The 56,979-nt window shown below is 71.3% G+C and carries 52 protein-coding genes (2 of these 52 only partly in view); 12 read left to right on the top strand and 40 right to left on the bottom strand.

Features of this window, described 5'->3' with window-relative positions; translation table 11 throughout:
• Nucleotides 1-862, top strand: partial view of a L,D-transpeptidase family protein gene (locus ACYVIH_RS06825; protein WP_460867472.1) — the 3' portion only. It extends 236 nt beyond the left edge of the window; 862 of the gene's 1,098 nt are visible here — the last part of the coding sequence; its start codon lies beyond the left edge, outside the window; the stop codon is at nucleotides 860-862.
• On the opposite strand, the gene ACYVIH_RS06820 is transcribed toward ACYVIH_RS06825, so the two are convergent.
• Nucleotides 850-1,551, bottom strand: a complete 702-nt coding sequence (locus tag ACYVIH_RS06820; protein ID WP_460867470.1) for a hypothetical protein — start codon at nucleotides 1,549-1,551, stop codon at nucleotides 850-852. The genes ACYVIH_RS06825 and ACYVIH_RS06820 overlap by 13 nt on opposite strands.
• A 160-nt stretch (nucleotides 1,552-1,711) precedes the next feature.
• Here ACYVIH_RS06820 and ACYVIH_RS06815 point away from each other — a divergent pair, with 160 nt between their 5' ends.
• Nucleotides 1,712-3,634 (top strand): 2-oxoacid:acceptor oxidoreductase subunit alpha, encoded by a 1,923-nt coding sequence (locus tag ACYVIH_RS06815; protein ID WP_460867468.1) that lies wholly within the window; start codon nucleotides 1,712-1,714, stop codon nucleotides 3,632-3,634.
• A complete protein-coding gene (locus tag ACYVIH_RS06810) occupies nucleotides 3,631-4,734 on the top strand; it encodes a 2-oxoacid:ferredoxin oxidoreductase subunit beta (protein WP_460867464.1) in 1,104 nt (367 codons plus the stop codon). The genes ACYVIH_RS06815 and ACYVIH_RS06810 overlap by 4 nt, the downstream gene beginning before the upstream one ends.
• Before the next feature lie 181 nt (nucleotides 4,735-4,915).
• On the opposite strand, the gene ACYVIH_RS06805 is transcribed toward ACYVIH_RS06810, so the two are convergent.
• Nucleotides 4,916-5,632 carry a hypothetical protein gene (locus tag ACYVIH_RS06805; RefSeq protein WP_460867461.1) on the bottom strand — a complete coding sequence of 239 codons (717 nt, stop codon included), beginning with the start codon at nucleotides 5,630-5,632 and terminating at the stop codon, nucleotides 4,916-4,918.
• Nucleotides 5,633-5,765: 133 nt separating this feature from the next.
• Between ACYVIH_RS06805 and rarD the strand changes: the two genes are divergently transcribed.
• Both rarD and ACYVIH_RS06795 read left to right on the top strand, forming a co-directional pair.
• Nucleotides 5,766-6,674 carry an EamA family transporter RarD gene (rarD, locus tag ACYVIH_RS06800; RefSeq protein WP_460867459.1) on the top strand — a complete coding sequence of 303 codons (909 nt, stop codon included), beginning with the start codon at nucleotides 5,766-5,768 and terminating at the stop codon, nucleotides 6,672-6,674.
• Nucleotides 6,675-6,782: 108 nt separating this feature from the next.
• Entirely contained in the window at nucleotides 6,783-8,837 is a 2,055-nt protein-coding gene (locus ACYVIH_RS06795) for a PhoX family protein (RefSeq protein ID WP_460867457.1), read from the top strand.
• Nucleotides 8,838-8,984: 147 nt separating this feature from the next.
• Here ACYVIH_RS06795 and ACYVIH_RS06790 read toward each other — a convergent pair whose 3' ends face one another.
• The 17 genes from ACYVIH_RS06790 to ACYVIH_RS06710 all read right to left on the bottom strand — a co-directional run bounded on the left by ACYVIH_RS06790 (nucleotide 8,985) and on the right by ACYVIH_RS06710 (nucleotide 28,156).
• Nucleotides 8,985-9,992, bottom strand: a complete 1,008-nt coding sequence (locus tag ACYVIH_RS06790) for a polyprenyl synthetase family protein (protein ID WP_460867455.1) — start codon at nucleotides 9,990-9,992, stop codon at nucleotides 8,985-8,987.
• Nucleotides 9,993-10,039: 47 nt separating this feature from the next.
• Nucleotides 10,040-11,641, bottom strand: coding sequence for an NADH-quinone oxidoreductase subunit NuoN (gene nuoN / locus ACYVIH_RS06785; protein WP_460867452.1), 1,602 nt, complete (start codon nucleotides 11,639-11,641; stop codon nucleotides 10,040-10,042).
• Nucleotides 11,638-13,188 carry an NADH-quinone oxidoreductase subunit M gene (locus ACYVIH_RS06780; protein WP_460867450.1) on the bottom strand — a complete coding sequence of 517 codons (1,551 nt, stop codon included), beginning with the start codon at nucleotides 13,186-13,188 and terminating at the stop codon, nucleotides 11,638-11,640. The genes nuoN and ACYVIH_RS06780 overlap by 4 nt, the downstream gene beginning before the upstream one ends.
• A 55-nt stretch (nucleotides 13,189-13,243) precedes the next feature.
• Nucleotides 13,244-15,169: an NADH-quinone oxidoreductase subunit L gene (nuoL, locus tag ACYVIH_RS06775; RefSeq protein WP_460867448.1), complete on the bottom strand. Its 1,926-nt coding sequence runs from the start codon at nucleotides 15,167-15,169 to the stop codon at nucleotides 13,244-13,246.
• Nucleotides 15,170-15,194: 25 nt separating this feature from the next.
• Nucleotides 15,195-15,494: an NADH-quinone oxidoreductase subunit NuoK gene (gene nuoK / locus ACYVIH_RS06770; RefSeq protein WP_460867445.1), complete on the bottom strand. Its 300-nt coding sequence runs from the start codon at nucleotides 15,492-15,494 to the stop codon at nucleotides 15,195-15,197.
• Nucleotides 15,494-16,375 carry an NADH-quinone oxidoreductase subunit J gene (locus tag ACYVIH_RS06765; RefSeq protein ID WP_460867443.1) on the bottom strand — a complete coding sequence of 294 codons (882 nt, stop codon included), beginning with the start codon at nucleotides 16,373-16,375 and terminating at the stop codon, nucleotides 15,494-15,496. The genes nuoK and ACYVIH_RS06765 overlap by 1 nt, the downstream gene beginning before the upstream one ends.
• Nucleotides 16,372-16,929, bottom strand: a complete 558-nt coding sequence (gene nuoI, locus ACYVIH_RS06760; protein WP_460867440.1) for an NADH-quinone oxidoreductase subunit NuoI — start codon at nucleotides 16,927-16,929, stop codon at nucleotides 16,372-16,374. Before nuoI ends, ACYVIH_RS06765 begins: the two co-directional genes overlap by 4 nt.
• Nucleotides 16,929-18,266, bottom strand: coding sequence for an NADH-quinone oxidoreductase subunit NuoH (nuoH, locus tag ACYVIH_RS06755; RefSeq protein ID WP_460867548.1), 1,338 nt, complete (start codon nucleotides 18,264-18,266; stop codon nucleotides 16,929-16,931). Before nuoH ends, nuoI begins: the two co-directional genes overlap by 1 nt.
• A gap of 11 nt (nucleotides 18,267-18,277) precedes the next feature.
• Nucleotides 18,278-20,734: an NADH-quinone oxidoreductase subunit G gene (locus ACYVIH_RS06750; protein WP_460867438.1), complete on the bottom strand. Its 2,457-nt coding sequence runs from the start codon at nucleotides 20,732-20,734 to the stop codon at nucleotides 18,278-18,280.
• On the bottom strand, nucleotides 20,731-22,038 hold the full coding sequence (nuoF, locus tag ACYVIH_RS06745; RefSeq protein ID WP_460867436.1) for an NADH-quinone oxidoreductase subunit NuoF: 1,308 nt from the start codon (nucleotides 22,036-22,038) through the stop codon (nucleotides 20,731-20,733). The genes ACYVIH_RS06750 and nuoF overlap by 4 nt, the downstream gene beginning before the upstream one ends.
• A complete protein-coding gene (gene nuoE / locus ACYVIH_RS06740; RefSeq protein ID WP_460867434.1) occupies nucleotides 22,035-22,868 on the bottom strand; it encodes an NADH-quinone oxidoreductase subunit NuoE in 834 nt (277 codons plus the stop codon). The genes nuoF and nuoE overlap by 4 nt, the downstream gene beginning before the upstream one ends.
• A gap of 29 nt (nucleotides 22,869-22,897) precedes the next feature.
• Nucleotides 22,898-24,235: an NADH-quinone oxidoreductase subunit D gene (locus tag ACYVIH_RS06735; protein WP_460867432.1), complete on the bottom strand. Its 1,338-nt coding sequence runs from the start codon at nucleotides 24,233-24,235 to the stop codon at nucleotides 22,898-22,900.
• Entirely contained in the window at nucleotides 24,235-24,930 is a 696-nt protein-coding gene (locus tag ACYVIH_RS06730) for an NADH-quinone oxidoreductase subunit C (RefSeq protein WP_460867546.1), read from the bottom strand. The genes ACYVIH_RS06735 and ACYVIH_RS06730 overlap by 1 nt, the downstream gene beginning before the upstream one ends.
• A 65-nt stretch (nucleotides 24,931-24,995) precedes the next feature.
• Nucleotides 24,996-25,550 (bottom strand): NuoB/complex I 20 kDa subunit family protein, encoded by a 555-nt coding sequence (locus ACYVIH_RS06725; protein WP_460867430.1) that lies wholly within the window; start codon nucleotides 25,548-25,550, stop codon nucleotides 24,996-24,998.
• A gap of 50 nt (nucleotides 25,551-25,600) precedes the next feature.
• On the bottom strand, nucleotides 25,601-25,960 hold the full coding sequence (locus ACYVIH_RS06720; RefSeq protein ID WP_460867428.1) for an NADH-quinone oxidoreductase subunit A: 360 nt from the start codon (nucleotides 25,958-25,960) through the stop codon (nucleotides 25,601-25,603).
• A 41-nt stretch (nucleotides 25,961-26,001) separates the two neighbouring features.
• Nucleotides 26,002-27,300, bottom strand: coding sequence for a geranylgeranyl reductase family protein (locus ACYVIH_RS06715; RefSeq protein WP_460867425.1), 1,299 nt, complete (start codon nucleotides 27,298-27,300; stop codon nucleotides 26,002-26,004).
• 163 nt (nucleotides 27,301-27,463) lie between these two features.
• Nucleotides 27,464-28,156 (bottom strand): demethylmenaquinone methyltransferase, encoded by a 693-nt coding sequence (locus ACYVIH_RS06710; RefSeq protein WP_460867423.1) that lies wholly within the window; start codon nucleotides 28,154-28,156, stop codon nucleotides 27,464-27,466.
• A 35-nt stretch (nucleotides 28,157-28,191) separates the two neighbouring features.
• Here ACYVIH_RS06710 and ACYVIH_RS06705 point away from each other — a divergent pair, with 35 nt between their 5' ends.
• Nucleotides 28,192-29,454: an isochorismate synthase gene (locus ACYVIH_RS06705; RefSeq protein WP_460867421.1), complete on the top strand. Its 1,263-nt coding sequence runs from the start codon at nucleotides 28,192-28,194 to the stop codon at nucleotides 29,452-29,454.
• Nucleotides 29,455-29,470: 16 nt separating this feature from the next.
• Here the strand turns inward: ACYVIH_RS06705 and ACYVIH_RS06700 are convergent, their stop codons facing one another.
• The 4 genes from ACYVIH_RS06700 to menE all read right to left on the bottom strand — a co-directional run bounded on the left by ACYVIH_RS06700 (nucleotide 29,471) and on the right by menE (nucleotide 33,976).
• Nucleotides 29,471-30,115, bottom strand: coding sequence for an MBL fold metallo-hydrolase (locus ACYVIH_RS06700; RefSeq protein WP_460867419.1), 645 nt, complete (start codon nucleotides 30,113-30,115; stop codon nucleotides 29,471-29,473).
• 81 nt (nucleotides 30,116-30,196) lie between these two features.
• Nucleotides 30,197-31,942, bottom strand: a complete 1,746-nt coding sequence (menD, locus tag ACYVIH_RS06695; protein ID WP_460867416.1) for a 2-succinyl-5-enolpyruvyl-6-hydroxy-3-cyclohexene-1-carboxylic-acid synthase — start codon at nucleotides 31,940-31,942, stop codon at nucleotides 30,197-30,199.
• Entirely contained in the window at nucleotides 31,939-32,913 is a 975-nt protein-coding gene (locus ACYVIH_RS06690; protein ID WP_460867414.1) for an o-succinylbenzoate synthase, read from the bottom strand. Before ACYVIH_RS06690 ends, menD begins: the two co-directional genes overlap by 4 nt.
• Entirely contained in the window at nucleotides 32,906-33,976 is a 1,071-nt protein-coding gene (menE, locus tag ACYVIH_RS06685; protein ID WP_460867412.1) for an o-succinylbenzoate--CoA ligase, read from the bottom strand. The genes ACYVIH_RS06690 and menE overlap by 8 nt, the downstream gene beginning before the upstream one ends.
• Nucleotides 33,977-34,011: 35 nt before the next feature.
• On the opposite strand from menE, the gene ACYVIH_RS06680 reads away from it, so the two are divergent.
• Nucleotides 34,012-34,887: a 1,4-dihydroxy-2-naphthoate polyprenyltransferase gene (locus ACYVIH_RS06680; protein ID WP_460867410.1), complete on the top strand. Its 876-nt coding sequence runs from the start codon at nucleotides 34,012-34,014 to the stop codon at nucleotides 34,885-34,887.
• Nucleotides 34,888-34,917: 30 nt separating this feature from the next.
• Here the strand turns inward: ACYVIH_RS06680 and ACYVIH_RS06675 are convergent, their stop codons facing one another.
• The 3 genes from ACYVIH_RS06675 to ACYVIH_RS06665 all read right to left on the bottom strand — a co-directional run bounded on the left by ACYVIH_RS06675 (nucleotide 34,918) and on the right by ACYVIH_RS06665 (nucleotide 36,656).
• Complete coding sequence (locus ACYVIH_RS06675) at nucleotides 34,918-35,169, bottom strand: CDGSH iron-sulfur domain-containing protein (RefSeq protein WP_460867407.1); 252 nt, start codon at nucleotides 35,167-35,169, stop codon at nucleotides 34,918-34,920.
• Nucleotides 35,166-36,251, bottom strand: coding sequence for an iron-containing redox enzyme family protein (locus tag ACYVIH_RS06670; protein WP_460867405.1), 1,086 nt, complete (start codon nucleotides 36,249-36,251; stop codon nucleotides 35,166-35,168). Before ACYVIH_RS06670 ends, ACYVIH_RS06675 begins: the two co-directional genes overlap by 4 nt.
• A 99-nt stretch (nucleotides 36,252-36,350) precedes the next feature.
• Entirely contained in the window at nucleotides 36,351-36,656 is a 306-nt protein-coding gene (locus ACYVIH_RS06665) for a DUF4229 domain-containing protein (RefSeq protein WP_460867404.1), read from the bottom strand.
• A 94-nt stretch (nucleotides 36,657-36,750) separates the two neighbouring features.
• Here ACYVIH_RS06665 and ACYVIH_RS06660 point away from each other — a divergent pair, with 94 nt between their 5' ends.
• Entirely contained in the window at nucleotides 36,751-37,014 is a 264-nt protein-coding gene (locus tag ACYVIH_RS06660; protein WP_460867401.1) for a hypothetical protein, read from the top strand.
• 26 nt (nucleotides 37,015-37,040) lie between these two features.
• Here ACYVIH_RS06660 and ccsB read toward each other — a convergent pair whose 3' ends face one another.
• The 6 genes from ccsB to hemL are packed head-to-tail and all read right to left on the bottom strand — an operon-like array spanning nucleotide 37,041 to nucleotide 43,117.
• Complete coding sequence (gene ccsB / locus ACYVIH_RS06655) at nucleotides 37,041-38,072, bottom strand: c-type cytochrome biogenesis protein CcsB (protein ID WP_460867399.1); 1,032 nt, start codon at nucleotides 38,070-38,072, stop codon at nucleotides 37,041-37,043.
• Nucleotides 38,069-39,712, bottom strand: coding sequence for a cytochrome c biogenesis protein ResB (gene resB / locus ACYVIH_RS06650; RefSeq protein ID WP_460867396.1), 1,644 nt, complete (start codon nucleotides 39,710-39,712; stop codon nucleotides 38,069-38,071). The genes ccsB and resB overlap by 4 nt, the downstream gene beginning before the upstream one ends.
• 13 nt (nucleotides 39,713-39,725) lie before the next feature.
• Complete coding sequence (locus tag ACYVIH_RS06645) at nucleotides 39,726-40,487, bottom strand: cytochrome c biogenesis CcdA family protein (RefSeq protein WP_460867394.1); 762 nt, start codon at nucleotides 40,485-40,487, stop codon at nucleotides 39,726-39,728.
• Complete coding sequence (locus ACYVIH_RS06640) at nucleotides 40,487-41,080, bottom strand: TlpA family protein disulfide reductase (RefSeq protein WP_460867392.1); 594 nt, start codon at nucleotides 41,078-41,080, stop codon at nucleotides 40,487-40,489. The genes ACYVIH_RS06645 and ACYVIH_RS06640 overlap by 1 nt, the downstream gene beginning before the upstream one ends.
• A 3-nt stretch (nucleotides 41,081-41,083) precedes the next feature.
• Nucleotides 41,084-41,767, bottom strand: coding sequence for a histidine phosphatase family protein (locus tag ACYVIH_RS06635; RefSeq protein WP_460867391.1), 684 nt, complete (start codon nucleotides 41,765-41,767; stop codon nucleotides 41,084-41,086).
• On the bottom strand, nucleotides 41,768-43,117 hold the full coding sequence (hemL, locus tag ACYVIH_RS06630) for a glutamate-1-semialdehyde 2,1-aminomutase (RefSeq protein ID WP_460867389.1): 1,350 nt from the start codon (nucleotides 43,115-43,117) through the stop codon (nucleotides 41,768-41,770).
• Between the two features lie 334 nt (nucleotides 43,118-43,451).
• Here hemL and ACYVIH_RS06625 point away from each other — a divergent pair, with 334 nt between their 5' ends.
• A complete protein-coding gene (locus ACYVIH_RS06625) occupies nucleotides 43,452-44,732 on the top strand; it encodes a lytic murein transglycosylase (protein WP_460867387.1) in 1,281 nt (426 codons plus the stop codon).
• A gap of 226 nt (nucleotides 44,733-44,958) precedes the next feature.
• Here ACYVIH_RS06625 and hemB read toward each other — a convergent pair whose 3' ends face one another.
• The 7 genes from hemB to ACYVIH_RS06590 all read right to left on the bottom strand — a co-directional run bounded on the left by hemB (nucleotide 44,959) and on the right by ACYVIH_RS06590 (nucleotide 52,785).
• Complete coding sequence (hemB, locus tag ACYVIH_RS06620; RefSeq protein WP_460867385.1) at nucleotides 44,959-45,936, bottom strand: porphobilinogen synthase; 978 nt, start codon at nucleotides 45,934-45,936, stop codon at nucleotides 44,959-44,961.
• Between the two features lies 1 nt (nucleotide 45,937).
• Nucleotides 45,938-47,728, bottom strand: a complete 1,791-nt coding sequence (locus tag ACYVIH_RS06615) for a bifunctional uroporphyrinogen-III C-methyltransferase/uroporphyrinogen-III synthase (RefSeq protein WP_460867383.1) — start codon at nucleotides 47,726-47,728, stop codon at nucleotides 45,938-45,940.
• Nucleotides 47,725-48,690: a hydroxymethylbilane synthase gene (hemC, locus tag ACYVIH_RS06610; protein WP_460867381.1), complete on the bottom strand. Its 966-nt coding sequence runs from the start codon at nucleotides 48,688-48,690 to the stop codon at nucleotides 47,725-47,727. The genes ACYVIH_RS06615 and hemC overlap by 4 nt, the downstream gene beginning before the upstream one ends.
• Nucleotides 48,687-49,982 carry a glutamyl-tRNA reductase gene (locus ACYVIH_RS06605; protein ID WP_460867379.1) on the bottom strand — a complete coding sequence of 432 codons (1,296 nt, stop codon included), beginning with the start codon at nucleotides 49,980-49,982 and terminating at the stop codon, nucleotides 48,687-48,689. The genes hemC and ACYVIH_RS06605 overlap by 4 nt, the downstream gene beginning before the upstream one ends.
• Nucleotides 49,979-50,737, bottom strand: a complete 759-nt coding sequence (locus ACYVIH_RS06600) for a redox-sensing transcriptional repressor Rex (protein WP_460867377.1) — start codon at nucleotides 50,735-50,737, stop codon at nucleotides 49,979-49,981. The genes ACYVIH_RS06605 and ACYVIH_RS06600 overlap by 4 nt, the downstream gene beginning before the upstream one ends.
• A gap of 171 nt (nucleotides 50,738-50,908) precedes the next feature.
• Nucleotides 50,909-51,187, bottom strand: coding sequence for a glutaredoxin family protein (locus ACYVIH_RS06595; RefSeq protein WP_460867375.1), 279 nt, complete (start codon nucleotides 51,185-51,187; stop codon nucleotides 50,909-50,911).
• Nucleotides 51,184-52,785: an AMP-binding protein gene (locus tag ACYVIH_RS06590; RefSeq protein WP_460867373.1), complete on the bottom strand. Its 1,602-nt coding sequence runs from the start codon at nucleotides 52,783-52,785 to the stop codon at nucleotides 51,184-51,186. The genes ACYVIH_RS06595 and ACYVIH_RS06590 overlap by 4 nt, the downstream gene beginning before the upstream one ends.
• 23 nt (nucleotides 52,786-52,808) lie before the next feature.
• On the opposite strand from ACYVIH_RS06590, the gene ACYVIH_RS06585 reads away from it, so the two are divergent.
• From ACYVIH_RS06585 to ACYVIH_RS06575, 3 genes are all read left to right on the top strand, one after another.
• Nucleotides 52,809-53,786: an HAD family hydrolase gene (locus ACYVIH_RS06585; protein ID WP_460867370.1), complete on the top strand. Its 978-nt coding sequence runs from the start codon at nucleotides 52,809-52,811 to the stop codon at nucleotides 53,784-53,786.
• Between the two features lie 310 nt (nucleotides 53,787-54,096).
• The gene (locus tag ACYVIH_RS06580) at nucleotides 54,097-54,735 is read left to right on the top strand and encodes a sigma-70 family RNA polymerase sigma factor (RefSeq protein ID WP_460867368.1); all 639 of its coding nucleotides are present in this window, start codon (nucleotides 54,097-54,099) and stop codon (nucleotides 54,733-54,735) included.
• Nucleotides 54,736-54,862: 127 nt separating this feature from the next.
• Complete coding sequence (locus tag ACYVIH_RS06575; protein WP_460867366.1) at nucleotides 54,863-56,035, top strand: DUF5667 domain-containing protein; 1,173 nt, start codon at nucleotides 54,863-54,865, stop codon at nucleotides 56,033-56,035.
• Between the two features lie 43 nt (nucleotides 56,036-56,078).
• Here ACYVIH_RS06575 and ACYVIH_RS06570 read toward each other — a convergent pair whose 3' ends face one another.
• Nucleotides 56,079-56,979, bottom strand: partial view of a lysophospholipid acyltransferase family protein gene (locus tag ACYVIH_RS06570; RefSeq protein ID WP_460867363.1) — the 3' portion only. 518 nt of this gene lie beyond the right edge of the window; the window shows 901 of its 1,419 coding nt (coding positions 519-1,419); its start codon lies off the right edge, out of view; it ends in the stop codon at nucleotides 56,079-56,081.

Raw genomic sequence — 56,979 nt, 5'->3', positions numbered from 1 at the left:
CGAGGGTCGCACCGTGCGCAACCTGCAGCACCGGCTCTCGCAGCTCGCGTGGTACTCCCCGCCGCTCAGCGGCACCTTCGACCGCCAGACCGTGAAGGGCGTGCGCGGCTTCCAGCGCAAGCGTGGCTTCGAGGTCACCGGCGAGGTCGACGAGCGCACCTGGCAACGGCTGCTCCGGATGACCCGCAAGCCGACCGCCGACGAGCTGTTCAACCGCTACGGCCCGGCCCTGTTCGAGGCCGGCGACTCCGGCCCGCAGGTGCGCGAGATCGAGGCCCGGCTGCGGCAGATCGCCTGGTTCTTCGGCGACGTCGACGACAGCTTCGACCAGCAGACCGTCGCCGCGGTGCGCGGGTTCCAGGGCAAGCGGATGATCCCGGTCACCGGTGAGGTCGACCGCCGTACCCTCGAGCTGCTGGAGGGCATGACCCGCGAGCCCAGCGCCGACGAGCTGGCCAACCGCGCGCCGGACCCGGCCGACGGTGCCCCCCTCGACCCGAGGTGTACGACGGGCAGGGCGCTGTGCATCGACAAGACCAGCCTCAGCCTGCGCTGGGTGGTCGACGGCAAGGTGCTGAACTCCGTCGACGTCCGCTTCGGGTCCGACGAGCTGCCGACCCGCGAGGGACAGTTCGCGGTGAGCTACAAGTCGCGCGAGCACGTGTCGTCGCTCTACAACACCTCGATGCCGTTCGCGATGTTCTTCAGCGGTGGGCAGGCGGTGCACTACTCCCCCGACTTCGCCGCCAACGGCTACAACGGCGCCTCGCACGGGTGCGTGAACGTGCGCGACTACAGCGTGATCGCCGCGCTCTTCGAGCAGGTCCAGGTCGGCGACAAGGTCATCGTCTACTGGTCCTGACCCGACGTGGTCCCGGAGGCCTCTGCGCTGCCGGGGCGGTCCGCCCGGCTCTCGAGGAAGTAGGCGCCGAGGCTGCCCGCCAGGGTGGCGAAGACGACGACGGAGAACCCGGCGAGCAGGACCTCGAGGACCCGGGTGAAGCCACCGGGCTGGCCGATCGGCTCACCGGTGACCGTCGCGAGCGCCGCGGCGTGCAGGGCGTCGCCGTACCGTTCGAAGCTGCCGAACTCGTACAGCAGCTGGCTGCTGCCGAGCACGGTGATCGCCGACACCGCCGCCAGCCAGCCGATCCGGCTACCGAGGATGCTGCGCGCCGAGCGCGAGGAGCGCACCGCGGAGGAGAGCACCCGCCCGGTGCGCAGCAGCCGGACCGCCCGGACCAGGCGGAGCACCCTGAGGAAGGGCAGGGCCAGGAAGCCCAGCTGCCACCAGTTATGGCGCCAGAACCGGCGTTTGTCGGGAGCCACCACGAGCCGCGCGCCGAACTCGACGACGAAGGCGGCCCACAGCGCCCACCCGAGCACGGTCAGCACGGCACTGAGGGTGCTGTTGTCGTGCGCGAGCTGCTCCCCGAGCACGACGAGGAGGAAGATGATGCCGAGCGCGCTCATGACCGGGGTGAGCCGGTCGAGCAGCTCCTCGGCCCACCTCTGGCGTTCGGCCTCGGCGCCCCTGGTCGAAACGGTCATGACCCGTTGTACCCATCGGGGTATAGCCCGATGCGACCGTGATCCGGACCTTGCCGGACGCCCGTTGTGGCCGGTCGTAGCATGGCCGGTGAGGGCACCCTGAGTAGCGGGTCCGGAGCGCCGGGAGAGCGTCCGGACCCCATGGAAAGAAGGCGACAGCGTGACCAAGCAGGTCAAGCAGCTCGACCGCGTGATCATCCGGTTCGCGGGTGACTCCGGCGACGGAATGCAGCTCACCGGTGACCGGTTCACCCAGGAGTCGGCAACGTTCGGCAACGACCTGTCGACGCTGCCCAACTTCCCTGCGGAGATCAGGGCCCCCCAGGGGACGCTGCCCGGAGTCTCGTCGTTCCAGGTGCACTTCGCCGACCACGACATCCTCACCCCGGGTGACTCCCCGGACGTGCTGGTGGCGATGAACCCCGCGGCGCTGAAGGCCAACCTGGGTGACCTGAAGAAGGGCGCGACGATCATCGTCGACAGCCACGACTTCACCTCGCGCAACCTGTCCAAGGCCGGCTACGCCGAGAACCCGCTCGAGACCGAGGAGCTCAGTGAGTTCGCGGTGCACGCCTTCGACCTGACCGACATGACCGTCGAGGCGGTCAAGGAGTTCGGCCTGACCCGCAAGGACGCCGGCCGCGCGAAGAACATGTTCGCCCTGGGCCTGCTGTCGTGGATGTACGGCCGGCCGACCGAGCCGACCGAGACGTTCCTGCAGCGCAGGTTCGCCAAGGCGCCCGACATCCGCGACGCGAACATCACCGCGTTCAAGGCCGGCTGGAACTTCGGTGAGACCACCGAGGCGTTCGTGGTTCAGTACGAGATCAAGCCGGCCCCGATGCAGCCGGGCATGTACCGCAACATCACCGGCAACCTCGCGCTCGCCTACGGCCTGATCGCCGGCGCCACCCAGTCCGGGCTGCCGCTGTTCCTCGGCTCCTACCCGATCACCCCGGCCTCCGACATCCTCCACGAGCTCAGCAAGCACAAGCGGTTCGGTGTCACCACCTTCCAGGCCGAGGACGAGATCGCCGGCATCGGCTCGGCGCTCGGCGCCTCGTTCGGAGGCGCGCTGGGCGTGACCACGACCAGCGGTCCGGGCATCGCGCTGAAGTCGGAGACGATCGGCCTGGCGGTGATGACCGAGCTGCCGCTGGTAGTCGTCGACGTGCAGCGCGGCGGGCCGTCGACCGGCCTGCCGACCAAGACCGAGCAGGCCGACCTGCTGCAGGCGATGTTCGGCCGCAACGGCGAGGCACCGGTGCCGATCGTGGCGGCCCAGTCGCCCGCGGACTGCTTCGACGCCGCACTGGAGGCCACGCGGATCGCGGTCACCTACCGCACGCCGGTGATGCTGCTGTCGGACGGCTACCTGGCCAACGGCTCCGAGCCGTGGCGGATCCCCGACGTCGAGGACCTGATCACGATCGACCCGAACTTCGCCACCGAGCCCAACCACGCGTCGAAGGCTGCGACCGACGGCGAGCCCGACGAGTTCTGGCCCTACCTGCGCGACGAGGACACCCTCGCCCGGCCGTGGGCGGTGCCCGGCACGGCCGGCCTCGAGCACCGGATCGGCGGCCTGGAGAAGGGCGAGGGCCACGGGAACATCTCCTACGACCCGGCCAACCACGACTACATGGTCCGGACCCGGCAGGCCAAGGTGGACCGGATCGCCGACTCGATCCCCGACCTCGTGCCCGACGACCCGTCGGGGCGGGCACGCGTGCTCGTGCTCGGCTGGGGCTCCACCTACGGCCCGATCGGGGCGGCGGTACGACGGGCGCGGCTGGCCGGCCACCAGGTCGCCCAGGTCCACCTGCGCCACCTCAACCCGTTCCCGAAGAACCTCGGCGAGATCCTGAAGTCCTACGACCGGGTCATGGTCCCCGAGATGAACCTCGGGCAGCTCAGCCTGCTGCTGCGTGCCAAGTTCCTGGTCGACGTGGTCGGCTACAACTACGTGCGCGGCCTGCCCCTCAAGGCGGCCGAGCTCGCCGACGCCATCAACGACCTGTGCGACTCGGTGTCCTCCGCCGACGCCGCGCCGGTCGAGACCCCGAAGGAGACCGTGCGATGAGCACCCAGTCCCTGCCCTTCCCGGGCCTGTCGGCGATCCCGACGACCGACGTACCTCAGACCAGCAAGGACTTCAGCAGCGACCAGGAGGTCCGCTGGTGCCCCGGCTGCGGTGACTACGCCGTGCTCAAGGCCGTGCAGGGCTTCCTGCCCGACCTCGGCCTGCGCCGGGAGAACATCGTGTTCGTCTCCGGCATCGGCTGCTCCTCGCGGTTCCCCTACTACCTCGACACCTACGGGATGCACTCCATCCACGGCCGGGCGCCCGCGATCGCCACCGGGCTCGCGACGTCGCGCGCGGACCTGTCGGTGTGGGTGGTCACCGGGGACGGCGACGCGCTGTCGATCGGCGGCAACCACCTGATCCACGCGCTGCGCCGCAACGTGAACATGACGATCCTGCTGTTCAACAACCGGATCTACGGACTGACCAAGGGGCAGTACTCCCCGACCAGCGAGCTGGGCAAGGTCACCAAGTCCACGCCGATGGGCTCGCTGGACAACCCGTTCAACCCGGTCTCGCTGGCGCTCGGCGCCGAGGGTACGTTCGTGGCCCGCACCATCGACTCCGACCGCAAGCACCTCACCTCGGTGCTGTCCGCGGCCGCCGCCCACCGGGGCACCGCGTTCGTCGAGATCTTCCAGAACTGCCCGATCTTCAACGACGGCGCGTTCGACGAGCTCAAGGGTCCCGACACCAAGCAGACCGCGATCATCCCGCTCGTGCACGGCGAGCCGATCCGCTTCGGCGCACCCGGCGAGGACGGCCTCGGCTCCAAGGGCGTCGTGCGTGACCCGGCGACCGGTGCGCTGCGGGTGGCCACGGTCCGCTCGGCGGAGAACCCCGACGGGGTCGACCCGGCCGAGGTGCTGGTCCACGACGCACACGCCGACGACCCGACGACCGCGTTCGCGCTGTCGCGGCTGACCGACCCGGGCTACCTGCACCAGGCCCCGATCGGGATCTTCCGGCAGGTCGACCACCCGACGTACGACGACCTCGCGCGCGGCCAGATCGCCACGGCCCGCGCCGGGCACGACGACACCGCCCACGAGCTCTCCAGCCTGCTGCACAGCGGCGACACCTGGACGGTGGTCTGACCCACCCCGGTGGTCGAGGAGGGAGCGAAGCGACCGTCTCGAAACCACCGGCCCGGGACACGTCTCGCCGGTGGTTGAGGAGGGAGCGAAGCGACCGTCTCGAAACCACCTCGCGAGACCGACAGAGGGCTGCTCCCCACGGGGGAGCAGCCCTCTGCGGTCACCTGGCCGGCTGAGCGGCTCAGTAGCGGTACACGTACAGGTACTGCCGGCTCGGCGAGGCGAGGAACGCCTTGTCAGCAGGCGTCTTGACCCGGTAGTCCCAGGTCGGGCCCACGCGCGGCGGCAGCGCGACCCGCACGCTGAACCGGCTGCGCTTGTTGGTGCGCACCTTGGTGAACGCCGTCCACCGGCAGCGCTCGCACTTGCGCTGCAGGACCTGCACCACCCGGTTCTTGTACGTCGGGACGACCCGGCCGAGCAGCACCATGCCGCCGTTCTTCCGGCGACTGTCGAGCTTGAAGTCGCGCAGCACGCGGATGCCCTTGGCGGCGCTGGTGGACGGGGTGAAGGTCAGCTGGGCGCCGTCGTAGTCGCGGGTCTCACCGGCGTACACCACCCGGTACGCGGCGTTCTGCTTGGCCGGCACGCCGTAGAAGGTGAACTTCCCGTCCCAGCCGTTCCCGGTCTGGTTGCCGACCGCGACCCAGCCGCGGCCCGGGAACTGACGCTGCAGGACGACCTCGGCGCTCTCCACGCCGAGCTGCTCGCCCTGGTAGGTCGTCTGCACCTGACCCTCGATGTCGAAGGTGTCGTTGTAGCGCAGCCGGTTCTTCTCCAGCTCGATGACGACCGTCGTGGACAGGGTCTCCGCCGCGGTCGCCGGCGCGACGACGGCAGCGCTCCCGGCCAGCAGCCCCACCGAAGCAAGTAAGGTCAGGAAACGATTGAAACGCATGATTTGCCCCCCATAGCGGCAATACGTGGGAGAATGTCCCGCTCACCCTAGAGCCTGCCCGATCGTATGAGACACCGGGTCTCGTCAGCCGGTCGCCGCGGCTCTCCCTCGGGCAGACAGTTAGGCTCCCGTCGTGGCAGAGACTCGACGCGGCTTCCTCCTCGGCGCCGCGGCCTACGCGATGTGGGGTCTCTTCCCCCTCTACTGGCCGCTGCTCCGCCCGGCCGGAGCGGTCGAGATCCTGGCTCACCGCGTCTTCTGGTCGTTGATCGTGATGCTGGTGCTCATCGCGGTCCTCGGCCGGACACAGCAGCTCCGCGCGGTGCTGCGCCACCGGCGGACGTTCGGGATCCTCGCGCTCGCGGCGGTGGTGATCGCGGTCAACTGGGGCACCTACATCTGGGGCGTCAACAACGAGCACGTCGTGGAGACCTCGCTCGGCTACTTCATCAACCCGCTGGTGACCGTGCTCATGGGCGTCGTGGTCCTCGGTGAACGCCTGCGCCGCCTGCAGTGGGTGGCGATGGGGCTCGCCACGGTCGCCGTCGTGGGGCTCACCGTGGAGTACGGCCGGCCCCCGTGGGTCGCGCTGGCGCTGGCGTTCTCGTTCGGCAGCTACGGCCTGGCCAAGAAGAAGGCCAACGTCGGCGCGGTGGAGAGCCTGACCGTCGAGACGCTGGTGTTGGCACCGGTCGCGGCGGGCTACATCCTGTGGCTGATGAGCCAGGGCAGCTCCACCTTCGGCGGGGAGGGCGCGGGTCACGTGAGCCTGATGGTCGCGACGGGCGTCGTGACCGCCGTACCCCTGATCTGCTTCGGCGCCGCCGCGACCCGGGTGTCGATGACGACCATCGGACTGCTGCAGTACCTCGCGCCCACGATCCAGTTCGCACTCGGGGTGCTGCTGTTCGGCGAGGACATGCCGCCGATGCGCTGGGTCGGCTTCGGCCTGGTCTGGGTGGCGCTGGTCCTGTTCACCTACGAGGCGATCACGCACCGCCGGCGTCAGCTGCGGCTGACCGCGCAGGCCAGCGCCATCTGAGCACGGCGCCGGTCGACCAGAGTTCACCGGACAGTCATCTGCGGCACGGCTCGGGGTACCTTCCCGTCCCTAGCCTCGGCCCTGAACTCACCGTCCCAGGAGCTGACCATGACCATCACCCCGCAGCGTCCGCTGCTCCCCCTGCTCACCACGGGTCCGCACGGCTCACGCAGCGCGATGACCTGCCACTACCGCTGCGCCAACGCCTGCGACCACCCCGAGCCGAACCCGACCGACAACGAGTCGATGCGCGACCTGGTCGAGTCCTCCATCGCCAGGCGGTCGCTGCTCAAGGGCGGTGCGGTCGCCGGCGGGGCCCTCGTGATCGGCGGCCTCACCGGCGGTCTGCCCGCCGCGGCGGCACCCGCGGACCCCCGGCCGGCCGCGCGGAGGAGCGTCGCCGGGCCGTTCAGCCCGGTCGCACCCAACGTCCGCGACGCGGTCACGGTCCCCCGCGGCTTCGACCACCGGGTGGTGATCGGCTGGGGGGATCCGGTGGTGCCGGAGGCGCCCGCGTTCGACGTGCGCAACCAGACGCCCGAGTCGGCTGCGACACAGTTCGGCTACAACTGCGACTACGTCGGCGTCGTGCCGATCGACCGCACCAATGCGCTGCTCGTGGTCAACCACGAGTACACCAACGAGGAGCTGATGTTCCCCACCGGCAGCTACGACGCCGCGACGATCAAGAGGATCGCGATGGCCTCACACGGCATGTCGGTGGTCCAGATCCGCCGCAAGAACGCCGAGTCCGGTGCCTGGCACCGCGTCCAGCCCTCGCGGGCGCAGTACAACCGCCGAATCACCGCGCACAGCCGGTTCCGCCTCGACGGCCCGGCGGCCGGCGACCCGCGCCTGCGCACGAGCGCCGACCCCACCGGCACCGTCGTCCGCGGCACCTTGAACAACTGCGCCGGCGGCATGACGCCGTGGGGCACCGTGCTCAGCGGCGAGGAGAACTTCAACGGGTACTTCGAGGCCTCCGGCGACCTCGACGCCCGCTACACCGAGTCCTACGCCCGCTACGGCATCTCCGCCGAAGGCGGTGGCCGCGACTGGAAGGCCGTGGACCGCCGGTTCGACCTCAGCAAGGAGCCGCACGAGCCGTTCCGGTTCGGCTGGGTGGTGGAGGTCGACCCGACGTCGCGCCGTTCCACGCCGCGCAAGCACACGATGCTGGGCCGGTTCAAGCACGAGGGAGCCAACGTGGCCGTCGACCGCACCGGACGGGTGGCGGTGTACATGGGCGACGACGAGCGCGGCGACTACATCTACAAGTTCATCTCCCGCGACAAGATGGACCGGGGCCGCTCCAAGCGCGCCCGCCGCCACAACCTGAACCTGCTCGAGCACGGGACCCTGTACGTCGCCAAGTTCACCGGTGACGGGCTCGGTGACGACGTGTACGACGGGACGGGCCGGTGGATCCCGCTGACCAGCGACGAGAAGTCGTTCGTCCCGGGCATGTCGGTGGCCGACGTACTCATCGACACCCGGCTGGCCGCCGACAAGGTGCACCCGACGAAGATGGACCGTCCGGAGGACATCGAGGCCAACCCGGTCAACGGCAAGGTGTACTGCGCGCTGACCAACAACTCCAAGCGCGGCGAGACCTTCCGCGCCGACGAGGCGAACCCGATCACCGAGAGCATGGTGCGCGAGCAGCTCGGCGCACCGCTGACCACGGCGAAGGGCAACCGCAACGGCTACGTCCTCGAGATCACCGAGGACGACGACCGCCCGGTCGCCCGCCGGTTCCGGTGGAGCCTGCTGCTGGTCTGCGGGGACCCCGAGGCGCCCGAGACCTACTTCGCCGGCTTCCCCAAGGACAAGGTCAGCCCGATCAGCTGCCCCGACAACGTCTCCTTCGACCCGGCCGGCAACCTGTGGATCTCCACCGACGGCAACTCGCTGGGCTCCAACGACGGGATCTTCCGGGTCCCGGTCGAGGGCCCTCGGCGTGGGCAGGTCAAGCAGTTCCTCACGGTGCCGCGTGGCGCCGAGGCCTGTGGCCCGCTGGTCGGCGAGGACGGCCGCTCGGTGTGGGTCGCGGTGCAGCACCCCGGCGAGATGGACGGCGCGACCTTCGAGCAGCCGGGCAGCACCTGGCCGCACACCCACGGCTTCCCCCGACCCTCCGTCGTGGTCGCCTACCCCGCCTGACCAGTCCCCCCTCGCGGGTCCTGAGGTTTACCAAGTTAACTAGGGAAACCGGTACTCAGCACGGCGTATTCGCCATGGTAGGTACCGGTTTCCCACGTTAACGTGGGAAACCTGGGACAGGAGGGGCGACCCCGGGAGCGGGAGGGGTCAGGAAGTGCGGGTAGCGATGAGGGCGGCGAACGCGTCGAGCGCCTCGCGGACCGGGCCCTCGGGGAGCACCTTCAGCAGCTCGCGCGCCTCGTCGGCGCGTTCGATGACGTAGCGCCGAGCCTCGTCCATCGCCGGGTGCCGCCGCAGCAGCTCGAGCGCCTCGGCATGCAGCGCGTCGTCGGTGAGATCGGCGTCGAGGAGCTCCAGGAGCCGGGCGTCGGCGGGGTCGGTGGACCGCTTCGCGATCAGCACCGGCAGCGTCGGCACGCCCTCGCGGAGATCGGTGCCCGGTGTCTTCCCGGACTCGTCGGACTCGCTGGCGATGTCGAGGATGTCGTCGGAGAGCTGGAAGGCGGTGCCGACCTTCTCGCCGTACTCCGTCAGCGCCTCCTCCACCTCGAGCGGGGCACCGGCGAACCGGGCGCCGTAGCGCGCGGAGGTGGCGATCAGCGAGCCGGTCTTGCCGGCCACGACCCGCAGGTAGTGCTCGAGCGGGTCCTCGTCCTCGCCGGGGCCCAGCGTCTCGAGGATCTGGCCCTCGACGAGCCGGCTGAAGGTCTCCGCCTGGATCCCGACCGCCTCGGCACCGAGCCGCGCGGTGAACACCGAGGACTTCGCGAAGAGGAAGTCGCCGGTGAGGATCGCGACCAGGTTGTCCCAGCGCGCGTTGGCCGACTCGGCGCCGCGGCGCAGGTCGGCCTCGTCCATGACGTCGTCGTGGTAGAGCGACGCGAGGTGGGTCAGCTCCACGACGCAGGCCGCGGTGACCACGTCGTCGCGCGACGGGTCCCCGGTCTCGGCGGCCAGCAGCACCAGCAGCGGCCGGAACCGCTTCCCGCCGGCCTGCATGAGGTGCCGTGCGGCGTCGGTGACGAACCGCGCCTCGCTCTGCACGGCCTCGTCGAGGAGCTGCTCGACCTCGAGCATCCGGGCGCGCAGCCGTGCCTCGAGCCCGGCATCGAGGATCGGGAACGCCAGCGACGGCGCGGCTGGTGTTGTCGACACCGCGTACGGCTCCTTCTCTGTGCGACCGCCCCCGAGGACGGTGCAGGTCAGCGGATGAACTCCCCGGCCGCGGCGGCCAGGTCGAGGACCGGACCGGGTACGACGCCCAGGACCAACGTGGCCGTGAAGCCCACAGCGATCACGATAGTCGTCAGGATGCTCGGCATCGTAACCGTGGGTCCCTCACCGACCGGCTCGGAGAAGTACATCAGCACGATCACGCGGATGTAGAAGAACGCCGCCACCGCGCTCATCAGGACCGCCACGACCACCAGCGGCCAGGCGCCGCCGGCCAGGGCCGAGGCGAAGACGGCCCACTTGCCGGTGAAGCCGCTGGTGAGCGGGATGCCGGCCATGCCGAGCAGCAGGAACGCGAACACACCGGCCACCAGCGGGGACTCCTTGCCGAGCCCCGCCCAGCGCGAGAGGCTGGTCGCCTCCCCGCTACCGTCGCGTACGACGGTCACCACGGCGAACGCCCCGACGGTCATGAAGCCGTAGGTGACGAGGTAGAACAGCACCGCCTGCACCGAGGTGATCCCCTCGGTGGCGCCGGAGCCCGCCTGCTGCGCACCGATCAGGCCGGTCAGGATGAAGCCGGAGTGCGCGATCGCGGAGTAGGCCAGCAGCCGCTTGACGTCGGTCTGGGACAGCGCGATCACCGACCCGACGACCATGGTCAGGATCGCGATCACGTACAGCATCGGGGTCCAGTCCCACCGGGCGCCGCCGAAGCCGACGTAGAACAGCCGCAGCAGGGCGCCGAACGCGGCGATCTTGGTGGCGGCGGCCATGAAGCCGGTCACCGCCGTGGGGGCGCCCTGGTAGACGTCGGGCGTCCAGGCGTGGAACGGCGCGGCGCCGACCTTGAACAGCAGGCCGACCGCCATCAGGCCGATGCCGCCGAGCAGCAACGCCTCGCCACCGGCGCGGCCGGATACGGCCTCGCTGATCGCGTCGAGCTCCATCGAGCCCGCGAAGCCGTAGGTGAGGGCGACACCGTAGATGAAGAAGCCCGAGCTGAACGCGCCGAGCATAAAGTACTTCAGCGCGGCCTCCTGGCTCAGCAGACGGCGGCGACGCGCGAGCCCGGAGAGCAGGTACAGCGGCAGCGAGAGCACCTCGAGCGCGACGAACATCGTCAGCAGGTCGTTCGACGCCGGCATCAGCATCATGCCGGTCAGCGCGAACATCATCAGCGGGAAGACCTCGGTGTGCTCGAGGCCGCGGGTCGAGGCCTCGCGCTCGTCCTCGGTGCCCGGCAGCGCCGCTGCCTGGCCGGCGAAGGAGAGCACGCCGCCCTCGAGCTGACGCTCGGCGAACAGCAGCACGCTGATCAGGGCGAGCACGAGCAGGGTGCCCCACAGGAACACCGTCGGGCCGTCGACCGCGACCGAGCCGGACGCGGCGATCTGACCCTTCGCGGCCCCGTCGGCGACGTCGTCGAGGGTGGTGCCGACGACGACGGTGACCGCGAGCCCCGCGATCACACCGCCGAGGGCCAGCAGCACCTGGATGAAGTACCGCGAGGTGCGCGGGGCGAACGCCTCGACCAGCACGCCGAGCACGGCGACGCCGGCGATGATCAGCAGCGGTGAGAGCAGGCTGTACTCGATGCTGGGAGCCTGGAACTCTGCAGCGAAGGTCACTGGTCGCTCTCCTCTTCCTCACCGGTGCCGGCGGTCGCCGGGACGTCCGGAGCAGGGTCTGACACGCCCACCTGCTGCAGGGTCTCCTGCACGGCGGGTTCGATGATCGCGGTCAACGGCTTGGGGTAGAAACCGAGCACGACGATGAGGACCAGCAGCGGTGCGAGGGCCGTGACCTCGCGCAGCCCGAGGTCCTTCATCGAGGCGACGGCCGGGACCGTGGGCCCGGTCATCGTGCGCTGGTACATCAACAGGATGTAGAGCGCGGCCAGCACGATCCCGAGCACGGCGAAGACGGCGTACCACCAGTTGTAGGCGAACGTGCCGACCAGCACCAGGAACTCGGAGACGAACGGCGACAGGCCCGGCAGCGACAGCGACGACAGGCCGGCGACCAGGAAGATGCCGGCCAGCACGGGCGCCACCTTCTCGACGCCGCCGAAGTCGCTGATCAGCGCCGAGCCACGGCGCCGGATCAGGAACCCGGTGACCAGGAACAGCGCCGCGGTCGACAGCCCGTGGTTGAACATGTAGAGCGTCGAGCCGACCTGGCCGTAGCTGTTGAGCACGAAGATGCCGAGCACGATGAACCCGAAGTGGGACACCGAGGTGTAGGCGATCAGGCGGGAGATGTTGTCCTGCCCGATCGCCAGGAGTGCGCCGTACAGCACCGAGACCACCGCGAGCACCAGCACTACCGGGGTGGCCCACTGCGAGGCCTCCGGGAACAGCCCGAGGCCGAAGCGGATCATGCCGAAGGTGCCGATCTTGTCGAGGATGCTCACCAGCAGCACCGAGGTGCCCGGCGTGGCGTTCGCGGTCGCGTCCGGCAGCCAGGTGTGCACCGGGAACATCGGCGCCTTGATCGCGAAGGCGATGAAGAAGCCGAGGAACAGCCAGCGGCCGACGTTCTGGTCGAACTCGATCTGGCTCAGCTCCGAGAGCAGGTACGTCGGACCGAACTCGCTGTCGCGGGACACGACGTACAGCCCGATCACCGAGGCCAGCATCAGCAGACCGCCGAGCAGGGAGTACAGCAGGAACTTCATCGCCGCGTAGGAGCGACGGACCCCGCCGAAGCCGCCGATCAGGAAGTAGATCGGGATCAGCGTGGCCTCGAACAGCACGTAGAACAAGAACACGTCGGTGGCCGCGAAGACACCGATCGCGAAGCCCTCGAGGGCCAGCATCCAGGCGAAGAAGGAGTTCACGCTCCAGCGGCCGCCGTCGCCGTCGTTCCACGAGGCGAGGATGACCACCGGCGAGAGGATCGCGGTCAGCAGGACCAGGGTCAGTCCGATGCCGTCGACGCCGAGCGCGTAGTGCGCGCCGAACGCCTCGATCCAAGTGACCTCCTCGGTGTACTGGAACCCGCCGCCGACGTCGTAGCCGAAGCCGATCACCGCGGCGATGGCGAGCGTGACCAGCGAGACGCCGAGGGCGACCTGCTTGGCGAGCACCCCGTCGGCGCGCTTGGGCAGCATCGTGACCACGGCGGCACCGACGAGCGGCACCGCGATCAGAACGGTCAACCAGGGAAAGCTCACAGCGACACCAGCCTCAGCATCTCGTCGTTCTCGGCAAAGTCTCGTGACAGGTTGCTCATCCGAGGTTCACCGCCAGCAGCACGGCCAGCACCAGGACCGCTCCGGACAGCAGCGAGAGCGCGTAGGAGCGGACGAAACCGGTCTGCCAGCGCCGCATCCGGCCCGACATCCCCGCGAACGCGGCGGCGGTGCCGTTCACCGCACCGTCCACCCCGCGCTCGTCGAAGGCCGTGAGGTCGGAGACGAACCGGTCGCCCGGACGCATGAACAGGCCCTCGTTGATCGCGTCGCCGTACAGGTCCGCACGAGCGGCGCGGGTGAACACCGAGACGTTCGCCGGTGCCACGCGCGGCACCTCCGGCTTGCCGACCAGGAACCAGGCCAGCGCCACACCGGCGGCCACGACCACGGTCACGATCAGGCTCATCACGATCGGGGCGACCGCGAGCTCGTGGTGCTCGGTGTGGCCGACCACCGGCTCGAGCCAGGTGACGATCCAGTCGCCGAGCAGCAGCACACCGCCGAGCACCGACAGCGCGGCCAGCACCATCAGAGGCACCGTCATCACCTTGGGCGACTCGTGCGGGTGCACGCCGTCGGCCCAGCGCTTCTGGCCGAAGAAGGTCATCAGCATCACGCGGGTCATGTAGAACGCGGTGATGCCGGCGCCGAGCAGCGCGGCGAGACCCACGACGAGGTTCTCGCCGAACGCCGCCTCGATGATCTTGTCCTTCGACCAGAACCCGGAGAAGCCCGGGAAGCCGATGATCGCGAGGTAGCCCATCGCGAAGGTGAGGAACGTGACCGGGACGGCCTTCTGCAGCGCGCCGTAGTGGCGCATGTCCACGTCGTCGTCCATCGCGTGCATCACCGAGCCGGCGCCGAGGAACATGTTGGCCTTGAAGAAGCCGTGCGTGAGCAGGTGGAAGATCGCGAACGCGTAGCCGGCGACACCGAGACCGGCGGCCAGCATCATGTAGCCGATCTGGCTCATCGTCGACCCGGCGAGGGCCTTCTTGATGTCGTCCTTGGCGGTACCGATGATCGCGCCCCACAGCAGCGTGACCGCACCGACGATCACGACCGCGGTCTGCGCGACCGGCGCCGCCTCGTAGACGAAGTTCGACCGCACCACGAGGTAGACGCCGGCGGTGACCATGGTCGCGGCGTGGATCAGCGCGGAGACCGGGGTCGGACCCTCCATCGCGTCGAGCAGCCAGGACTGCAGCGGCACCTGGGCCGACTTGCCGGTCGCGGCGAGCAGGAGCAGCAGGCCTAGCGCGGTGAGCACGCCGTCGGAGGCCTCACCGGCGACCGCGGACAGCTCGCTGAAGGCGACCGACCCGAAGGTGGCGAACAGGAGGCTGATCGCCAGGACCATGCCGATGTCACCGACCCGGTTCACCACGAACGCCTTCTTCGCAGCGGCGGCTGCCGACGGCTTGTGCTGCCAGAACCCGATCAGGAGGTACGACGCGAGGCCGACGCCCTCCCAGCCGAGGAAGAGCACCACGTAGTTGTCCGCGAGGACCAGCACGAGCATCGCCGCGACGAACAGGTTGAGGTAGCCGAAGAACCGGCGGCGGCGCTCGTCGTGGGCCATGTAGCCGATCGAGTAGACGTGGATCAGCGCGCCCACACCGGTGATCAGCAGCAGGAACAGCGCCGAGAGGGGGTCGTAGAGCAGCGCCGCGTCGACGTTGAACGGACCGGCCTCGATCCAGGACCACAGGTGCTGGCCGACCGCGCGCTCCTCGGCGTCGCGCCCCATCAGCGAGAAGAACGCGAGGAGGCTCAGCACGAACGAGCCGGTGACGGTGGAGACACCGAGCCAGTGGCCCCAGGCGTCTGCCCGGCGGCCCGCGAGCAGCAGCACCGCTGCGCCGAGGGCCGGCAGCGCGATGATCAGCCAGAGCAGGGAGAACACCCCGTCGGCGGAGCCCGGCTCGATCACCGGGACACTCTCGGCCAGGGATGTCATGGCGGCAGTAGGCAACTTCTCGCTCCTAGAACTTCAGCAGGCTCGCGTCGTCGACCGAGGCCGAGCGACGGGTCCGGAAGATGGTCACGATGATCGCCAGGCCGACCACGACCTCGGCGGCGGCGACGACCATCACGAAGAACGCCGTCACCTGGCCGTGCAGGTTGCCGTGCACGCGGGAGAAGGTCACCAGCGCCAGGTTGGTGGCGTTGAGCATCATCTCCACGCACATGAACAGCACCAGGGCGTTGCGGCGGGTGAGCACACCGACCGCCCCGATCGTGAACAAGATCGCGGACAGGACGAGGAACGGGGTCTCGCTCATCAGCGCTCCTCCCCTTCGTTGCCGGTCTGGTCGGTGGTCGCGCCGGTGCTCTGACTGGTGCCCTCGCTGGGGTCACCCTCGATCGGGCCCTTCGGCGTGGCATCGGGACGACCCGGGATGTTCGAGGACCCGTCGTCGTGCAGGCCCCGGGTGAGCTCGGTGATGTCGTCGGCCAGGCGTCCGGCCGAGCGCACGGTGCCGCGCGCGGCGAGCACCCGGGAGACCGAGATCTCCGAGGGCGTCCCGTCCGGCAGCAGCGCAGGCGTGTCGACCGCGTTGTGGCGGGCGTAGACACCCGGGGCCGGCAGCGGGCCGGGGTGCTTGCCGGACTCGGCGTAGTCTCGCATCCGCTGGGCGGCCAGGTCGCGCTGGTTCAGCTTCGGCTTCAGCCGCTCGCTGTGGGCGAGCACCATGGTGCCCATGCCGGCGGTGATCAGGAGCGCGGCCGTGGTCTCGAAGGCGATCGCGTAGCGCGAGAACAGGAGCTGGGAGAGGCCCTGGATGTTCCCGTCGCTGTTGGCCTCCTCGAGACCGACGACGGAACCCACACCCACCTGGGCGATGCCCAGCACGAGCACCAGGCCGAACAGCACCCCGACGATGATCGCGAGCAGCCGCTGGCCCTTGATCGTCTCCACCAGGGAGTCGGAGGCGTCGACGCCGACGAGCATCATCACGAACAGGAACAGCATCAAGATCGCGCCGGTGTAGACGATGATCTGCACCGCGAACAGGAACGGCGCGTCCTGGAGCAGGTACATCACGGCCAGGCCGATCATCACCACGGCCAGCAGCAGGGCACCGTGGACCGGCTTGCGCGTGAAGAGCACGCCGAGTGCGGCCAGCACCATGATCGGCGCCAGCAACCAGAAGGTGATCACCGGTCGGCCTCGCTCTCGTCGTGGGCGGCACCCGGCTTGGTCTTGAAGGCGCCCCGGTAGTAGTCGGTCTCGTCCTCGCCGAGCAGCATCGGGTGCGGCGGCTGCTCCATGCCGGGCAGCAGCGGGGCGAGCAGGTCGGACTTCTCGTAGATCAGGTCCGCACGGTTGTCGTCGGCCAGCTCGTACTCGTTGGTCATCGTGAGCGCGCGCGTCGGGCACGCCTCGATGCACAGCCCGCACAGGATGCAGCGCAGGTAGTTGATCTGGTAGACGCGGCCGTAGCGCTCACCCGGGGAGAACCGCTCCGCCTCGGTGTTCGAGGCACCCTCGACGTAGATCGCGTCGGCCGGGCACGCCCAGGCGCACAGCTCGCAGCCGATGCACTTCTCCAGGCCGTCGGGCCAGCGGTTGAGCTGGTGCCGGCCGTGGAAGCGCGGCGCGGTCGGCCGCTTCTCGAACGGGTACTGGTAGGTGACCGTCTTCTTGAACATCGTCCGGAAGGTCACCCCGAACCCGGCGATCGGGTCCCAGAGCTGCTCCTTGAGCGTGGCCATTACTGCTGCTCCCCTGAGTTGGTTGCACCGGTGGACGTGAACGACGTCGCGCCGCGGCGGATCCGTGTCGCCGGCGCCGGGATCTGCATCGGCGGCACCGGGTAGCCCCCGGCGAAGGTGTCGGCCTCGGCCGCCTCGTCGGCGACCTCGCCGGCCGGGCTCTCCTCGCGGCCACCGCCGACGAAGAACAGGATCCCGAAGATGACCGCCAGGGCGGCCAGCCCGATCAGCAGGACGTCCCGGTCGACACCGCCGTTGACGCTGGCCCAGCGGATCGTGGCGACCGCGCTGATCCACACCAGCGAGATCGGGATCAGCCGCTTCCAGCCGAAGCGCATGAACTGGTCGTAGCGCAGCCGCGGCAGTGAACCGCGCAGCCAGACGAACATGAAGATGAACATCATGACCTTGCCGAGGAACCACAGCACCGGCCAGTAGCCCTCGTTGAACATGCCGTCGTTGATCGACGACAGCGGCCACGGTGCACGCCATCCGCCGAGGAACAGCGTGGTGGCGAGCGCGGAGACGGTCGCCATGTTGACGTACTCGGCGAGGAAGAACAGCGCGAACTTCAGCGAGGAGTACTCGGTGTGGAAGCCACCGACGAGCTCACCCTCGGCCTCGGGAAGGTCGAACGGGGCGCGGTTGGTCTCGCCCACCATCGAGATCACGAAGATCACGAACGACGGCACCAGGATCAGGCCGAACCACAGCCGCTCCTGCGCCGCGACGATGCCCGACGTGGACAACGACCCGGCGTAGATGAAGACCGCGATCAGCGAGAGGCCCATCGCGACCTCGTAGGAGATCATCTGCGCCGAGCTGCGCAGGCCACCCAGCAGCGGGTACGTCGATCCCGACGCCCAGCCGGCCAGGACGATGCCGTAGATGCCGATCGAGGCGATCGCCAGCATGAACAGCACCGCGACCGGCATGTCGGTCAGCTGCAGCGGCGTGGTGATGTCGCTGAACGGCACCTTCACGACCGGGCCGAACGGGATCACCGACCAGGTCAGGAAGGACGGGATCACCATGATGATCGGCGCGACCAGGTAGACGACCTTGTCGGCCGCCTTGGGGATGATGTCCTCCTTCAGCGCCAGCTTCACGCCGTCGGCGAGGCTCTGCAGCAGACCGAAGGGGCCGTGCACGTTGGGGCCCGGCCGGTGCTGCATGCGGCCCACGACGCGACGCTCGAACCAGATGTTGAACAGCGTCAGCAGGACCAGCACCAGGAAGATCAGCAGGGCCTTGACGATGACCAGCCACACCGGGTCCTGGCCGAAGGCCGACAGGTCGTCGGCGGCCACGATCCGGTCGGTCATCAGCGGGCTCATCGAGGCGATGCTCATGCCAGGCCTTCCTTCGACGTACTCGGGACGACACCTTCGAGGCGGACCACCGCTCCGGAGGCGGCCGCGCCCAGCTCGCGCGAGAGCGAGACGCCACTCGAGGTCGCCGGGGCCCAGACCACGTGGTCGGGCAGGTCGGCGACACCGACCGGCAGCTCAACCGACCCGCGGTCGGTGGCGAGGGTGACCAGCTGGCCCTCGTGGACGCCGAGGTGGCCCAGCGTCGCCGAGGACACCAGGGCGACCGCGCGGCGGCCGGTGGCCTTGAGGTACTCGTCGCCGTCGAGCATCCGGCCGTCGTCGATCAGCTGCTTCCAGGTGGCCAGCAGGTAGTGGCCCGGCGCCAGCTCCGGTCCGGGGACCGCCGTCGCGGTGGGGGCCTGCGCCCGCTCACCGTCCCAGGCGCCGAACGACTCCATCTCCGCGCGCGCCTGCTCGACGGTGCGGATGCCGAAGTGCACACCCATCTCCTCGGCGATGCCGGCGAGGATCCGGACCTCGGCCAGCGAGCTCGGCTCGTGGAAGATCTGGGTGAACGGCCTCGGCCGGCCCTCCCAGTCCACGAACGTGCCGGCCTTCTCGGTCACCGGGGCGACCGGGAGCACCACGTCGGCGTGCGGGGAGACCTCGCTGGCGCGGACCTCCAGGGAGACCACGAACTGCGCCGCCTTCAGTGCGGACAGCGCCAGCTGCGGGTCGGGCAGGTCGCGCAGCTCGACGCCGGCGACGACGAGCCCCTTGAGGTCGCCGGTCGCGGCTGCCTCGACGATCTGCCCGGCGTCACGGCCGGGGCGGTCGGGCAGCGCGGTGACGCCCCAGGCCGCGCCGGCGTCCACGCGGGCGTCGGCCACGGCGACCGGACGGCCACCCGGCAGCAGGTTCGGCAGGCAGCCGGCCTCGACCGCACCACGGTCACCGGCGCGCCGCGGCACCCAGGCCAGCTTGGCGCCGGTGGTCGCTGCGAGCGTGGCGACGGCGGAGAGCGCACCGGGCACGGTGGCCATCCGCTCGCCGACCAGGATCACGCCGCCGCCATCGAGGGCGACCTCGCCGTCGTGGGCCAGGCCCTCGATCACGCGGGCCTCGTCACCGGGAGCGGTGCGGATCAGCGTGCCGCGCATCTTCTGCAGACCGCGGGAGGTGAACGGCGCCACCGAGAACACCTGGGTGCCCTTGCGGCTGGCCTTGCGCAGCCGCAGGAACACGATCGGCGACTCGTCCTCGGGCTCGAAGCCGACGAGGACCACCTTGCGCGCCCGCTCGAGGTCGGCGTAGGTGACCTCCAGCGACGTCGCGGCGACGTGGGAGGCGAGGAAGTCCGCCTCCTCCGGCGAGTGCGGCCGGGCCCGGAAGTCGATGTCGTTGGTGCCGAGCGCCACGCGGGCGAACTTCGAGTAGGCGTAGGCGTCCTCGGCGGTCAGCCGGCCGCCGGTGAGCACGCCGACGGACCCTGCTGCCTGGAGGCCGCGCGCGGCGACGGCGAGGGCCTCGGGCCACGACGCCGGACGCAGCTGGCCGTCCTCGGCGTCGCGCACCAGCGGGTGGGTGAGCCGGTCTGCCTGACGGGAGTACATGAAACCGAAGCGACCCTTGTCGCAGTTCCACTCCTCGTTGACCTCGGGGTCGAAGCCGGCGAGACGGCGGGTGACCTTGCTGCGCCGGTAGTCGGTGCGCAGCGCGCACCCGGAGGCGCAGTGCTCGCAGACCGACGGGGTGGAGACCAGGTCGAACGGCCGCGCCCGGAAGCGGTAGGACGCCGAGGTCAGCGCGCCCACGGGGCAGATCTGGATCGTGTTGCCCGAGAAGTAGGACTCGAACGGCTCCTTCTCGTAGATGCCCACCTGCTGCAGGGCGCCACGCTCGATCAGCGCGATGAACGGGTCACCGGCGATCTGCTCGGAGAACCGGGTGCACCGGGCGCAGAGCACGCAGCGCTCGCGGTCGAGCAGCACCTGCGCGGAGATGTTGATCGGCTTGGGGTAGGTGCGCTTCTGCTCGACGTACCGGGACTCGCCGCGACCGTTGGACATGGCCTGGTTCTGCAGCGGGCACTCGCCGCCCTTGTCGCAGACGGGGCAGTCCAGCGGGTGGTTGATGAGCAGGAACTCCATGATCCCCTGCTGCGCCTTGTCGGCGACCGGCGAGGTGGCCTGGGTGCGCACCTTCATCCCGTCGGCGACCTGGAGCGTGCAGGAGGCCTGCGGCTTGGGGATCGGCCGGCCGTTGCCGGCGTCCTCGACCTCGACCAGGCACTGGCGGCAGGCACCGACCGGCTCGAGCAGCGGGTGGTCGCAGAACCGGGGGATCTGCACGCCGATCTGCTCGGCGGCCCGGATCACCAGGCTGTCCTTGGGGACGGAGACCTCGACGTCGTCGATGGTCACCGTGACCAGGTCGGTCTTCTCGACCTCCCCGGCCGCTGCGCCGGACGGAGGGTTGGTGGAGACGCTCATGCGTTGGCTCCCGCGGGTGCGAAGAGGGTGGAGGCGGCGTGGTCGAACGGGCAGCCGCCGTGCTCGAAGTGCGCGATGTACTCGTCGCGGAAGTGCTGGATCGACGAGGTGATCGGGCTGGTCGCGCCGTCACCGAGCGCGCAGAACGCCCGGCCGAGGATGTTGTCGCACTGGTCGAGCAGCAGCTCGAGGTCGGCCTCGGTGCCCTCGCCGCGCTCGAGGCGGGCCAGGGTCTGCACGAGCCACCAGGTGCCCTCGCGGCACGGCGTGCACTTGCCGCACGACTCGTGCTTGTAGAACTCCGTCCAGCGCAGCACCGCGCGGACGACACAGGTCGTGTCGTCGAAGATCTGCAGCGCGCGGGTGCCGAGCATCGACCCGGCGGCGCCCACGGCCTCGTAGTCGAGCGGGATGTCGAGGTGCTCGGCGGTCAGCAGCGGGGTCGAGGACCCGCCTGGGGTCCAGAACTTCAGCTCGTGGCCCTCACGCATGCCGCCGGCGAGGTCGATCAGCTCGCGCAGCGTGATGCCGAGCGGGGCTTCGTACTGCCCGGGCCGCTTGACGTGGCCCGACAGCGAGTAGATCACGAAGCCCTTGCTCTTCTCGGTCCCCATGGACGCGAACCAGTCGGGGCCAAATCTGATGATGCTCGGCACCGAGGCGATCGACTCGACGTTGTTGATCACCGTGGGGGCGGCGTACAGGCCGGCCACCGCGGGGAACGGCGGGCGCAGTCGCGGTTGGCCACGGCGACCCTCGAGCGAGTCGAGGAGCGCGGTCTCCTCACCGCAGATGTAGGCGCCGGCGCCGGCGTGCACGACCAGCTCGAGGTCGTAGCCCGAGCCGTGGATGTTCTTGCCGAGGTGCCCGGCCAGGTAGGCCTCCTGCACGGCGCGCTGGAGGCGGCGGATCACGTGGAGCACCTCGCCGCGCACGTAGATGAAGGCGTGGTTGGCCCGGATCGCGTAGGCGGAGATGATCACGCCCTCCACGAGGGTGTGCGGGCTGGCCATCATCAGCGGGATGTCCTTGCAGGTGCCCGGCTCGGACTCGTCGGCGTTGACCACGAGGTACTTCGGCTTCGGGTTGTCCTGCGGGATGAAGCCCCACTTCATGCCGGTCGGGAAGCCCGCGCCGCCACGGCCGCGGAGGCCGGAGTCCTTCACCGCGGCGATCACGTCGTCCTGGGACATGCCCAGCGCGGTCCGCAGCGCGTCGTACCCGCCGCGGGACTGGTAGGACTCGATCGTCCAGGACCGTTCGGCGTCCCAGTTGTCGGTGAGGACCGGGGTCAGCGTGCTCACTTGTCGCCGTCCTTTCCGTCAGCCTCGGGGTTGGAACCCTTGCCGCCCTCGACGTCGGTCGGGGACTCCTCGAGCCGGGTCTCGGACTCGGCGCGGCGGGTGTCGGCCTCGGCGGCGGCCGCCTCGGCTCCCTGAGGTCCGCTCGTCAGCGCACCGCGACCGGTCTCGGGGGCGGTCCAGCCGCGCTCGCGGGCGACCTGGAGGCCGGCCAGCGAGGCGGGCCCGGCAGCGGGCCCCTCGTCGGCCCGGTCGTCGCTGAACCCGGCGAGGACACGCTCGGCCTCGCGCCAGGTGCTCAGCCGCGGCCCGCGGGTGGAGTGCACCTCCTTGCCCGCCCGGAGGTCGTCGACGAGCTGGGTGGCCTTCTCCGGGGTCATGTTGTCCATGAACTCCCAGTTGACCATCATCACCGGCGCGTAGTCGCAGGCGGCGTTGCACTCGACGTGCTCGAGGGTGATCTTGCCGTCCTCGGTCGTCTCGTCGTTGCCCACATCGAGGTGGTTCTTCAGCTTGTCGAAGATCGCGTCGCCGCCCATCACCGCGCACAGCGTGTTGGTGCAGACCCCGACGTGGTAGTCACCGACGGGACGGCGCTTGTACATCGTGTAGAAGGTCGCGACGCCGGAGACCTCGGCGGCGGAGATGCCGAGGATGTCGGCGCACGCCTCGATGCCGCGCGCGGTGACCCGGCCCTCGACGCTCTGCACCAGGTGCAGCATCGGGAGCAGCGCGGAGCGCGGCTGCGGGTAGCGCTCGGTGATCTGGCGCAGCTCGCGCAGCGTCTCCTCCGGGAGACTGTTGCCGGCGGATGCTCCGTCCGTCGATTCCATCTCGGCGCCCTCCTGAGGCTCTCGAAGGGTCATCGGTCGACTCCACCCATCACCGGGTCGAGCGAGGCGATGGCCACGATGACGTCGGCGACCATGCCGCCCTCGGCCATCACCGAGGTGGCCTGGAGGTTGGTGAACGACGGGTCGCGGAAGTGCGCCCGGAACGGCCGGGTCCCGCCGTCGGAGACCACGTGCGCACCGAGCTCGCCGCGAGGGGACTCGATCGGCACGTAGGCCTGGCCGGCGGGGACCCGGAAGCCCTCGGTGACCAGCTTGAAGTGGTGGATCAGCGCCTCCATGGACTCACCCATGATGTGGCGGATGTGGTCGAGGCTGTTGCCCATGCCGTCGGCACCGATCGCGAGCTGGCTGGGCCAGGCGATCTTCTTGTCCGAGACCATCACCGGGGCGCCCTCGAGCTGGGCCAGCCGGTCGGCGCACTGTTCGACGATCTTCAGCGACTGCCACATCTCCTCGAGGCGGATCCGGAACCGGCCGTAGGAGTCGGCGGTGTCCCAGGTGACCACGTCGAAGTCGTAGTCCTCGTAGCCGCAGTAGGGCTGGGTCTTGCGCAGGTCCCAGGCGTAGCCGGTCGAGCGCAGCACCGGGCCGGTCAGACCCAGCGCCAGGCAGCCGGCCAGGTCGAGGTGACCCACGCCCTCGAGGCGGGCCTTGAAGATCGGGTTCTCGTTGCACAGCGCGGCGTACTCGGGCAGCCGCTTCTTCATCAGGGCGATGAAGTCGCGGATCTCGTCGAGCGCGCCGGGCGGCATGTCCTGCGCGACGCCGCCGGGCCGGATGAACGCGTGGTTCATCCGCAGGCCGGTGATCAGCTCGAACAGGTCGAGCACCAGCTCGCGCTCACGGAAGCCGATCGTCATCACGGTCAGCGCGCCGATCTCCATGCCACCGGTCGCGACCGCGACGAGGTGGGAGGAGATCCGGTTGAGCTCCATGAGGAGCACCCGCATGACCTGTGCCTTCTCGGGGATGTCGTCCTCGATGTCGAGCAGCCGCTCCACGCCGAGCACGTAGGTCGCCTCGTTGTAGAAGGGGCTCAGGTAGTCCATCCGGGTGCAGAACGTGACGCCCTGCGTCCAGGAGCGGAACTCCATGTTCTTCTCGATGCCGGTGTGGAGGTAGCCGATGCCGCAACGGGCCTCGGTGACCGTCTCACCGTCGAGCTCGAGCATCAGCCGGAGCACGCCGTGGGTGGACGGGTGCTGCGGGCCCATGTTGACGACGATCCGCTCGTCGCCCTCCTCGGCCCCGGACACCACGGTGTCCCAGTCCTGGCCGGTGACGGTGAAGACCTTGCCGGCACTCGTGTCCGACGCCTGTGCGTACGGGTCCTGGGTGGTTGTCATCAGCTGTAAAACCTCCGCGTGTCCGGCGGTGGGATGGTGGCGCCCTTGTACTCGACGGGGATGCCGCCGAGCGGGTAGTCCTTGCGTTGCGGGTGGCCCGGCCAGTCGTCGGGCATCTCGATCCGGGTCAGCGACGGGTGGCCGTCGAAGATGATCCCGAAGAAGTCGTAGGTCTCGCGCTCGTGCCAGTCCGCCGTCGGGTAGGTCGCGACCACCGACGGGATGTGCGGGTCGGCGTCGGGGCAGGTGACCTCGAGCCGGATCCGGCGGTTGTGGGTCATCGAGAGCAGGTGGTAGACCGCGTGCAGCTCGCGACCCTCGTCACCGGGGTAGTGCACCCCGGAGACCCCGGAGCAGAACTCGAAGCGCAGCGCCGGGTCGTCGCGCAGCGTGCGCGCGACACCGGCCAGCTCGGCGCGGCGGATGAAGAAGGTGATCTCGCCGCGGTGGACGACGACCTTCTCGATGGCGCTGGCGATGCCGGCGGTCGACAGTGCCGACTCGAACGCCTCGGCGACCTCGTCGAACCAGCCGCCGTAGGGCTTCTGGGTGCCGCCGGGCATCATCACCGGCCGGACGATGCCGCCGTAGCCGGAAGTGTCGCCGCTGCCGTGCACACCGAACATGCCCTTGCGGACGCCGATGACCTCCGGCTCGAGCTGGCCCGGCTCGGCCGGGAGGGTGTTCTCGGGCATCAGGCCGGTGGCGTCGTCCTCGGTGCCGGGGGTCACCTCGTCGAACTCAGCCGGTTCCTTGGGACTCAACGCAGCAGGCCCTTCATCTCGGAGGTCGGCAGCGCGTTCAGCGAAGCCGTCTCGACCTCGACGATCTCCTTCTCACGGTTCGCACCGAGCTTGGCGTGCTGCACCTGGTCGTGCAGCTTGAGGATCGCGTCGATCAGCATCTCCGGACGCGGCGGGCAGCCGGGGAGGTACATGTCGACCGGGACGATGTGGTCGACGCCCTGGACGATCGCGTAGTTGTTGAACATGCCGCCGGAGGAGGCGCACACGCCCATCGCCAGGACCCACTTGGGCTCGGGCATCTGGTCGTAGATCTGGCGCAGCACCGGGGCCATCTTCTGGCTCACCCGGCCGGCGACGATCATCAGGTCGGCCTGGCGCGGCGAGGCGCGGAAGACCTCCATGCCGAAGCGACCGAGGTCGTACTTCGGACCGCCGGTGGTCATCATCTCGATCGCGCAGCAGGCCAGGCCGAAGGTGGCCGGCCAGAACGACGCCTTGCGGAAGTACCCGGCGACGCTCTCGACCGTCGTCAGCAGGACTCCGCTGGGGAGCTTCTCTTCAAGACCCATGGGTCATCGGCCTCCGAGGTGGTTGCGGCTGGGGGGTACGGCGGTCGGGGTCACTCCCATTCGAGGCCGCCTCGACGCCAGACGTAGGCGTACACGACGAACAGCGTGAGGATGAAGATGCCCATCTCGACGAGGCCGAAGATCGCCATGTTGTCGAAGACGACCGCCCACGGCAGCAGGAAGATGATCTCGATGTCGAAGATGATGAACAGCATCGCGGTGATGTAGTACTTCACCGGGAACCGGCCGCCGCCGATCGGCTGGGGGGTCGGCTCGATGCCGCACTCGTAGGAGTCGAGCTTGGCTCGGTTGTAGCGCTTGGGGCCGATGACCGCGCTCATGATGACCGAGAACAGCGCAAAGCCTGCCGCGATCGCACCGAGCGCGAGAACGGGTGTGTAGAGCTCCACCGCTCGTGCCCTCCTGTCTTTCGTCGAGTGTTGCCGTCGGGTCAGGCCGCGGGCGCGACCTTGCTCAAGGCGTTGATGATCCGGTCCGAGACGTCGCCGCCACGAGGGTCGGTCAGGTTGGCCATCAGCTTGAGCATGAACTTCATCAGGGTCTCCCGGGGGAGGCCGTACCTGGTCGCCTGCTTCATGAACGTCGGGTTGCCGATCATCTTGGCGAAGACCCGACCGAGCGTGAAGTAGCCGCCGTAGGCCGAGTCCAGCGCCGCGGCGTACTGCTCGAGCACGCGCTCGCGCCCGGCACTGTCGGGACGCGCGAGCGCCTGGACGATGGTGCGCGCGGCGATCTCACCGGACTCCAGGGCGTAGTCGATGCCCTCGCCGTTGAAGGGGTTCACCATGCCGCCGGCGTCGCCGACCAGCAGCGCGCCGCGCGTGTAGTGCGGCTTGCGGTTGAAACCCATCGGCAGCGCGGCGGAGCCGATCTTGCCGACCATGTTCTCGTCGCGAAAGCCCCACTCCTCCGGCGTGTTCGCCAGCCAGGTGCGCAGGATCTCCTTGTAGTCGACGTTTTGGAACGCCGCCGAGGTGTTGAGGATCCCGAGCCCGACGTTGGCGGTGCCGTCGCCGACGCCGAAGATCCAGCCGTAGCCGGGCAGCAGGTTCGACTCGCGCGGCTTGCCGTCCCACAGCTCCAGCCACGACTCCATCCACGGGTCGTCGTGGCGGGGGGTGCGGTAGTAGGTGCGCACGGCGACGGCCATCGGACGGTTCTCGCGCCGCTCCAGGCCGAGGGCGACCGCGATCCGGGCGGAGACGCCGTCGGCGGCGACCACGATCGGCGCGTGGTACTCGACCTCGTCGCCGACCTTGCGGCCGCGGTCGTCGACCGGCTTGGCGCGGACCCCGACCACCCGGCCGGTCCGCTCGTCGAGGATCGGGCCGCTGACCGAGGTGCGCTCGAGCAGCCGGGCGCCGGACTTCTCCGCGTGGCGGGCGAGGATCTCGTCGAGGTCCATCCGGGTGCGGACCATGCCGTAGGACGGGAAGCTGGCCAGCTCGGGCCAGGGCAGCTCGAGGCGGTGACCCGAGCCGACGATGCGCAGGCCCAAGTTGCGCTGCCAGCCGGGGGCGTCGAGGTCCAGGCCCATCCCGACCAGCTGCTTGACCGCGCGCGGGGTGAGCCCGTCGCCGCAGATCTTGTCGCGCGGGAAGGCGCTCTTCTCGAGCAGGAGGACGTCGACCCCGGCGTTGGCGAGGTGGTATGCGGTGGCCGAGCCGGCGGGTCCGGCGCCGACGACGATGACGTCGGCCTGCCGCTCGTCCGCGGTGGTCCGGCTCATCGTCGAGGTCCTCGTGCTCGGGGGAAATGTCCGATCATGTGACTTAGTGAAAACCTTCACTAACTGTCACGCTCGGACAGTCTAAGGCTCCGCGACACCCAGCGCGAACGCGGCCCCGGGGCGTTTCTCGGGGCTGATTTCGGCAACGGTTCCGTGCTCGAAATCAGGGCTTGGTGGCGTGATGCAGGGCGACGATCCCGCCCGACAGGTTCCGCCATCTCACCGCCTCCCAGCCGGCTGCGGCGAGGCGGTCGGCGAGCCCCTGCTGGTCGGGCCAGGCGCGGATCGACTCGGCCAGGTAGACGTAGGCGTCGGGGCTCGAGGAGACCGCGCGGGCGATCGGCGGGAGCGCCTTCATCAGGTACTCGATGTAGACCGTCCGCCACGGCGCCCAGGTCGGGTGGCTGAACTCGCACACCACGATCCGGCCGCCCGGACGGGTGACCCTGAGCAGCTCGCGCAGGCCCTGCTGCGGGTCGACGATGTTGCGCAGGCCGAAGGAGATCGTGACCGCGTCGAAGGTGCCGTCGGCGAACGGCAGCCGGGTGCCGTCGCCGGCGGTGAAGGGCAGCTGCGGCTTGGCGCGCTTGCCCACCCTCAGCATGCCGAGCGAGAAGTCGCACGGCACCACCTCGGCACCCCGGTCCGCGAACGGCTGGCTCGACGTACCGGTGCCCGCCGCGAGGTCCAGCACGCGTTCCCCCCGCTGCGCGTCGACGGCGTCGACGACCGCCTTGCGCCAGCGCCGGTCCTGCCCGAGGGACAAGATGTCGTTGGTGATGTCGTAGCGCTTGGCGACGTCGTCGAACATCGCGGCGACTTCGGCAGGCTTCTTCTCCAGGTCGGCTCGGGTCACGGGGCAACCTTAGTCAGGCCGTAGTCTTGCCCTCCGTGACCACCGTGCCATCGAGCTCCCGCGAGGTGACCCCCCTCGTCGTCCGGACCGTGCCGGTCGAGGACCCCGGTCCCCTGCTCGCGCTGCTGCCGCCCGGTGACTCGGTGGCGTGGCTGCGCCGGGGCGAGGGCCTGGTGGGCTGGGGCGTCGCGGCGATGGTGCGCACCAGCGGCGGCGACCGCTTCGAGCAGGCCCGTGACTGGTGGCTGGCCCAGGCCCGCACCGCCGTGGTCCGCGACGAGGTCGGCCGGCCCGGCACCGGCCTGGTGTGCTTCGGGTCGTTCGCGTTCGCCGACGAGCCGGGCGACAGCGTGCTCGTCGTACCCGAGGTCGTGGTCGGCCGGCGCGGCGACGACGTCTGGGTCACCACGATCAGCACCGCGGGCATCGGCGCCGCCCCGACGCTCGCCGCCACCGAGACACCCGAGGCACCGACCGGGGTCACCTTCGTCGATGGCGCGCTGAGCGGCACCGAGTGGGAGAGCGTGGTCGCCGAGGCGGTACGCCGGATCGGGGCCGGCGACCTGGAGAAGGTGGTGCTGGCCCGCGACCTGATCGCCACCGCCCACGCCGACATCGACGTCCGCTGGCCGCTGAACCGGCTCGCCGAGCAGTACCCGATGACCTGGACCTTCCACGTGGACGGCCTGTTCGGCGCCACCCCGGAGATGCTGGTGCGCCGCGAGCGCGGGCTGGTCACCTCCCGGGTGCTCGCCGGCACGATCCGGCGCACCGGCGACGACGAGCGTGACCTCGCGCTGGCCGCGACGCTCGCCCGCAGCTCCAAGGACCTCGAGGAGCACGAGTACGCCGTCCGCTCGGTCGCCGACGCTCTGGCCCCGCACTGCACGTCGATGAACGTGCCCGAGGCGCCGTTCGTGCTGCACCTGCCCAACGTCATGCACCTGGCCACCGACGTGGCCGGCGTGGTGCACGACGGGGAGACCGCGACCTCCCTGGACCTCGCGGCCGCGCTGCACCCGTCGGCCGCCGTCGGTGGCACACCGACCGAGGTGGCCAAGCAGGTGATCGCCGAGATCGAGGGCATGGACCGCGGCCGCTACGCCGGGCCGGTCGGCTGGATGGACGCCTCCGGCGACGGCGAGTGGGGCATCGCGCTGCGCTCGGCCGAGGTCTCCGGCTCGACGGTGCGGCTGTTCGCCGGCTGCGGGATCGTGGCCAGCTCCGACCCGGAGGCCGAGCTCGCCGAGGCGCAGGCGAAGTTCGTGCCGGTGCGCGACGCCGTCTCCGGCGTCTGACCGGGCAACCGGCACGTCAGGGCAGCGGGATCTCCTGGCCGGGCTCGACCCGGAGGTACTCCTGCTCCCGCTCGCCGAGCAGCCCGCCAACCAGGCGCTGGGCGAGGCCGAGCCCGCGCTCGTTGAGCAGCCCGTCGTGGATCGCCACCGACAGCGGGGCGCCGACCGCGCGGCCGTAGTCGATCACCTCGCTGATCTTGCTCCACGGCGCGTGCACCGGGAGTAGCAGCAGGTCCAGGTCGCCCGGCTGCTCGGTCAGCGCGTCACCGGGGTGGAAGATCCGGCGGCCCTCGACCTCGAGCAGGTAGCCGGAGTTGTCGAACCGCGGCAGCTCGGGGTGGATCACCGCGTGCTTCTCCCCCACGACGCTCACCGGCACACCGAGCTCGAGCCGGTCGCCGGGTGCCACGACGGTGACCCGCTCGCTGAGGTCCGGCGCCTGCTCGGCGATCGCCCGCGCCACGGCGTCGATGGTGTAGATCGGCGCGTCCGCGGCACGGAGGTTGCCGGGGTCCAGGTGGTCGGGGTGCTCGTGGGTCACCAGGACCGCGCCGGCGCCTCGCACGGCATCGGGTTCGGTCCACCCGCCCGGGTCCAGGACGACCGTCGTACTCCCTGACTCGATGCGCACACAGGCGTGCCCGAACTTCGTGATCCTCATGGGCCCAGCCAACAAGGGCCGCGCCGCAGTTGCAACGTTCTGCACCGTTCCGCGGCGCGGATCGGTGCGAAACGTTGCGAGTCAGCCGGTGACCAGCGCGCGGATCGCGGCGTCGAGGTCGCGCCGGTTGTCGCGGCGTACGACGGCCTCCACCACCTCGACCCCACCGCGCGGCGAACCGACTGCGGCCTCGAGCTCCGCGAGCGTCGTGACCCGCCGGTGCGGGGTGCCGCTCGCCGCGCACAGCGAGGCGAGGTCGAGCCCGTGCGGGGTGGCGAAGATCCGCTCGAAGGACGAGGAGTACGACGGTCCGCCCTGCTCGAGCACCGAGAAGATCGACCCGCCGTCGTCGTTGACGACCACGATCATCAGGTCCGGACGCGCCTCGCCGGGGCCGATCACCAGGCCGTTGCTGTCGTGCACGAACGTCACGTCGCCGAGCAGCGCGAGCGCGCGGCTGCTGTGCGGGCGACCGAGCGCGGCCCCGATCGCGGTCGACACCGAGCCGTCGATGCCGGCCAGGCCCCGGTTGGCGATGACGAACCGGCGCTCTCCGACCGGGTAGGGCCGGGCGGTGAGGTCCAGGTCGCGGATCGGGTTCGACGCGCCCACGAAGAGCATCCCGTCGGCGGGCACGGCAGCGCTGACCGCCGCGGCGACCTGGTGCGGGGTCAGGCCCCCTGCGTCGGCGAGCAGGGCGTCGAGCCGGGCGGACAGGTCGGCGTCACGCCGCTGCCACTCCTCCAGCCACGGCGACGTCCGCGGAGGGCGCGACTCGCGCGGCCGCTCGGCGCTCCAGCGCAGGTCGTCGGGTCCTTGGTCGTCGGGGTGCGCCGCGCGCACGACCCGGGTGACCGCGTGGCCCGGGTCGGTCCACCCGGTCGGGCCGGCGACCGCGACGATGTCGATGCCCGCACGGGAGAGCAGCCGGGTGACCGGTCGCGACAGGGTGGGGTGGCCGAAGACCACCACCTGCTCGACCCGGTCGGCGAGGTCGGGGTCGCCGAGCAGCAGCCGGTAGCTGCGGATCGCGTTGGCGCCGGTCCGGGCGCCGCTGGTCGGCTCGGCCAGCAGGGGCCAGGCGGCCCGCTGCGCCAGGAGCCGCGCAGGAGGACCGGCGTCGTCGCCGGCGAGCACGACCGTGCGCAGCTCCGCGGACACCGGCTCCGACTGGGACAGGGCCGGGTCGGGCCGCTGGATCCACGGCGAGCCGAAGGGCCGGCCGTCGAGCGGCGCGGTCCAGCCGGCGTCGGTGTCGGGCACCAGCGGCTCGGCGAGCTGCAGGTTCAGGTGAACCGGCCCGGCCGCCGTCGAGGCGCTGCCGGCCGCGGTGAGCAGCAGCCGGGCGACCAGCGACCGCCAGGAGGCGACCTGGGCGGCCTCGCCGGGGCCGGGCGCTCCGGGCGGCACGTCGGCGAACGCGCGCACGGCGTCGCCGAAGATCTTCACCTGGTCGGTGGTCTGGTTGGCGTTGGTGCCGCGCAGGCCGGCTGGCCGGTCGGCGCTGACCACGACCAGCGGCACCGCCGCGTGCGAGGCCTCGAGCACGGCCGGATGCAGGTTGGCCACGGCGGTGCCCGAGGTGGTGACGACCGGGACCGGTCGGCGCGATGACTTCGCCAGGCCGAGCGCCAGGAACGCCGCCGAGCGCTCGTCGACGCGCACGTGCAACCGCAGCCGCCCGGCCTCGGCGGCCGCGTGCGCGGCGAACGCGAGCGGCGCCGAGCGTGACCCGGGGGCGAGCACCAGGTCGGTGACACCGCCGCGGACCAGCTCGTCGACCAGCACGGTGGCCGCGGCGGTGGCGGGGTTGGCAGCAGTGGTCACGAGGACCGATCCTGCCCGATGCCGCCGGTGAGCGCGTCGACCTCCGCGACGCGCGCCGCCCAGGCGGCCTCCCGCACCGGGGCCGCGCGCAGCCGGGCGAGGGCAGCCGCGTCCACCTCCGGGCGTACGACGGGCAGCACCCCGTCGCGGGGAAGCAGCGGGTCGTGCACCACGTCGTCGGTCAGCAGCTGCACGGTCGCGAGGCCGCAGGCATAGGGCAGCTCGGGCAGCGCCGCGGCCAGCGCGACCCCCGCGGCGATCCCCACCGAGCTCTCCAGCGCCGACGACACGACGACCGGCAGGCCGATGTCCTCGGCGATCCGCAGGCAGGCCCGCACCCCGCCGAGCGGCTGCACCTTGAGCACCGCCACGTCGGCCGCCTCCAGGTCGCGCACCCGGTAGGGGTCCTCGGCGCGGCGGATCGACTCGTCGGCGGCGATCGGCACCCCCACCCGGCGGCGTACGGCGGCCAGCTCCTCCACCGACGCGCACGGCTGCTCGACGTACTCCAGCCCGCCGGCAGCGCGGTCGAGCACCCCGATCGCGGCCACCGCCTCCGACTCGTCCCACCCTCCGTTGGCGTCGATCCGGATCGCACCGTCACGGCCGAGCGCGTCGCGGACCGCCTCGAGCCGGGCCTGCTCGTCGGCACGGGACTGGCCCGGCTCGGCGACCTTCACCTTCGCGGTGCGGCAGCCGTTGCTCGCCCGCACGATCGCGGCCGCCTGCTCGGGTCCGACAGCGGGCACCGTGACGTTGACCGGGACCGAGTCGCGCAGCGGCGCAGGCCAGCCGTCGAACGCCGCCTCACGCGCGGACGCCAGCCAGGGCGAGGCGACCCGGGCGTCGTACTCCAGGAACGGGCTGAACTCGCCCCACCCCGCCGGTCCGCGCAGCAGCATCCCCTCACGCTCGGTGATCCCGCGGAACCGGGTGCGCATCGGGATCGAGAACACGTGCGTCTCAGCCATCGGTGCTCCTTCCGGCGACCTGCTCCAGGGCGAGTCGCTCCAGGGCGAGCCGGTCGACCTTGCCGTTGCCCAGCAACGGGATCTGCTCGGCCAGGACCAGCTGGCGCGGTGCCCACTCGCGCGGCAGCGACTGGGAGACCCAGTTGCGCAGGTCCTCCAGGGTGAGGAAGGCGCCGAGGGTCGGCACGACCACGGCCACCACGCGCTGACCCCACTCCGGGTCGGCGACCGCCGTCACCTCGGCGTGCGCGATCCGGGGGTGCTCGCGCAGCCGTCGGGCGACGGCCCCGCCGGGGACCTTCACCCCGCCCGAGACGACCACGTCGTCGATGCGGCCCAGCACCTGCAGCCGGCCGTCGGCGTCGAGCCGGCCGAGGTCGGAGGTGAGGAACCAGCGGCCCTCCATCACCTCGGCCGTCTCGCCGGGCTGACCGTCGTACCCGTCGAACAGCATCGGCCCGGTGATCCGGATCCGGCCGTCGCGACCCACTGCCACCTCGGCTCCCTCGAGCGGCACCCCGTCGTACACACAGCCGCCGCAGGTCTCGCTCATGCCGTACGTCGCGACCACGCGCACCCCCTCGGCAGCTGCCGCTCGCCGCAGCGACGATTCGACCGCGGCGCCGCCGACCAGGACGGTGTCGAAGGTGCGCAGGGCGGCCACCTCGCGGCGGTCGCGCAGCATCCGGGTCAGCTGGGTCGGCACCAGGGAGACGTAGCGTCGCTCCCCGTCCATCGTGCGTGCGGCGGCGACGAAGTCCGGGTGGTCCTCGAGCAGCACCGGCGTGGTGCCGGCCAGCACCGACCGGAAGAGCACCTGCACTCCGGCGACGTAGGTCGCGGGAAGGGTGAGCAGCCACTGCCCCGCGCCGCCGAGCCGCTTCTGCGTCGCCGCGGCGGACGCGCGCATCGCGCGTCGGGAGAGCACCACCCGCTTGGGCGTCCCGGTGGACCCGGAGGTCTCGATCACGAGCGGCTCGGGCTCGCCGGGTGAGGCCTGCCAGGCGGCCAGCAGGGCGAGCACCTCGCGGGGCTCTCCTCGGACTGGTCGCAGGCTGGTCACGAGGGACAACGCTATGCCTGCCAGACTTGCCCGTTATGGCAACCCCTGCACAGTGGCTCGAGGGCGCCCGCCCGCGCACCCTTCCCGCGGCGGTCTCGCCGGTCCTGGCCGGCACCGGCGTCGCGGCCTACGTCGACGAGCCGGTGTGGTGGAAGGCGCTGCTCGCGCTCGGGGTGGCGCTCGCGCTGCAGGTGGGCGTGAACTACGCCAACGACTACTCCGACGGGGTCCGCGGCACCGACGAGCACCGGGTCGGTCCGCTGCGCCTGGTCGGCTCGGGGGCAGCGACCGCCTCCGCGGTGAAGGACGCCGCGATGATCAGCTTCGGCGTGGCCGCGCTGCTCGGCCTGGTGCTGGCGATCACCACCTCGTGGTGGCTGGTGCTGGTCGGCCTGGTCAGCATCGTGGCCGCCTGGTACTACACCGGCGGCGACCGGCCGTACGGCTACCGGGGGCTCGGCGAGGTGATGGTGTTCGTGTTCTTCGGGCTGGTCGCGGTGATGGGCACCACCTACGTGCAGACCGAGACCTGGCCGCTCGCGTCGCTCTACGCCGCGGTCGGGGTGGGCGCGATCGCCTGCGCCATCCTGGTCGCGAACAACCTCCGCGACATCCCCACCGACACCGGCGCCGGCAAGCGCACGCTCGCGGTGGTGCTCGGCGACGAGCACACCCGCTACTTCTACGTCTTCCTCGTCGCCGTCGCGGTCATCGCCCTGCTCGGGATCGCGATCGTGACCACGTGGTGGGCGGTCGTCGCCCTGGTCTTCCTGGTCCCCGCCGGGCAGGCGGTGCGCACCGTCCTGGCCGGTACGACGGGCAGGGGGCTCGTCCCGGTCCTGCAGCACACCGGCACCGCCGAGCTGGTCTACGCCGCCGGCGTCTTCCTGGCCCTGCTGCTCGCCGGCTGACCCCGCGGCGCTCACCTCACGAGCGCGGCCTCAGCTGCGCCGCCGCAGCACCTTGTGCGTCCCGTCGCACCACGGCATCCGCTGGGACTTGTCGCACGCGCACACCGCGACGACCGGTCGCGTCGTGGGGTGCAGCTCGCCGTCGGCGTCGCGCACCGCGTCGGCGCCGCGCACCAGGAACGGGCCGTTGGGGCACGCCGTGACCTCGATGTCCTCACCGGAGTAGGCCACCGGCTCACCGGCCAGCTCGGGCGCCGAACCCGGCCCGGTCACCAGCCTCATGACGCCACCGCCTCGACCGGCTCGGCCTCGCTCTCCACCGTCGGTGACGGCACCGGCGGCGACACGGAGACCGGGCCGCCGTGCAGCGTGCTCCGGCCGTCGTTCCAGGCGTCGAGCATGAGCTCGCCGACCACCGCGTCCATGAGCAGGCAGGCGACGACACCGAAGACCACGTCGCGCTCCTCGGCCTGGCCGGAGGTGACCAGCTCGGCACAGATGTCGCGGAAGGCCAGCTGCTCGTGCACGGCGTCGGCCTCGACGTGCTCGTCGAAGTACGCCGCCACGACCTCGGGCAGGCCCAGCCGGCGCACGCCGCCGGCGTACTTGCGGCACGGGATCGAGCTGGTCGCCTCGTAGGCGCCGAGGTGCCCCATCGCCGCACCGCGCAGCCGGCGGTGCAGGCCGAAGAGGCTCATCACGTTGTTGTTGGCCAGGGTGTAGCCGGGGACCCGGTCGATGTAGGCACCGTAGGTCCGGTCCAGGCCGGTGCCCGCCATGCTGTCGCCGAACATCGTGGCATGCAGCCGCTCAGGTCGCCCGCCGCCGTACTCGTCGTACTGCAGCTCCACCAGCGCCGCCTTGGGCTTGCCGGTGATCCGCGGGATCACCCAGGAGTGCGGGTCGGACTCCTTGAGCTGGTAGATGCTGCGGTGGACCATGAACTCGGCGAACTGCTCGAGCGTCGCCTCGCGGTGCAGGAACCTCGACACCGACGGGCCCTCGAACCCGGCGGCGAGGTCGAACAGCCGCTCGGCCAGGTCGCCCTCGGCCGACTCGACGGCGGTCACGTGCTCCTCGGCCCGGCGCCGCAGCTCGTCCTCGAACGGCGCCTCGAGCGCGGCACGGAGCCGCAGCAGGTCGGGGTCCCACTCGAGCTCGGGGTCGACCCCGTCGAAGCCGCCGTAGTGCAGCTCGTACAGCGTCCACAGCGCGAGGTGGAAGTCGCCGTCGGTGAGCACGTCGACGTTGTCGACAGCCGCGCGGACCTGCTGCACGAGCACGTCGACGTCGAGCGCGGCCGCTCCGGCCAGCCGGTCGATCACGGCCGTGCTGAGCGGGCCCCTCGCCTCGGGAAGCTGCATGGTCTCTCCTGTCGCCGCATGTCGCTGGCGAGAGGTACCCCCGGCCACGGGGTCCATGCTCGGGACCCTTGTGGCCACCGCCTCACGGGCGGTCCCTGCTCACACGCCGGGTTCGTCCTGCCGCGCAGTCGGAGGCTGAGCGGTACGACGCTGCTCGGCCTCGACCAGCCGACGGCGCTCGGCGGACCGCTCGGCCCGTCGCTGCACCGAGGCCGCGAACGCGTCGCGCTGCTTGCGCAGCAGGACTGCAGAGGCAACCGCCGAGACCAAGACGGCCAGCAGGAACGGCCAGAACAGGGGGATCTGCCGCTCACCGGTGACCGCCAGGTAGATGCCGACGACGACCGCGTAGGACACCACGAACAACCCGAGCCGGGCCGCGGTGTAGATGGCGAACTCCTTCACCCCGCCAGCCTAGGCCGCGGCCCGGGATCGGCCACCCGCTGGGCCGCCCACCGCGACCGTGAGGGGCGTTTGCGTGCGCGCCTACTCTGGTCCCGTGGGAAAGTTCTTGCTGGTGGTCGTGCTCTTCGCGGCCGTGGTCTACGCCTTCTTCTGGCTGCTCGAGCGGCGCCGGCGCAGGTCGGCACCGGTCCGCCCGACCCCGCGTCCCAAGCGCGTGGTCGCCCCCGACGACGACGAGGACTTCCTGCGCGAGCTCGAGCGACGGCGCCGGCGCGCGGCCCGCGAGGGCAAGCCGGACAAGCCCGGCGAGGGTCCCGACGACGGGCCCGCCGAGCGCGACCTGCCCAAGCCGGAGTAGCTCTCCGGGGCGGAGAGCCCCCGGCCTCAGTCGAGGCCGGAGTAGGAGTGCAGGCCGGACCCGAACAGGTTGATGCCGACGAAGTTGAACATCAGCGTCGCGAAGCCCACGAGCGCGATCACCGCCGCGGCCTTGCCCTTCCAGCCGACCGTGGCCCGGGCGTGCAGGTAGGCGGCGTAGACCACCCAGGTGATGAACGCCCAGACCTCCTTGGGGTCCCAGCCCCAGTAGCGGCCCCAGGCGTACTCCGCCCAGATCGGCCCGGCCACCAGCGCCGCGAACGTCCACACGGGGAAGCCGAACGCGTGCACCCGGTAGGCCACCCGGTCGAGCACCGCGGCCTTCGGCAGCCGGGCCACGTAGCCGGTCGCCGGGGAGTCGGTACGACGTTCGGCACGCGCCTTGACCAGGTAGAGCAGCGAGGCGATCGCACCGACCGCGAAAGCCCCGGTCGCGATGACCGCGGCGACCACGTGGATCACCAGCCAGTAGGAGTGCAAGGCGGGCACCAGGGGCCCGGCGGGCACGTAGAGAAGCAGCACAGCGGCCATCAGTGCGACGACGGAGAAGCCGGTGACGAACAGACCCATCCAGCGTAGGGAGTACTTCTTGAGCAGCAGCAGGTAGATCGCGGTCACGCCGAACGCGCCGGCCAGCGTGAACTCGTACATGTTGCCCCACGGCACCCGGATCGGGTCCGACCCGAGACCCCGGGTCACGAGGCCGGCGAGGTGCAGCACGGCCGCCACGACGGTCAGCGCGACGCCCATCCGCCCGAACACCTCGAGCTGCTGGGCCTTGCGCGCCAGCTCGTCGTCGACGGGGGCCGCGGAGGCGACGTCGGGCGTGGGGTCGTACGACGTACCGGCATCCGCCGTCGCGCCCACCCCGGCGGCCACCGGCGCAGCAGCGGGCCGCTCAGCCGCCACGGAACCCTCGGCCGGCAGGGACCGGCCGAACGCCCACTCGGCGACGTGGCTGAGCAGCGCCAGCACGTACACCACCGAGGCGAAGGCGATCGCGTTGTTGCTGAACGAGGCGAAGTCCGCAGGACTCACGAGCCCTCCTTGTGCGTGACGGGGTCCGTCTGGTCGTTGTTGATGAGCCGCTCGAGCTCGTCGATCTCCTCGCCGAGATCGCCCCCTGCGCTCCGGTCCAGGCCGGCCAGCTCGACCACGGTACGCCCCTCCTCGGACCGGACCCGGACCCAGGCGCGGCGCGGACGGATGAACAGCGAGCCGAGCAGGCCGAGGATCGCGGCCAGGACACCGCCGAGGGCGACGCCCTTCGCCGGCTTGTCGCTGATCTGGAGCTTGACCCAGCGCTCGACGCCGTCGAAGCTGATCGAGCCGGCACCACCGGGCAGCTGCTTGGTCTGGCCGAGTGCGATGTCGACCCGGGCCGGGGCCCCGTCGGCCTTCTCGACCACCTCGAGCTGGTCCTTGTCGAGGGAGTACACCGACTGCGGCTCACCCGTGTCGAGGCCGAGGTCGCCGGAGTACGGCAGCAGCGACATCACCGGGTCGAGCGCGTCGGGGAACCGGGAGAACGGGCCGGCCTCCATCGTGAAGCCGTAGGTCGGCAGGAACAGCCCCTCGAAGCCGAGCTGCGTCGGGAGCGCGTCGGGGACCTTGATCACGCCGAAGGAGGCGAACGAGGCGTCCTGGGGCAGGAACACCGCCGGGCCCTTGTAGGCGATGTTGCCCTCACCGTCGCGCACGGTGACCAGCGGCGCGTAGCCGTGGCCGACGAGGAACACCGAGCCGCCGTCCAGCTGCAGCGGGTGGTTGACCGCCAGCTCGTAGCGCTGCTCGGGGGCGCCGGGCTCCTCGCTGTAGGTCAGGTCCGCGGAGAAGTCGGTCGGCATCCCGGCCTGCTCACCGCTGGTGAGGAACTCCACGGCGAAGTCGTCGACGGTGAAGCTGAACGGCTGCAGGTCGTCGGCGGTGAACATCGCGCCGGGGGCGAAGTCGTCGTACTGGCTCAGCGAGTTGGAGAACCCCTGGCCCTTCACCACGATCACCCCACCGGTGTAGCCGAACAGCCCGCCCACGGCGAAGCCGACGAGCACCACGAGCAGCGAGACGTGGAAGAGCAGGTTGCCGGCCTCGCGCAGGTACCCCCGTTCCGCGGCCACCTCACCCCCACCGGCGGCGCCCACTCCGCTGGCCGAGCCCGCCCCGCTGGTCGAGCTCGTCGAGACCACCCGGTACCTCCGCCGGCGCAGCACCTTCTCGGCGCGGGCCAGCACCGCGGCGGGCTCCTCGTCGAGGACGAAGGTCCGCGACTCGGGCAGCCGGGCGAGGTTCCGGGGGGCCTGGGGCGGCCGCGACCTGACCGCGCGCCAGTAGACGCCGATCCGGGGCAGGATGCAGCCGACCAGCGAGATCATCAGCAGGATGTAGATCGCGCTGAACCACACCGAGTCGTAGACCGAGAACATCCCGAGCTTCTCGTAGACCGGGGTCAGCTTCGGGTGGGAGTCCTGCCACTGGCTGACCGCGAAGGAGTCGACGTTCTCCTGCGGGATGATCGAGCCGGGCACCGCGGCGAGCGCGAGCAGGAACAGCAGGATCAGCGCGGTGCGCATCGAGGTGAGCTGCCGCCAGGCCCACCGCCCGAGCTCGCGGGGGCTCAGCGCCGGCGGCGTCGGAGCTGCCGGCGACGTCGCGGGCGTGGTCTCCACGTCGGTGCTCATCGGTCCACCCCTCTCACACCGCCACCGAGAACGTGCTGACCCAGCCGCGCAGGTAGGACATCCACACGTCCCAGATCCCGGTGACCAGCAGCAGGCCGACCAGGATCAGCATCACGCCGCCGATCCGGGTCACCCACGCCTGGTGCCGGCGGACCCACGTCACCGCACCGAGCATCCTGCGGAAGGCCAGCCCGGCGATGATGAACGGCAGCCCGAGGCCGAGGGAGTAGACCAGGCTGAGGAAGGCGCCGCGACCGGCGGTGCCCTCGTTGATGGCCAGGCTCTGTACGGCGGCCAGGGTCGGTCCGATGCACGGGGTCCAACCGAGCCCGAACAGCACCCCGAGCAGCGGCGCCGCGGTGAGCCCGACGGCCGGCACCTTGTGCACCCGCACGTCACGCTGCATCCACGGCACGAACCCGAGGAAGGCGATCCCGACCAGGATCGTGATCGCGCCGAGGACCAGGCTGATCTGCCGGGAGTACTCCCACAGCAGGTCGCCGAGCGCACCCGAGGCGGTGCCCAGCGCGACGAAGACCGCGGAGAACCCGAGCACGAACAGGCTGGTGCCGGCCACCATCCGGCCGCGGTGCGCCGACTCGAGGTCAGCACCCGACAGGCCGGTGGCGTAGGACAGGTAGCCGGGCAGCAGCGGCACCACGCACGGGGAGAAGAACGACACGACGCCGGCGACGAGGGCGACCGGCACGGCGAGCAGCAGCGAGCCGGACAGCGCGGTGCTCGCGAACCAGTCGCCGATGTCCATCGGGACCATCAGCCCTCCCCCGCGATGACGTCCTCGACCAGCCCGACCAGGGTGGCCTTGGTGACCTCGCCGATCACGCTGGCCGCTACCCGGCCCTGGTCGTCGATGACCACCGTGCTGGGGATCGCGTTGGGGCTCAGCGTGCCGCGGAAGGCGAGCAGCGTGCGGCCCTGCTGGTCGTAGATGCTCGGGTAGGGCACCTCGAACCGGCGCTGGAAGGCCTGCGCCGCCGCCCGGTCGAGGTCGCGCGAGTTGATCCCGAGGAACTCCACGCCGTCGTCCGCGAGCTCCTCCGAGGCCGCGACGAGCTCGGGCGCCTCGGCCCGGCACGGCGCGCACCAGGAGCCCCAGACGTTGACCACCACGGTCTTGCCCTCGTAGTCGGCCAGCGAGATCGGCTCGCCCTCGAGGGTCTCCCCGGACACCTCACCCGGCTCGGCCCGGTCGGCCGCGGGCAGCCGGGTGATGATCCCCTTGCCGGAGACGAAGCCGGCGTCGCCGGAGCTGCCGACCTCGTCGTTGGAGCAGCCGGCCAGTGCGGCGGTCGTGAGCAGCGCGGCGGCGAGAGCGGCGGCCCGCCGCCGGTGGGGTGCGGTCGGCAAGGCTCAGGCCCCCGCGGCCGGCGGCTTGTTCTCCTCGGGCGCTCCCCCGGCGGAGAACGGCGCCTTGCGGTCCTTCAGCGGCAGCATGTCCGCGGCCGGCTCGGAGTAGGACACCGTGGTGAGCCGGTCCCCGTCGAAGGTGAGCGAGGTCAGGCTGCACAGCGTGCACCGGCGGCGCCGCGGGTCGTGCAGGAAGGACCGGCCCTCCAGGTGCAGCCGGGTGATCCAGATCGGCAGCTGGTGGGAGACGATCACCGCCTCGTGGCCCAGCGCGGCGTCGCGGGCGTCGTACACCCCGGCGAGCATCCGGGCGACGACGTCCTTGTAGGGCTCGCCCCACGACGGCCGGAACGGGTTCCACAGGTGCACCCACGTCCGCGGCTGGCGCAGCACGCCGGCGCCACCGGCGAAGCGCTCGCCCTCGAAGACGTTGGTCGACTCGATCACCCGCGGGTCGGTGGCGATCTCGACACCGCGCGCGGCGGCCAGCGGCGCGGCCGTCTCCTGCGCGCGCTCGAGCGGGGAGGAGACGACGTGGGTGATGTCGCGGTGCGCTACGGAGTCGGCGACCCGCTGCGCCATCCGGCCACCGAGGTCGGACAGGTGGAACCCGGGCCGGCGCCCGTAGAGGATGCCGGTCGGGTTGTGCACCTCACCGTGACGGAGGAGGTGGACGACGGTCTTCACTCAGGCTCCCTGGGGGTCGGGGACGGCGACTGCGGCGCGGGCCGCGGCCGGGAGTGCTTCCACGATCCGCTCCAGCGCCTGCTCGTCGTGGGCGGCGGAGAGGAACCACGCCTCGAACGCGCTCGGCGGCAGGTACACGCCCTGGTCGAGCATCGCGTGGAAGAACGCCTTGAACCGGTCGGTGCGCTGGGTGGAGGCCACCTCGAAGTTCGGCACCGCGGTCACGTCCTCCTCGACGAAGAAGACGCTGAACATGTTCCCGGCGCTCTGGATCAGGTGCGGGAGACCGGCCTCGGTCAGCGCGTCGGCGACGGCGGACTGCAGCCGCTCGGAGGTCTTGTCGAGGTGGGCGTAGACGTCGTCGGTCGCCAGGCGCAGGGTGGTCAGACCCGCGGTCGTCGCGACGGGGTTCCCCGACAGGGTGCCGGCCTGGTAGACCGGTCCCTCGGGGCTGAGGTGGCTCATCACGTCGGCCCGGCCGCCGAACGCGGCCGCCGGGAAACCGCCACCCATCACCTTGCCGAAGGTGATCAGGTCCGGACGCCAGCCCTCGACGGCGCCGTCGCGGCCCCACTGGCCCTGCCGGCTGACTCGGAAGCCGGTCATCACCTCGTCGCTGACGAACAGCGCGCCGTGCCGCTGGCAGATGTCGGCGAGGAAGGCGTTGAAGCCGGGCTCGGGCGGCACGACGCCCATGTTGCCGGCGGCGGCCTCGGTGATCAGGCAGGCGATCTGCTCGCCGTGCTCGGCGAAGGCGGCCTCGACGGCGGCCTTGTCGTTGTAGGGCAGCACGATCGTGGCCGCGGTGGAGGCGGCCGGGACGCCCGGCGTACCGGGAAGGGAGAAGGCCTCGTCGCGGTGGGTGGCCAGCCCGGACCCTGCGGCGGCGAGCAGCGAGTCGACGTGTCCGTGGTAGCAGCCGGAGAACTTCACGACCAGCTCCCGGCCGGTGAACCCGCGCGCCAGCCGGATCGCCGACATCGTGGCCTCGGTGCCGGAGGAGACGAACCGGACCTTCTCCACGGCGGTGCGCGCGACGATCTCCTCCGCGAGCTCGACCTCCGGGCGGGTGGGGGTGCCGTACGACGTGCCCCGGGCGACCGCCTCGCCGACCGCGGCGAGCACCTCGGGGTGGGCGTGGCCGAGCAGCATCGGGCCCCAGCTGGCGACCAGGTCGACGTACTCGTTGCCGTCGGCGTCGACGAGGTAGGCGCCGTGTGCGCGCTCGATGAACCGCGGGGTGCCACCGACGGCGTTGAACGCCCGCACCGGGGAGTTCACGCCGCCCGGCGTCACGGCCGAGGCGCGTGCGAACAGGGCGGCCGAGGCACTGGTGTCGAGGTGGGTCACCGAGCCATTGTCCCCGAGGCGGCGCGGCCGGACGAACCCAGCCCCCGGGCCGGACCTGGCGCAAGACTAGAACTTGTTCTACATTGGCCCCTTCCTCGTGGCAGCGTTCGGCGACAATCCGGACAGTCGGCGTCATAAGGTTCGGCGTCATAAGGTAAAGACGAGGCCGTCTCATGGACGAGGAGCCGGGAGCGACGCGGGGCCGACGCCGGCGCGGCGACCCTTACTCGTGCGTAACCTCACACCCGCAGCGTCGTTGAGGTGTGCGAGAGGGAGATCCCGGGTAGACGTTGCACCACCTGGGTGGGTTGATTCGGAAATGGGGAGAGGGACCGTGTCTCACAAGCGACTGACCACGTGGCAGAAGGCCACGGCGCTCGTGCCGCTGGCGCTGCTCTCGGGCGCCTGGACCACCAGCCTGGCGGTGAGCTCGTCGGCCAGCGCCACCACCCAGGACGAGACGACCACCCTCCCCGACGGCACCAGCATCCCCGACCAGGCGATCAAGGCGCCGGCGAGCATGTCCCGGCCCGGCTCGATCGCGCCCGGTGTCCCCGCCGGGGCGGCCGAGAGCGTGATCGCCAGCGCGTCGACCAACGGCATCCCGTCGGCCGCGCTCGCCGCCTACCAGCGCGCCGAGCAGGTGATCAACTCCGCCGACAAGTCCTGCAACCTCACCTGGCAGCTGGTCGCGGCCATCGGGCGCGTCGAGTCCGACCACGGGCGGTTCGGCGGCAACATCCTCGGCGAGGACGGCAAGAGCCGTCCGGGCATCTACGGCATCGCGCTCGACGGGTCCAACGGCACGGCCGAGATCCGCGACTCCGACGTGGGCCAGTTCGACAACGACCAGGTCTTCGACCGCGCGGTCGGCCCGATGCAGTTCATCCCGCAGACCTGGACCATCGTCGGCGTCGACGGTGACGGCGACGGCGTGCGCGACCCGCAGGACATCGACGACGCGGCGCTCGCCACCGCGGTGTACCTCTGCTCCGGTGACGAGGACCTCTCGACGTACGGCGGCCAGAAGGCGGCCGTCTACCGCTACAACCACAGCGAGGAGTACGTCGACCTCGTCATCTCGATCATGAACGCCTACCTCGAGGGTGACTACTCCTCGGTGCCCAACGGCGTCGCGACGAGCACCATCCTCACCCCCGACTACGGCGACTCCGCCGTCGCCCCGGCCGGCAAGAAGAAGGACCCGGCTCGTGGCGGCGCGAAGAAGAAGACCCGTGGCGGAGCCGACAGCGGCGGCACCAGCGGCCGCGGCGGCTCGGAGAGCACGGCGGGCGACGGTGGGGGTGCCCAGGACCCCGGCACCCCCTCGGTCGACCAGCCCGGCGGCGACGACCCGGTCAAGAAGGTCACCGACACCGTCAAGGAGACCGTCGAGGACACCGTCGGGGGCGTGGAGGACACCGTGGACAACACGGTGAGCGCGCTCGACCAGGCCAAGGCGACCTGTCAGGCGAACTTCACCGCCGCGGAGCTCGACGCACTCGGTGGGCTCACCGCCTGCGCCAACGCCGTGCTGGCCAACGGGCTCAGCTCGGTGCAGGCCAGCCTCGGCGACCTGCTCGGTGGCCTCACCGGCGGTCTGCTCGGCGACTGACCCTTCGGTGGCTGAGGAGCGAGCGAAGCGAGCGTCTCGAGACCACCGCCCCTGAACGACTTACTCCTCCTCCGGCATGAGCCCCCTGCCCGCCCGGGCCGGGGGCTCATCGCTTCCCCCCACCCACCTCCATGTAACGCGGGGTTATGGACGCTCCACACGCGGCAGGCCACGGTGGATGCGTCCACAGCGCTTGGGAAGTGACCGCCCCGCGGCCAGCAGCCGCTCAGCGGTGCAGGAGCGAGGCGGCCTCGGCGGCCCAGTAGGTGAGCACGATGTCGGCGCCGGCGCGGCGGATCGACAGCAGCGACTCGAGGATCGCCGCCTCGCGGTCGATCCACCCGTTCGCGGCGGCCGCCTCGACCATGGCGTACTCGCCGGAGACGTTGTAGGCCGCGACGGGCACGTCCACCGCCTCGGCGACGGCGCGGAGCACGTCGAGGTAGCCCATCGCGGGCTTCACCATCACCATGTCGGCACCCTCGGCGACGTCGAGCATCGCCTCACGCACACCCTCGAGCCCGTTGGCGGGGTCCTGCTGGTAGGTCCGCCGGTCGCCCTTCAGGGAGGAGTCGACCGCCTCGCGGAACGGCCCGTAGAAGGCAGACGCGTACTTCGCGGAGTAGGCCAGGATCGCGACGTCCTGGTGGCCGGCGGCGTCGAGCGCCTCGCGGACCACGCCGACCTGGCCGTCCATCATCCCGCTCGGGCCGACCACGTCGACCCCGGCCGCGGCCTGGGCGACGGCCATCTCGGCGTAGATCTCCAGCGTCGCGTCGTTGTCGACCGAGCCGTCGGAGCGCAGCACGCCGCAGTGCCCGTGGTCGGTGAACTCGTCGAGGCACAGGTCGGCCATCACCGGCAGCGCGTCACCGACCTCGGCGACGACATCGCGGATCGCGACGTTGAGGATCCCCTCGGGGTCCACCCCGCACGAGCCGGTGGGGTCCTTGGACTCCGGCACCCCGAACAGCATGATCCCGCCCAGCCCGAGCGAGGCCGCCTCGGCCGCCGCGCGCCGCAGCGAGTCACGGCTGTGCTGCACGACCCCGGGCATCGAGCCGATCGGCACCGGCTCGGTCGCGCCCTCGCGGACGAACACCGGCAGCACGAGCTGCCGGGCCTCCACGGCGGTCTCGGCGACCAGCCGGCGCAGGGCCGGGGTACGGCGCAGCCGCCGCGGCCGGACCTCGGGGTAACCCACCTCAGGTGGCCTTGCGCCGGGCCGACGGACGCCGCTCGGACGGCTTGGTCACCGGCTGGCCGGCCTCGATCAACGAGGCCCGCCGGGCCGCACCGAAGTCGGCGAGCGCGTCGGCGAGCACCTCCGCGGACGGCGACGGCGCGAGCACGTCGACCCGCAGACCGTGCTCCTCGGCGGTCTTCGCCGTGGCCGGGCCGATCACCGCGATCACGGTGGAGGCGTGTGGCTTGCCGGCGATCCCGACCAGGTTGCGCACCGTGGAGGAGGAGGTGAACACGACCGCGTCGAACTTGCCGGTCTTGATCGCCTCACGGGTCGGCGCCGGCGGCGGGGTGGCCCGCACGGTCCGGTAGGCGGTGACGTCGTCGACCTCCCAGCCGAGCTCGACCAGGCCCGCGACCAGGGTCTCGGTCGCGATGTCGGCGCGAGGCAGGAACACCCGGTTGATCGGGTCGAGCACCTCGTCGTACGGCGGCCAGTCCTCGACCAGGCCGCGCGCGGACTGCTCGCCCGACGGCATCAGGTCCGCGCGCAGACCCCAGTCCGCGATCGCGGCGGCGGTCTTCTCGCCGACGGCGGCGATCTTGAGGCCGGAGAAGGCCCGGGCGTCCAGGCCGTACTCGTCGAACTTCTCGCGAACCGCACGCACGGCGTTGACCGAGGTGAACGCGATCCACTCGTAGCGGCCCTCGACCAGGCCGCGCACGGCCTTGTCCATCTGCTGCGGGTTGCGCGGCGGCTCGACCGAGATCGTCGGCACCTCCTCGGGCACCGCGCCGTAGCCGCGCAGGCGCGAGGACAGCGTGCCGGCCTGCTCCTTGGTGCGCGGCACGAGGACCCGCCAGCCGAACAGCGGCTTGGTCTCGAACCACGACAGCGTGGTGCGCAGGTCGACCACGTCACCGACCACGGTGATCGCCGGCGGGGTCATCTTGGCCGCGCGGGCGTCGGCGGCGATGTTGCCCAGCGTCGAGACCACGGTGGACTGCTCGGTCGTGGTGCCGACCCGGGTCATCGACACGGGGCAGTCCGCGGAGCGGCCCGCGGCGACGAGCGCCTTGGCGATGTCGGCGATGGAGTTCACCGCCGAGAGCAGCACCAGGGTCCGGTTGTCGGCGTACTGCGTCCAGTCGACCTTCGTCTCACCGCAGGTGACCACCGCGACCTCGCGGTTGTTCTTGGTGGTCAGCGGGATGCCGGCGTAGGCGGGGACCGCGGTCACCGAGGAGACGCCGGGCACGATCTCGAACGCGATGCCGGCCTTCACGCAGGCCTGCGCCTCCTCGGGGCCCGAGGCGTAGACGAACGGGTCGCCGGCCATCAGACGCACGACCCGGCGGCCGCTCTTGGCGGCCTTGACGACCACCTTGGCGCGGGCGGCGTGGGTGAGCGGCTGGCCGTCGGTGCCGAAGCCGCCGTCGATGATCTCGGGGCCGACGTGCTCGACGGTCTCGTTGCCGTCCTCGTCGACGACCGTCCGCGGCTCGGGCAGCCCGAGGCAGGAGCGGACCAGCTCGGCGTGCGAGGGGACCTCGGTGATCACGACGTCGGCCTCGCGCAGCAGGTCGGCGGCCCGCACGGTCAGCAGCTCGGGGTCGCCGGGGCCGCTGCCGACGAAGGAGACGTACCCGACCGGCGCCGACGGCTTGGGCTGCACGTCGGCCTTGGCAGGGGTGGTGACGGACTTCTTGGACACGGACTTCGCCTCGGTGGCTCGGGGGTTCGCAGCGGACTTGGTCGCGGTCTTGCTCACTGTCGCCTTCTTGCTGTTCGTGGTCGGCCGTGCGGTCATGACACCTGCTCGGTGATGAGCGTGTCGGCGCCCTCGTCGAGCATCTCTGCTGCGAGGCGCTGGCCCACTCCGACAGCGTCGTCGGGTGTGCCGGTGGCTGAGCGTCGTACGGCGACGGCGCCGTCGTACGACAGGGCGACCGCACGGATCCAGAGCTCGTCGCCGTCGTCGCCCTCGGCCACCTCGGCGAGGGCTCCGACCGGGGCCGAACAGCCGGCCTCCAGCGCGTTGAGCACGGTCCGCTCAGCCGTCACGGCTGCGCGGGTGCGGTCGTCGTCCAGGGCGAGCCGCAGCTGGTCGACGAGGAACTCCTCGTCGCTGCGGCACTCCACTGCAAGGGCACCCTGCCCGGGTGCGGGGAGCATCTGCAGGGGGTCGAGCACCTCGGTCACCTTCTCCAGGCGTCCGATGCGCGCGAGCCCCGCGCGGGCGAGCACGACGGCGTCGAGCTCGCCGGAGGTCACCTTGCCGATCCGGGTGTCCACGTTGCCGCGGATGTCGACGATCTCCAGGCCCATGCCGAGCGCGGCCAGCTGGGCGGCCCGGCGGGGCGAGCCGGTGCCGACCCGCGAGCCGACCGGCAGCTCGCCGAGGGTGAGCCCGTCGCGGGCGACGACCACGTCGCGCGGGTCCTCACGCACGGGTACGGCGGCCAGCGCGATGCCCTCGCACGGGTCGGTCGGCAGGTCCTTGAGCGAGTGCACCGCGACATCGACCTCGCCGCGCAGCAGCGCCTCACGCAGTGCGCTGACGAACACGCCGGCACCGCCCATCGAGGCCAGCGGAGCCGCGGACACGTCGCCCTCGGTGGTCACCTCGACGAGGACCACCTCCCGGTCCAGCGCCTCGCGCAGGGCGGCGGCGACCGTCTCGCTCTGGGTCCGGGCCAGCAGCGAGGCCCGGGTGCCGACGCGCAGCGGTGTCGTGGCGGCGTCGGTCGACGCCATGGTCTGCTGGGTCATTTCGGGCCCTCCGCGCGGGTCACGGCAGCGACGGCCTGGGAGTCGAGCGCGAACAGCTCGGCCAGGGCGGCGGCGTAGGAGATCGCGCCGGTCTCGTTGGCGAGCTCCTTCACGCGCACCGTCGGCTGGTGCAGGAGCTTGTCGGCGACGCGGCGGACGGCCAGCTCCACCTCGGCGCGGATGTGCGGGTCGAGGTCGGGAAGCCGGGTCAGCAGCCGGTCCACCTCGGCCTCGACCACCCCCGTCGCCATGGTGCGCAGGGCGACCACGGTCGGGGTGACGCTGGCCGAGCGGCGTGCGGCGAGGAAGGCGCTGATCTCCTGCTGGACGATGTCCTTGACGGCCGCGACGTCGGATCCGGTCGGCCCGTCGTGCAGCTCCTCGGCGAGCCGGGCCAGGCCGACCAGGGAGATGCCGGGCAGCTCGGCGACGGCGGGGTCGACGTCGTGGGGCAGCGCGAGGTCGAGCACGGCGAGCGGCTGGGTGGCGTGGTTGCGAGCCGCCGCGACCTGGCCGAGCGACAGCACCACGCCGGCGGCGCCGGTGCACGACACGAGGATGTCGGCGTTGCCGATCTCCTTGTCGAGGTCGGGGAGCGCGACCACGCGACCGTCGTACTGGGTGGCCAAGCGCTCGGCGTGGGCGTCGGTGCGGTTGGCGACCACCACGTCGGCGGCACCGAGCCGCGCGACCGTGGAGACCGCGAGGGAGGCCATCGCGCCGGCCCCGACGACCACGACCCGCTTGCCTGCCACCGGCCCGACGTGCTCGACGGCGCGGTCGAGGGCCGCGGTCACCAGCGAGGGTGCGGCCTGGTCGATGTCGGTCTCGGCGTGGGCGCGCTTGCCGACGCGCAGCGCCTGCTGGAACAGCACGTTGAGCGCCGGGCCGACGGTGCCGACCTCCTGGCCGACCTTCAGCGCCTCCCGGGTCTGGGCGAGGATCTGGCCCTCACCGACGACCATCGAGTCCAGGCCGGAGGCGACGTTGAACAGGTGCGAGACCGCGCCGTCGTCGTAGTGGACGTACAGGTGCGGGACGATGTCCTCGGGCCGGTGGTCGGAGCGGTCGCACAGCAGCCGGGAGACCGTCTCCACCGAGCCGTGGAACCGGTCGACCTCGGCGTAGATCTCCACCCGGTTGCAGGTCGCGAGCGCGGTCGCCTCGAGCACGTGGTCGCAGTCGGCGACGTCCTGGATCAGCTTGCCGATCGCGTCGCTGTCGAGCGCGAGCTGCTCGAGCACGGCGACCGGGGCGGTCTTGTGGGAGACACCCACGACGAGGACGCTCACGCCGGCTCACCCACCTGGGCCAGTCCGGTCGCGGGCGACGCGCTGAGCGCCTTGCGCTGCTCGTGGTAGGCGAGGATCTGCAGCTCGATGGACAGGTCGACCTTGCGCACGTCGACCCCGTCGGGCACCGCGAGCACCGCGGGCGCGAAGTTGAGGATGCTGGTGACCCCGGCGGCGACCAGCCGGTCGCACACGCCCTGCGCGGCCACGGCGGGGGTGGCGATCACGCCGATCGCGACCCCGTGCTCCTCGACGACCTGCTCGAGCTCGTCGACGTGGCGGATCCGCATCGCGCCGACCGGCTCGTCGATCCGCGCGGGGTCGCTGTCGAGGAGTGCCACCACCCGGAAGCCGCGGGAGGTGAAGCCGCTGTAGTCGGCGAGCGCGTGGCCGAGGTTTCCGATCCCGACGATCACGACGGCCCAGTCCTGGGTCACCCCGATCTCGCGGGCGATCTGGTAGCGCAGGTACTCCACGTCGTACCCGACCCCGCGGGTGCCGTAGGAGCCGAGGTGGGACAGGTCCTTGCGCAGCTTGGCGCTGTTCACCCCGGCGGCTGCTGCGAGCTCCTCGCTGGAGCAGGTCGCGATGCCGCGCTCGGCGAGGCTGATCAGCGCCCGGAGGTAGACCGGGAGCCGGGCGACGGTGGCCTCGGGGATGCCCCGCTCCGAGGCCCGGGACTCCGACCGCGACGCACCTGCGCCGGCACCCCCGTCGGGGGTGGTGCCGTTGTGGTTGCTGCGCGCTGGGGTCACGACTCTCCTGAACCCGCCGAGGCGCACACTCACCCGTCTCTCGGGTCGCACTGCCCGGCGGCGTGGCTCACTTTAGGAGTTTGTGAACGTGGGAACAAACCGAGGGCCTTTGGTCCCTAGCACAGGTGACCTGTCTCACTTGATTCGGGGTCGCGGGACCTCCCGGGAGGTCTAGACGAGCGCGGCGCGGAGCCGTCCGGCGTCGACCCGCCAGAAGTCGTGCTGCTGCCCGTCGACGAAGGTCACCGGGATCTGCTCGCCGAACTCGCGCATCAGGTCCGGTGAGGTGGTGATGTCGACCTCGTCGAAGCTCTCGCCGAGCTCGGCGCACACCGCGGCGATCACCGCGCGGGCGTCGTCGCACAGGTGGCACCCGGGCTTGGCGTACAGCAGCACCCGCGGCGGCGTCTCGCCGAGCTCGGTCGGCGCCGGGTCGGTGTTGCCGCTCATTCGAGCAGCCCCAGGTGCCGGCGGCGTTCGGTGGCCCGAAGCCGCCCTTTGGCGACCTTCCCGGTGACGGTGTGCGGCAGCTCGTCGACGACATGCACCACGCTCGGCTGCTTGAACCGCGCCAGCCGCACCGCGCAGTGCTCGCGCACCTGCTCGGCCAGCTCCGCGGCGGTCAGCGAGGTGCCGGGGACGCCGCGGACGTAGGCCACGACCGCCTCGCCGCTGCGTTCGTCCTCGACCCCGATCACCGCGGCCTCGGCGACCGTGTCGAGCTCGGAGATCACGTCCTCGACCTCGACCGGGTAGACGTTGAAGCCGGAGACGATCACCAGCTCCTTGAGCCGGTCGACGAGGAACAGGTCGCCGTCGGCGTCGAGGAAGCCGACGTCACCGGTGGCCCACCAGCCGTCGTCGGCCGGACCGTCCCGGCCGTCGGGCCAGTAGCCGGAGAACAGGTTCGCACCCTTGATGTGGATCTCGCCGGGGTCCTCGCCGTCGGGCTCACGCCCGGTGTCGTCGACCAGGCGGAGCTCGATGCCGGGCAGTGCGGCACCGACCGAGCCCGGCTTGGGGTGGGCGCTGCACTGGGTCGAGGTGACCACCGGCGCCGCCTCGGTCAGCCCGTAGCCCTGGTGCACCGTGACCCCGGCCCGGTCCTCGAAGTCGGCGACCAGCTCCGGCGCCAGCGGCGCGGAGCCCGACAGCACCACGCGGACGCTGCGGAGCCGGTCCTTGAGGCCGTCGGTCCCCCGCCAGTAGGCGAACACCGGCGGCGCGACCGGTACGACGGTCACCGCCTCGTCCTCGATCAGGGCCAGGGTGCGCTCGGCGTCGAAGCCCTCGGCGAGCACCATCCGCGCCCGCTGCCGCAGGACCTGCCCGAGCACCGCGTTGAGACCGTAGACGTGGAACAGCGGCAGCACGCCGAGCACGACGTCGTCGCTGTGGATCAGCGCGGGCTGGACCGCCGCGGCCTGCTCGATGTTGGCCACCAGCGCGCGGTGGCTGAGCATCGCGGCGCGCGGGCGTCCGGAGGTGCCGCTGGTGTAGAGCAGCACCGCGAGCGCCTCGGGGTCCTCCGGCGTGGGCGGGACCCGGACGTCGCCGGAGCCGAGGTCGGCGAACCCGGTCTCGCCGGGCAGCGCGGGCGCCGAGGCGACCACGACGTGGGGCACCGACACCCGGGCGAGCAGCTCCTCGTCGGCGCCGACCAGCGCGTCCTCCAGCCCGGCGACCGCCTGGCGCACGGTGGTGACCGTGCTGAGGTCGGCGATCACGACGCGGGCCGCGCAGTCGGCGAGCATCCGGACCAGCTCGCCGGTGGCCGAGCGGGGGTTGACCGGCACCGCGACCAGCCGCGCCCGCAGGGCACCGAGGTAGGCGGCGACGAACTCGATCCGGTTCGGCAGGGCGATCATCACCCGCTGGCCGGCGACCAGGCCGAGCTCGGAGAGGCCTCGCGCGACCCGGTCGGCCTCGGCGTCCACGGCCGCCCAGGTCGCCCGGCGTCCGGTCGCCGACTCGGTGAACGCCACCGAGTCGGGACTCTCCAGCGCCGCCTGAGCGAGCAGGTCGGCCAGGTTGGAGGCTGCTGTCACGTCGCGAGTCTCCCACAACGGACATGAGGGATCCGAGGGCCCTGCCGCTGGTCGGCCAGGTGACCGTCGTACCGGCTGACACTAGGGTGACGCTCGTGAACCGGGCCCAGCACAACAGACGGCACCGGGGCCGCGGCTCCCGGCCCACCGACCTGCGCAACCGCTCCGTGCTCGCCGGCGAGGCGGCCGCCGCCGCGGCCGAGGTGGAGACCGCGCTGACCGTGCCGCCGGACCCGACGGCCGCCGCGTTCTTCGACGTCGACAACACGATCATGCAGGGCGCGTCGATCTACCACCTGGCCAAGGGGCTGCACCGCCGCAAGTTCTTCACCACCCGGGAGATCCTGGGCGCGGCCTGGAAGCAGGCGTACTTCCGGGTGGTGGGCATCGAGGACCCCGAGCACGTCGCCGAGGCCCGCGCGTCGGCGCTCAACTTCATCAAGGGCCACCGCGTCGAGGAGCTCGAGGCGCTCGGCGAGGAGATCTTCGAGGAGGCGATGGCCCGTCGGATCTGGCCAGGCACCCGGGCACTCGCGCAGCTCCACCTCGACCAGGGCCAGCGGGTGTGGCTGGTCACCGCCGCCCCGATCGAGATCGCCAACATCATCGCCCGCCGGCTCGGCCTCACCGGAGCGCTGGGCACGGTCTCCGAGCACGTCGACGGGGTCTACACCGGCCGGCTCGTAGGCGAGATGTTGCACGGCCCCGCCAAGGGGGAGGCGGTGCGCGCGCTGGCCGAGCGGGAGGGGCTGGACCTGGCGCGGTGCTCGGCGTACTCCGACTCCTACAACGACCTGCCGATGCTCTCCATGGTCGGCGACCCCTGTGCGGTCAACCCCGACTCCCGGCTGCGCGACCACGCCCGGGCCAACGGCTGGCGGGTCCGCGACTACCGCACCGGCCGCAAGGCGGCGCGGGCCGGTCTCTTCGCCGCCGCGGTCGCCGGGGCGGCAAGCGGGAGCATTGCCGCAGGTGTGGCCATTCGTCGCAAAGTGCGGTGATGGTTTGGCACACTGTGTGACGGGGAACACTCCCCCACAGGTGCAACTGCGAGTTACAGACGGGTTCACAAAGCCACCAGCCCCCTCTAGCCTGGGGGGCTGATCCAGGGGGAGCCGGCTCCGCGCCGACGGGGAGCCTCGAGGGCCGACGAGGGAGAGCGTTTCGATGTTCACGCGCAGTGCTGACGTCGCGCGTGGTCTGCACGCGCTGCGCCTGGCTGTGGCGGATGTCCTCTACCCCGCCCCCGCGATCGTATGCACCCAGATGTCCGGTTTCTCGGGAGCTGGGTCGGCCGCCTCGTCCTGGCTGATGTCGGAGGCCCTCGACTACACCACGCCGAGCACGCTGCCGCCGGGCGACGACTCCGACCTCGCGGCGTCCTCCGAGGCCGACGAGGCCGAGGCCTCGCGGTTGATCGCCCTCGTCGAGCTCGCCCGCGGCGGCGACTCCGAGGCGTTCGGGATGCTCTACGACCACTACCACTCGTCGGTCTACCGTTTCGTGTACTACCGCGTGGGCTCGGTCGCCCTGGCCGAGGACCTCACGTCGGAGACCTTCTTCCGCGCGCTGCGCAGCATGAGCTCGTTCAAGTGGCAGGGCAAGGACTTCGGCGCCTGGCTGATGACCATCGCCCGCAACCTGACCGCCGACCACTACAAGGCCGGCCGCACCCGCCTCGAGTTCGCCACCGAGGACATGGGCGCCCACGACTCGGCCACCGACGGTCCCGAGCACGCCGTCCTCGCCTCGCTGACCAACGAGGCGCTCCTCAGCGCGCTCGGGCAGCTCCCGGCCGAGCAGCAGGAGTGCCTGATCATGCGCTTCCTGCAGGGCCTGTCGATCGCCGAGACCGCGAAGGTGCTCGGCCGCAGCGACGGCGCGGTCAAGCAGCTCCAGCTGCGGGGGGTCCGCAACCTCGCCAAGCTCCTGCCCGAAGGCCTGCGATGAGCAGCCCCGGCGCGCTCCGCGGATGTCAAGCGTGTGCTGTGTCACGCCCCGTAACCTTGACGTCCGGTAGGTCGTTGTACGTCGTGACCGGCCACGACCAACGACAGACACTGACAGGACGAGCTCGATGACCTCCTTGTTCCAGGCGCGACGGAGCGCCGAGGAGTTCGCCGCCGCTGTGGACGGCGGCGACTCCCCGAGCCGTCGCTCCCTCACGCCCGAGACCGAGTCCCTGCTCGCCGTGGTCGGCGCGCTGCGCTCGCACGAGCCCGCCACTCCCCGCGCGGAGTTCTCCGCCGACCTGCGCGAGCGGCTGATGGCCGAGGCCGAGACGGTGCTGCGGCCCGAGAGCTCCAACCTGCTTCTGCCCGCCCGCGAGCGCGGCCGTCGCGAGCGCCGACTGGTCGCCGCCGCCTCCGCGTTCGTCCTCATCGGCGGTACGACGACCATGGCCGCCGCCGCGCAGAGCTCACTGCCGGGCGACGCGCTCTACCCGATCAAGCGCGGCATCGAGCGAGCCGAGGCCCAGCTCAACGTGAGCCCGGCCGGCAAGGGCAAGGACCTGCTCAGCCAGGCCTCCGACCGGCTCGTCGAGGTCGAGGGGCTGCTGGTCGCCGACACCGCCCAGGCCGAGCCGCGGGTGCCCGAGACGCTGGCCGAGTTCACCGCCTCGGCCGTCGAGGGCGCCGACCTGATGTTCGACTCCTACCGCGAGACCGGCGACCCCGAGGCGATCGTCGCGGTGCGTGGCTTCGCCCGAGACGGGATCGACACGCTCCAGCAGCTGGCCGGCGACGTGCCCGCGTCCGCCCAGGGCGACCTCGCCGCGGCCGCGATCACCCTGCACGACATCGACCTCGAGGCCACCGAGCTGTGCAGCACCTGCGCCGCCGACGCACCGGTGGTCGAGGTCCCCGACATCCTCCTCGCCCGCGCCGAGGTGGACCGCGCTCTCGCACTGGCCTCCGAGCGGACCCTCGACAACAACCACCCGGTGGTCGTCTCCAAGGGCCTGACCGGTCCGCGCTCGGCCCCCACCGCAAGCGCCGAGGGTCGGCCGTCGAGCCAGCCGTCCGCCACGGCGTCGCCGGACGCCGCCCCGACCGGGATGCCGACGCCCTCGTGGGAGCCGGAGACCTGGCCCACCCTGCTGCCCGGGCTCGAGGGCGGCGGCACCACCAGCAAGCAGGACGACCCCAAGGGCCCCGTCGAGCAGCTCACCGAGGACCTCACCGACAGCCTGAACGGCGTCGTCGAGACTCTGCTGCCCGACCTCGACGGCGACGGCCTGCTTCCCTGACCCGCCGTCCCGGCGCGGCTGAGCAGGTTCCCCGGTCGGCCGTTCAGTGGAACACGGAGCGGCGCTGCATCAGCAGGGAGTACAACGTCTGCTGGATCGTCTCCCGGACCTGGTCGGTCACGTTGAACACCAGCATCGGGTCGTCGGCGGCGCCGTCGTCGTAGGCGTCGGTCCGGATCGGCTCACCGAACTCGATCAGCCACTTCGACGGCAGCGGGACCAGCCCCAGCGGACCGAGCAGCGGGAAGAACGGCGTGATCGGGATGTAGGGCACCCCGAGCAGCCGGGCCAGTGACGGCAGGTTGCCGACCAGCGGGTAGATCTCCTCCGCGCCGACGACCGAGCACGGGATGATCGGCACCTGCGTGCGCAGCGCCGCGGAGACGAAGCCGCCACGGCCGAAGCGCTGCAGCTTGTAGCGGTCGGAGTAGGGCTTGCCGATGCCCTTGAAGCCCTCCGGCCACACGCCGACCAGCTCCCCGCCGCGCAGCATCCGCTCGGCGTCCTCGTTGCAGGCCAGCGTGGCGCCGCCCTTGCGGGCGATCTCACCGACGATCGGCAACCGGAAGACCAGGTCCGCACCGAGCGGGCGGAGGTGCCGACCGGTGTGGTCGTGAACGCTGACCCCGGTGACCAGCCCGTCCACGGGGACGGTGCCCGAGTGGTTCGACACCAGCAGCGCGCCACCCTCGGCCGGGATGTTCTCGGCCCCGCGGACCTCCACCCGGAACCACTTCTCGGCGATCGGGCGGATCGCGGCGTAGAAGAAGCGCTCGGTGACCTCGGCGTCGAAGCCGTACTCGTCGACGCTGTAGTCGCCGGTGACCCTGCGCCGCAGGAAAGCCAGGAACTCCGCCAGCCGCGGCTCCCAGCTCTCACCGAAGATCTCCTTGGCCGCGACGCTGAACGCCGCGAGCCAGTCACCGACGGGGATCCCGTCGGCG

The organism is Nocardioides pakistanensis (assembly GCF_054781215.1).
This window is presented reverse-complemented; position numbering and strand designations above follow the sequence as displayed.

Bases quoted from the DNA above. Each gene is read 5' to 3' on its own strand.
- ACYVIH_RS06725 (WP_460867430.1), bottom strand. From the start codon at position 25,550: ATGGGTCTTGAAGAGAAGCTCCCCAGCGGAGTCCTGCTGACGACGGTC.
- ACYVIH_RS06735 (WP_460867432.1), bottom strand. From the start codon at position 24,235: ATGACAACCACCCAGGACCCGTACGCACAGGCGTCGGACACGAGTGCC.
- nuoI (WP_460867440.1), bottom strand. From the start codon at position 16,929: ATGGCCACGCTCAAGGAGCAGCTCTGGGACCCGATCGCCGGGTTCGGG.
- nuoH (WP_460867548.1), bottom strand. From the start codon at position 18,266: ATGAGCCCGCTGATGACCGACCGGATCGTGGCCGCCGACGACCTGTCG.
- nuoL (WP_460867448.1), bottom strand. From the start codon at position 15,169: ATGACATCCCTGGCCGAGAGTGTCCCGGTGATCGAGCCGGGCTCCGCC.
- ACYVIH_RS06575 (WP_460867366.1), top strand. From the start codon at position 54,863: ATGACCTCCTTGTTCCAGGCGCGACGGAGCGCCGAGGAGTTCGCCGCC.
- ACYVIH_RS06810 (WP_460867464.1), top strand. From the start codon at position 3,631: ATGAGCACCCAGTCCCTGCCCTTCCCGGGCCTGTCGGCGATCCCGACG.
- ACYVIH_RS06580 (WP_460867368.1), top strand. From the start codon at position 54,097: ATGTCGGAGGCCCTCGACTACACCACGCCGAGCACGCTGCCGCCGGGC.
- ACYVIH_RS06690 (WP_460867414.1), bottom strand. From the start codon at position 32,913: ATGGCTGAGACGCACGTGTTCTCGATCCCGATGCGCACCCGGTTCCGC.
- hemC (WP_460867381.1), bottom strand. From the start codon at position 48,690: ATGACCCAGCAGACCATGGCGTCGACCGACGCCGCCACGACACCGCTG.
- ACYVIH_RS06670 (WP_460867405.1), bottom strand. From the start codon at position 36,251: ATGCAGCTTCCCGAGGCGAGGGGCCCGCTCAGCACGGCCGTGATCGAC.
- nuoK (WP_460867445.1), bottom strand. From the start codon at position 15,494: ATGAGCGAGACCCCGTTCCTCGTCCTGTCCGCGATCTTGTTCACGATC.
- ACYVIH_RS06715 (WP_460867425.1), bottom strand. From the start codon at position 27,300: ATGAGCCGGACCACCGCGGACGAGCGGCAGGCCGACGTCATCGTCGTC.
- nuoE (WP_460867434.1), bottom strand. From the start codon at position 22,868: ATGGAATCGACGGACGGAGCATCCGCCGGCAACAGTCTCCCGGAGGAG.
- ACYVIH_RS06585 (WP_460867370.1), top strand. From the start codon at position 52,809: ATGAGGGATCCGAGGGCCCTGCCGCTGGTCGGCCAGGTGACCGTCGTA.
- ACYVIH_RS06595 (WP_460867375.1), bottom strand. From the start codon at position 51,187: ATGAGCGGCAACACCGACCCGGCGCCGACCGAGCTCGGCGAGACGCCG.
- ACYVIH_RS06730 (WP_460867546.1), bottom strand. From the start codon at position 24,930: ATGCCCGAGAACACCCTCCCGGCCGAGCCGGGCCAGCTCGAGCCGGAG.
- ACYVIH_RS06795 (WP_460867457.1), top strand. From the start codon at position 6,783: ATGACCATCACCCCGCAGCGTCCGCTGCTCCCCCTGCTCACCACGGGT.
- ACYVIH_RS06615 (WP_460867383.1), bottom strand. From the start codon at position 47,728: ATGACCGCACGGCCGACCACGAACAGCAAGAAGGCGACAGTGAGCAAG.
- ACYVIH_RS06805 (WP_460867461.1), bottom strand. From the start codon at position 5,632: ATGCGTTTCAATCGTTTCCTGACCTTACTTGCTTCGGTGGGGCTGCTG.
- resB (WP_460867396.1), bottom strand. From the start codon at position 39,712: ATGAGCACCGACGTGGAGACCACGCCCGCGACGTCGCCGGCAGCTCCG.
- ACYVIH_RS06700 (WP_460867419.1), bottom strand. From the start codon at position 30,115: ATGAGGATCACGAAGTTCGGGCACGCCTGTGTGCGCATCGAGTCAGGG.
- ACYVIH_RS06820 (WP_460867470.1), bottom strand. From the start codon at position 1,551: ATGACCGTTTCGACCAGGGGCGCCGAGGCCGAACGCCAGAGGTGGGCC.
- ACYVIH_RS06675 (WP_460867407.1), bottom strand. From the start codon at position 35,169: ATGAGGCTGGTGACCGGGCCGGGTTCGGCGCCCGAGCTGGCCGGTGAG.
- ACYVIH_RS06645 (WP_460867394.1), bottom strand. From the start codon at position 40,487: ATGGTCCCGATGGACATCGGCGACTGGTTCGCGAGCACCGCGCTGTCC.
- ACYVIH_RS06680 (WP_460867410.1), top strand. From the start codon at position 34,012: ATGGCAACCCCTGCACAGTGGCTCGAGGGCGCCCGCCCGCGCACCCTT.
- ACYVIH_RS06750 (WP_460867438.1), bottom strand. From the start codon at position 20,734: ATGAGCGTCTCCACCAACCCTCCGTCCGGCGCAGCGGCCGGGGAGGTC.